At 70.6% G+C, this 49,085-nt stretch carries 42 protein-coding genes (1 of these 42 cut by a window edge); 24 read left to right on the forward strand and 18 right to left on the reverse strand.

The window, feature by feature from the left end; genetic code table 11:
- A protein-coding gene (locus CJ226_RS06385; RefSeq protein ID WP_082802994.1) for a zinc-binding alcohol dehydrogenase crosses the window boundary here: on the reverse strand, positions 1 to 104 show its 5' end (the start). Its footprint begins 502 nt before the window's first position; 104 of the gene's 606 nt are visible here — the first part of the coding sequence; its start codon is at positions 102 to 104; its stop codon lies beyond the left edge, outside the window.
- A gap of 152 nt (positions 105 to 256) precedes the next feature.
- On the opposite strand from CJ226_RS06385, the gene CJ226_RS06390 reads away from it, so the two are divergent.
- The 3 genes from CJ226_RS06390 to CJ226_RS06400 are packed head-to-tail and all read left to right on the forward strand — an operon-like array spanning position 257 to position 2,111.
- The gene (locus CJ226_RS06390) at positions 257 to 1,129 is read left to right on the forward strand and encodes a hypothetical protein (RefSeq protein WP_102208674.1); all 873 of its coding nucleotides are present in this window, start codon (positions 257 to 259) and stop codon (positions 1,127 to 1,129) included.
- Complete coding sequence (locus CJ226_RS06395; protein ID WP_062637394.1) at positions 1,126 to 1,548, forward strand: phage holin family protein; 423 nt, start codon at positions 1,126 to 1,128, stop codon at positions 1,546 to 1,548. Before CJ226_RS06390 ends, CJ226_RS06395 begins: the two co-directional genes overlap by 4 nt.
- The gene (locus tag CJ226_RS06400) at positions 1,545 to 2,111 is read left to right on the forward strand and encodes a DUF3618 domain-containing protein (RefSeq protein WP_062637392.1); all 567 of its coding nucleotides are present in this window, start codon (positions 1,545 to 1,547) and stop codon (positions 2,109 to 2,111) included. The genes CJ226_RS06395 and CJ226_RS06400 overlap by 4 nt, the downstream gene beginning before the upstream one ends.
- 56 nt (positions 2,112 to 2,167) lie before the next feature.
- Here CJ226_RS06400 and CJ226_RS06405 read toward each other — a convergent pair whose 3' ends face one another.
- From CJ226_RS06405 to CJ226_RS06420, 4 genes are all read right to left on the reverse strand, one after another.
- Complete coding sequence (locus CJ226_RS06405) at positions 2,168 to 2,968, reverse strand: enoyl-CoA hydratase/isomerase family protein (RefSeq protein WP_180964547.1); 801 nt, start codon at positions 2,966 to 2,968, stop codon at positions 2,168 to 2,170.
- Between the two features lie 5 nt (positions 2,969 to 2,973).
- A complete protein-coding gene (locus CJ226_RS06410) occupies positions 2,974 to 4,266 on the reverse strand; it encodes a ferredoxin reductase family protein (RefSeq protein ID WP_062637389.1) in 1,293 nt (430 codons plus the stop codon).
- On the reverse strand, positions 4,263 to 5,789 hold the full coding sequence (locus tag CJ226_RS06415; RefSeq protein ID WP_180964548.1) for an amino acid adenylation domain-containing protein: 1,527 nt from the start codon (positions 5,787 to 5,789) through the stop codon (positions 4,263 to 4,265). The genes CJ226_RS06410 and CJ226_RS06415 overlap by 4 nt, the downstream gene beginning before the upstream one ends.
- A gap of 147 nt (positions 5,790 to 5,936) precedes the next feature.
- Positions 5,937 to 7,409 (reverse strand): DUF5979 domain-containing protein, encoded by a 1,473-nt coding sequence (locus CJ226_RS06420; RefSeq protein WP_102208677.1) that lies wholly within the window; start codon positions 7,407 to 7,409, stop codon positions 5,937 to 5,939.
- 231 nt (positions 7,410 to 7,640) lie between these two features.
- Between CJ226_RS06420 and purM the strand changes: the two genes are divergently transcribed.
- From purM to CJ226_RS06435, 3 genes are read left to right on the forward strand one after another with little or no spacing between them, the layout of a single operon-like run.
- Positions 7,641 to 8,753: a phosphoribosylformylglycinamidine cyclo-ligase gene (gene purM / locus CJ226_RS06425; protein WP_102208678.1), complete on the forward strand. Its 1,113-nt coding sequence runs from the start codon at positions 7,641 to 7,643 to the stop codon at positions 8,751 to 8,753.
- A 6-nt stretch (positions 8,754 to 8,759) separates the two neighbouring features.
- The gene (gene purF, locus CJ226_RS06430; protein WP_102208679.1) at positions 8,760 to 10,232 is read left to right on the forward strand and encodes an amidophosphoribosyltransferase; all 1,473 of its coding nucleotides are present in this window, start codon (positions 8,760 to 8,762) and stop codon (positions 10,230 to 10,232) included.
- Positions 10,232 to 11,554 (forward strand): CynX/NimT family MFS transporter, encoded by a 1,323-nt coding sequence (locus tag CJ226_RS06435; RefSeq protein WP_062637380.1) that lies wholly within the window; start codon positions 10,232 to 10,234, stop codon positions 11,552 to 11,554. Before purF ends, CJ226_RS06435 begins: the two co-directional genes overlap by 1 nt.
- 9 nt (positions 11,555 to 11,563) lie before the next feature.
- Here CJ226_RS06435 and CJ226_RS06440 read toward each other — a convergent pair whose 3' ends face one another.
- Positions 11,564 to 12,598, reverse strand: a complete 1,035-nt coding sequence (locus tag CJ226_RS06440) for a LacI family DNA-binding transcriptional regulator (RefSeq protein ID WP_102208680.1) — start codon at positions 12,596 to 12,598, stop codon at positions 11,564 to 11,566.
- A gap of 93 nt (positions 12,599 to 12,691) precedes the next feature.
- On the opposite strand from CJ226_RS06440, the gene CJ226_RS06445 reads away from it, so the two are divergent.
- Positions 12,692 to 14,509: a beta-galactosidase family protein gene (locus tag CJ226_RS06445; RefSeq protein ID WP_102208681.1), complete on the forward strand. Its 1,818-nt coding sequence runs from the start codon at positions 12,692 to 12,694 to the stop codon at positions 14,507 to 14,509.
- A gap of 185 nt (positions 14,510 to 14,694) precedes the next feature.
- A complete protein-coding gene (locus CJ226_RS06450; protein WP_102208768.1) occupies positions 14,695 to 19,878 on the forward strand; it encodes an endo-alpha-N-acetylgalactosaminidase family protein in 5,184 nt (1,727 codons plus the stop codon).
- A gap of 288 nt (positions 19,879 to 20,166) precedes the next feature.
- Here CJ226_RS06450 and CJ226_RS06455 read toward each other — a convergent pair whose 3' ends face one another.
- From CJ226_RS06455 to CJ226_RS06470, 4 genes are all read right to left on the reverse strand, one after another.
- On the reverse strand, positions 20,167 to 21,087 hold the full coding sequence (locus tag CJ226_RS06455) for a carbohydrate ABC transporter permease (RefSeq protein WP_102208682.1): 921 nt from the start codon (positions 21,085 to 21,087) through the stop codon (positions 20,167 to 20,169).
- Complete coding sequence (locus tag CJ226_RS06460) at positions 21,084 to 22,058, reverse strand: carbohydrate ABC transporter permease (RefSeq protein ID WP_102208683.1); 975 nt, start codon at positions 22,056 to 22,058, stop codon at positions 21,084 to 21,086. The genes CJ226_RS06455 and CJ226_RS06460 overlap by 4 nt, the downstream gene beginning before the upstream one ends.
- An 89-nt stretch (positions 22,059 to 22,147) precedes the next feature.
- Entirely contained in the window at positions 22,148 to 23,461 is a 1,314-nt protein-coding gene (locus CJ226_RS06465; RefSeq protein ID WP_062637374.1) for an ABC transporter substrate-binding protein, read from the reverse strand.
- Positions 23,462 to 23,751: 290 nt separating this feature from the next.
- Entirely contained in the window at positions 23,752 to 23,943 is a 192-nt protein-coding gene (locus CJ226_RS06470) for a DUF3073 domain-containing protein (RefSeq protein ID WP_025104705.1), read from the reverse strand.
- Positions 23,944 to 24,092: 149 nt separating this feature from the next.
- Here CJ226_RS06470 and CJ226_RS06475 point away from each other — a divergent pair, with 149 nt between their 5' ends.
- Positions 24,093 to 24,635 carry a universal stress protein gene (locus tag CJ226_RS06475; RefSeq protein ID WP_025104704.1) on the forward strand — a complete coding sequence of 181 codons (543 nt, stop codon included), beginning with the start codon at positions 24,093 to 24,095 and terminating at the stop codon, positions 24,633 to 24,635.
- Positions 24,636 to 24,698: 63 nt separating this feature from the next.
- Here the strand turns inward: CJ226_RS06475 and CJ226_RS06480 are convergent, their stop codons facing one another.
- On the reverse strand, positions 24,699 to 25,325 hold the full coding sequence (locus tag CJ226_RS06480) for a PadR family transcriptional regulator (RefSeq protein WP_102208684.1): 627 nt from the start codon (positions 25,323 to 25,325) through the stop codon (positions 24,699 to 24,701).
- Positions 25,322 to 26,161 (reverse strand): DUF4097 family beta strand repeat-containing protein, encoded by an 840-nt coding sequence (locus CJ226_RS06485; protein WP_025104702.1) that lies wholly within the window; start codon positions 26,159 to 26,161, stop codon positions 25,322 to 25,324. Before CJ226_RS06485 ends, CJ226_RS06480 begins: the two co-directional genes overlap by 4 nt.
- A 211-nt stretch (positions 26,162 to 26,372) precedes the next feature.
- On the opposite strand from CJ226_RS06485, the gene CJ226_RS06490 reads away from it, so the two are divergent.
- The 3 genes from CJ226_RS06490 to CJ226_RS06500 all read left to right on the forward strand — a co-directional run bounded on the left by CJ226_RS06490 (position 26,373) and on the right by CJ226_RS06500 (position 28,565).
- Complete coding sequence (locus CJ226_RS06490) at positions 26,373 to 27,257, forward strand: MerR family transcriptional regulator (RefSeq protein ID WP_102208685.1); 885 nt, start codon at positions 26,373 to 26,375, stop codon at positions 27,255 to 27,257.
- A gap of 113 nt (positions 27,258 to 27,370) precedes the next feature.
- The gene (locus CJ226_RS06495; protein WP_102208686.1) at positions 27,371 to 27,754 is read left to right on the forward strand and encodes a hypothetical protein; all 384 of its coding nucleotides are present in this window, start codon (positions 27,371 to 27,373) and stop codon (positions 27,752 to 27,754) included.
- A gap of 4 nt (positions 27,755 to 27,758) precedes the next feature.
- Positions 27,759 to 28,565 carry a nitroreductase family protein gene (locus CJ226_RS06500; RefSeq protein ID WP_062637365.1) on the forward strand — a complete coding sequence of 269 codons (807 nt, stop codon included), beginning with the start codon at positions 27,759 to 27,761 and terminating at the stop codon, positions 28,563 to 28,565.
- Position 28,566: 1 nt separating this feature from the next.
- Here CJ226_RS06500 and CJ226_RS06505 read toward each other — a convergent pair whose 3' ends face one another.
- On the reverse strand, positions 28,567 to 30,096 hold the full coding sequence (locus CJ226_RS06505; protein ID WP_062637363.1) for an FAD-dependent oxidoreductase: 1,530 nt from the start codon (positions 30,094 to 30,096) through the stop codon (positions 28,567 to 28,569).
- Positions 30,097 to 30,183: 87 nt separating this feature from the next.
- On the opposite strand from CJ226_RS06505, the gene CJ226_RS06510 reads away from it, so the two are divergent.
- The 9 genes from CJ226_RS06510 to CJ226_RS06550 all read left to right on the forward strand — a co-directional run bounded on the left by CJ226_RS06510 (position 30,184) and on the right by CJ226_RS06550 (position 40,340).
- Positions 30,184 to 30,558 (forward strand): CrcB family protein, encoded by a 375-nt coding sequence (locus CJ226_RS06510; protein WP_257996543.1) that lies wholly within the window; start codon positions 30,184 to 30,186, stop codon positions 30,556 to 30,558.
- Positions 30,555 to 30,914: a CrcB family protein gene (locus CJ226_RS06515; RefSeq protein ID WP_102208688.1), complete on the forward strand. Its 360-nt coding sequence runs from the start codon at positions 30,555 to 30,557 to the stop codon at positions 30,912 to 30,914. The genes CJ226_RS06510 and CJ226_RS06515 overlap by 4 nt, the downstream gene beginning before the upstream one ends.
- 112 nt (positions 30,915 to 31,026) lie before the next feature.
- A complete protein-coding gene (locus CJ226_RS06520; protein ID WP_102208689.1) occupies positions 31,027 to 32,283 on the forward strand; it encodes a sugar ABC transporter substrate-binding protein in 1,257 nt (418 codons plus the stop codon).
- A gap of 10 nt (positions 32,284 to 32,293) precedes the next feature.
- Entirely contained in the window at positions 32,294 to 33,256 is a 963-nt protein-coding gene (locus tag CJ226_RS06525; RefSeq protein WP_102208690.1) for a carbohydrate ABC transporter permease, read from the forward strand.
- A complete protein-coding gene (locus CJ226_RS06530) occupies positions 33,249 to 34,139 on the forward strand; it encodes a carbohydrate ABC transporter permease (RefSeq protein WP_025104693.1) in 891 nt (296 codons plus the stop codon). Before CJ226_RS06525 ends, CJ226_RS06530 begins: the two co-directional genes overlap by 8 nt.
- Before the next feature lie 3 nt (positions 34,140 to 34,142).
- Positions 34,143 to 35,198: a LacI family DNA-binding transcriptional regulator gene (locus CJ226_RS06535; protein WP_102208691.1), complete on the forward strand. Its 1,056-nt coding sequence runs from the start codon at positions 34,143 to 34,145 to the stop codon at positions 35,196 to 35,198.
- 39 nt (positions 35,199 to 35,237) lie between these two features.
- Positions 35,238 to 36,434 (forward strand): Gfo/Idh/MocA family protein, encoded by a 1,197-nt coding sequence (locus tag CJ226_RS06540; RefSeq protein ID WP_219719866.1) that lies wholly within the window; start codon positions 35,238 to 35,240, stop codon positions 36,432 to 36,434.
- A 161-nt stretch (positions 36,435 to 36,595) separates the two neighbouring features.
- The gene (locus CJ226_RS06545; protein ID WP_102208693.1) at positions 36,596 to 37,183 is read left to right on the forward strand and encodes a TetR/AcrR family transcriptional regulator; all 588 of its coding nucleotides are present in this window, start codon (positions 36,596 to 36,598) and stop codon (positions 37,181 to 37,183) included.
- A gap of 16 nt (positions 37,184 to 37,199) precedes the next feature.
- A complete protein-coding gene (locus CJ226_RS06550) occupies positions 37,200 to 40,340 on the forward strand; it encodes an efflux RND transporter permease subunit (RefSeq protein ID WP_102208694.1) in 3,141 nt (1,046 codons plus the stop codon).
- A gap of 98 nt (positions 40,341 to 40,438) precedes the next feature.
- Here the strand turns inward: CJ226_RS06550 and CJ226_RS06555 are convergent, their stop codons facing one another.
- Entirely contained in the window at positions 40,439 to 41,335 is an 897-nt protein-coding gene (locus CJ226_RS06555) for an aldose 1-epimerase family protein (protein WP_102208695.1), read from the reverse strand.
- Between the two features lie 273 nt (positions 41,336 to 41,608).
- On the opposite strand from CJ226_RS06555, the gene CJ226_RS06560 reads away from it, so the two are divergent.
- Positions 41,609 to 43,531, forward strand: a complete 1,923-nt coding sequence (locus CJ226_RS06560; protein WP_102208696.1) for a DEAD/DEAH box helicase — start codon at positions 41,609 to 41,611, stop codon at positions 43,529 to 43,531.
- Positions 43,532 to 43,620: 89 nt separating this feature from the next.
- On the opposite strand, the gene CJ226_RS06565 is transcribed toward CJ226_RS06560, so the two are convergent.
- Both CJ226_RS06565 and CJ226_RS06570 read right to left on the reverse strand, forming a co-directional pair.
- Positions 43,621 to 44,160: a YaeQ family protein gene (locus tag CJ226_RS06565; RefSeq protein WP_025104686.1), complete on the reverse strand. Its 540-nt coding sequence runs from the start codon at positions 44,158 to 44,160 to the stop codon at positions 43,621 to 43,623.
- Between the two features lie 43 nt (positions 44,161 to 44,203).
- Positions 44,204 to 45,298 carry an Rv2578c family radical SAM protein gene (locus tag CJ226_RS06570; protein ID WP_102208697.1) on the reverse strand — a complete coding sequence of 365 codons (1,095 nt, stop codon included), beginning with the start codon at positions 45,296 to 45,298 and terminating at the stop codon, positions 44,204 to 44,206.
- Between the two features lie 74 nt (positions 45,299 to 45,372).
- Between CJ226_RS06570 and CJ226_RS06575 the strand changes: the two genes are divergently transcribed.
- Both CJ226_RS06575 and CJ226_RS06580 read left to right on the forward strand, forming a co-directional pair.
- Entirely contained in the window at positions 45,373 to 46,302 is a 930-nt protein-coding gene (locus CJ226_RS06575; RefSeq protein ID WP_102208698.1) for a M15 family metallopeptidase, read from the forward strand.
- 164 nt (positions 46,303 to 46,466) lie between these two features.
- Positions 46,467 to 47,630 carry an acyl-CoA dehydrogenase family protein gene (locus tag CJ226_RS06580; RefSeq protein WP_062637336.1) on the forward strand — a complete coding sequence of 388 codons (1,164 nt, stop codon included), beginning with the start codon at positions 46,467 to 46,469 and terminating at the stop codon, positions 47,628 to 47,630.
- 95 nt (positions 47,631 to 47,725) lie between these two features.
- Here the strand turns inward: CJ226_RS06580 and CJ226_RS06585 are convergent, their stop codons facing one another.
- Together CJ226_RS06585 and CJ226_RS06590 are read right to left on the reverse strand one after the other, a co-directional pair.
- Positions 47,726 to 48,400: a GNAT family N-acetyltransferase gene (locus CJ226_RS06585; protein WP_102208699.1), complete on the reverse strand. Its 675-nt coding sequence runs from the start codon at positions 48,398 to 48,400 to the stop codon at positions 47,726 to 47,728.
- A 53-nt stretch (positions 48,401 to 48,453) separates the two neighbouring features.
- The coding region (locus CJ226_RS06590) for a siderophore-interacting protein (RefSeq protein ID WP_102208700.1) at positions 48,454 to 49,085 on the reverse strand (632 nt) is incomplete at its 5' end.

The following is a 49,085-nucleotide window of genomic DNA, read 5'->3' on the forward strand; positions in this document are numbered from 1 at the left end:
AGATCGAGGGGCGCCCTGATGCCCAGCAGCTGGCGCAGGGCGAGCGCGACGAGCACGGGGACGCTCGCGTCTTCGCGGATGAGCCACTGCGGCTTGTCGGCCATGGCCCCCATCGTAGGCGGGTGCGGCAGCCGTGCGGAGTCCCGGCACGGTAATGCCCTCCGCGAGCCGCGTCAACCCTCGCTGTGATCGCCGCGCCCGAGAGTAAACCTGCTCACACGCCGGCGGCCGTCGGCGGGAGTCGAGAGGAAGAACGATGTCGCAGAGCAATGCAGAAGGTGCCGCGGGCAGCGGTACGACCGAGTCTCCGGGCACCGTCCGGACCGCCGCGCATGAGGCCGCGGGTGTCGCCGACACGGCGAAGGGCCAGGCCGCGGACGTCGTCGAGACGGCGAAGGCCGAAGCCGGGGCGGTCGCCCACGAAGCCAAAGACCAGGTGCGCGACCTGTACCACCAGACCAAGACGGAGCTGTCGGAGCAGGCGGCGGTGCAGCAGCGCCGCGTCGCGGACGGACTCCGGTCCGTGGGCGGGGAGCTGGGCACGATGGCGGAGCGCTCCGACGGCGGTGTCGCCGCCGACCTCGTGCGCCAGGCGTCGACGCGCATCCAGGGCATCGCGGGCTGGATCGGCGACCGCGACCCCGGTTCGCTGCTCACCGAGGTGAAGTCCTACGCACGGGCGAAGCCCGGCACGTTCATCGCGGTGGCCGCCCTCGCCGGTCTCGTCGCCGGCCGGCTGACCAGGGCGCTCTCCGAGGGCGCCGCGGAGTCCGCCTCGTCTGGCGCGGCATCGGACTCCGGCTCCCCGTCGGTGGCGGGAGCGGCGGCACCCGCGGTCCCGCCGCGTCCCGTCGCCCCGGCGACCACGCCCGGCGCCGTCCCCGGCAGCGCGGGCGCCGCGGGAGTGGTCGGAGGCGCGGGCACCGCAGAGAACACCACTCTCGGTGAGCCGCCGCTGCCCACCGACGGCACCGTGCCCGGAGCGCCGGACGGCATGAGCGGGATCGATGCCGGCACCGCCCCGTGGGGCGTCACGCCGCGCGGCGAGACGGTCGACGACGGGGACACCCCGCTCTACGACCGCACCGACGCCGCCACCCGCGGATCCGATGAAGAGGGGCGACCATGACCGACGGCACCCCCACGCCCTCGGAGCAGAAGGCCGAGACCACGTCACTCGGCGATCTGCTCAGCGAGGTCACCACCGATCTGTCGACCCTCATGCGGCAGGAGCTGGAGCTCGCCAAGGCCGAGCTCAAGCAGTCCGCCACGCGCGCGGGCCGGGGGGCGGGGATGCTCGGCGGAGCGGGATACGGCGCACTCATGGCCGTGTTCTTCCTGTCGGTCGCCCTCTGGTGGGCCCTCGGGGCCTATGTCACCGGCCTCGGCTGGTCGGCCGTGATCGTCGCCGTCATCTGGGCGGTGATCGCCCTCGTCCTGTTCGTGATGGGACGCAAGCAGTTGAAGAGCATCGAAGGGGCTCCGCGCACCGTGGACAGCCTCAAGCGCATCCCTGATGCGGTGAAGAGGAATGAGGAGAACAAATGAGCGATTCACCCGAAGCGATCCGCGCCGACATCGAGCGGACCCGAGCGGAGTTCGGCAGGGATGTCGACGCCCTCGCCGACAAGGTCACCCCCTCGAAGGTCGTGCACCGGCAGACGCAGAAGATGAAGGGCGCCGTGCGCTCGGCGGTCGACCGCGTCATGGGCGCCGCCGACGACGCCGGGGACCGACTGGGGGATGCCTCCTCCTCGGTCGCCGACGCCGGACGGCACACCGTGGCCAAGGCGCAGGGCAACCCGCTGGCGGTGGGGCTCATGGCCTTCGCTGCGGGGCTCGTCGTGGCCGCCGTCATCCCCGCGTCCTCAAAGGAGAAGGAACTGGCCGAGGACATCAAGGAGAAGGCCCAGCCTCTCGTCGATGAGGCGACCGACGTCGCCAAGACCATCGGCCAGGATCTCAAGGAGCCGGCACAGGAGGCCTTCGCCGCCGTCAAGGATGAGGCCGCCGGTGCCGCCGCCCACGTCCGTGACGACGCGACCCACGCGGTCGACGAGGTCAAGAGCAGCGCGCAGGACGCCCGCGACAACGTCGCCGGCCAGAGCTGACATCCTTCGCCGTGCCGTAGCCAGGGCCCGACTCGCAGCGGCGAGTCGGGCCCTGCTCACGTTTCACGGGCTGTCGGTGGGAACGACGGCGGGCGCTTCTCGAGGAACGCCGCGATCCCGTCCCTGCTGTCGGCGAGCGCGAACGCTTCGCCGTACAGCCGGGTCTCCTCGGTGAAAGCTACGGCGCGGGTCTCCGCGACGGCTGCGCGCAAGGCGGAGCGTGCCAGTGCCGTCGCGGCCCGCGAGCGTGGCCTGCCCGCTGTGAGAGTGGAGCAGGCCTCGTGCTGCAGTGCCGCCGGCGTGACCAGACGTGTCGCGAGCCCGTGGGCCAGCGCCTCACTGCCGTCGAGTGTCCGACCGGTCATCACCATCTCGCTCGCGAGGGCCGGGCCCACCCGTTCGAGGAGTCGGCGCACACCGCCGAACCCCGGAATGAGGCCGAGCGTCGGCTCCGGCAGGGCGAAGCGCGAGTCGGCGGTGGCGAAGATCGTGTCGCAGGCGAGCGCCAGCTCCAGGCCCCCGCCCATCGCCGCGCCGTGTACGCAGGCGATCGTCGGGAAGGGGGCGCTCTCGATGAGCGTCATCAGCCCCTTCGCCCGCTCCGCGACGGCCCGCCCTGCGGCGCCGGGGTCGAGCGATTCCCGCCCCGCGCGAAGCTCGCGGAGGTCGGCACCGGCGGAGAAAGCCGTCCCGGAACCGCTGAGCACGACGCCCGCGAGAGAGAGGCCGGCCAGATGGTCGACAGCATGCGCGAGCTCCGTGATCATGAGTTCGGACAGTGCGTTCCTCTGCTCTGGCCTGCACAGCCGGACCTGAGCCACGGCATTCGCGATGGTGATGTCGATGGTCTCGTACATGGTCCTCATGAGTCCCAGATCGCTCCGAAGGCGGGGACACCCTCTCGTTCGAGTCCCTCGACGAGGGACCAGGTGGTGGTGGCGTTGGAGATGCAGATGACGGCTTCGGCACCGCTCGTCCGTACGGCCTGACGTACCAGCGCGAGCAGATCCGGTTTGCCGTCGGCTCGCGTGTCCCAGATCAGCGCGCCAGGCACCGCGTCGCGGATCTCCGTCACGAGGGACGGACCGTATGTCTCGACGGGTGATCGCGCCGACCACACGAGGTGTGCGGGCGCGGTGCGGGCGAGCAGATGAGGCAGGCACGGTCCGATGCCGCTGCCGGTGGCGACCCAGACCACCTTGGTGAAGAGACGGTCGATGTTGCCCACTCCCGCGGTCGGGATTCCCTTGACCCACAGGTGTCGGGGCTTGTCATCGATGAGCCGACTGGTCCAGTCGCCCGCGCGGGAGATCGCCAGTCGGAAGCCGGACTGCCCCGGCGCGGGGATGTTGGCGAACGCATGCCATTCCCGGAGCGGGCTGCGGCTGATCGCGGTCGACGATCCGGCGAACGGCGTGACCCCGTAGTCGAAGCGGGCGATCGCGACATGCCCGGAGGGCGTCTCGATCTCGACCGGCACGCGACGCAGCCGCAGCCAGGGGAGGGCGATGCTCACGGTCGTCGCCGCGAGCAGCCAGATCGGAGCGGAGCCGAGATACTGCTCCGGTGTCGGGTGGGTCTGCGCGAGCATCCCGATGGTCTGCACCCACACGAGCAGGAGGAGAATCCACCCGCCGAAGCGGTGAGTGAGCTCGAACGCGTCGTGGTGGCGCGCGCGGGCGGACGGGAGAGACGTGACGAGCATCGCCAGAAGGATGACGGAGGCGACAGAACTGGTCGTCAGGAACAGCGCGGATGCGCTCGCGGCGAAGGTGCCGACGGTGAACACGACGTACCAGGCGGTCGCGCCGATCGCTGCTCCGACGTGCACCCCGCCGAAGCTGTAGATCTTCCCGAGCGCCCACCGGGTGCGCAGGGGGAGCGAGTGGGGTGCCCCGGTCGCCATGCGGAAGAGCAGGTTGATGACGTACTGCTGCCGGACGAGCGCCGCGACGAACACGTTGATCCCGGCCGCAGTGAAGGCCTGCTCTGGTGTCGGCTGCGGGAGGAGCGCGAACGCGAGCGCGTTGCCCGCGACGACCAGAGCGGCGAGCCGGTTGTACGGCTTCAGATACCGGGAGCGGCGCAGGCGTGCCCACCGCGAGGCGGGAGCACGGCGGCGGTCGAGTCGCGTCGCGGTGGTCGATGCGGTCATGCGGCCACCCTCGTCGGGTTCGCGGCGGCCGCATCGAGAAGGCGCAGCACGGCCTCACGATCGACCTTCCCCCGCGGAGTCAGAGGAAGCCGATCCACCGCCACGACCTCCGTCGGCACACAGTAGTAGGGAAGCAGCTCCGCGACGGCCGTCCGGGCCGCGTCGGGATCGACGGTGGCCGGGACGATCACCGCGGCGAGGTTGCGGGCGTCGCGGCGCACCGTCACCGCGGCGCTGCAACCGGGAGCGGATTCCAGAGCACGGGAGACGGAGTCGAGTTCGACGCGGAATCCCCGCACCTTCACCTGATCGTCTGTGCGGCTGAGATGCTCGAGTTCACCCTGCGGGGTCCAGCGCCCCACATCCCGGGTGCGGAACATCCGGCTGCCGTCCGCAGCGAACGGATCGGGGAGGTATCGCTCCTCGGTGAGGTGCGGGTTGCCGATGTATCCGGCGGTGACTCCGGCGCCGCCGACCCACATCTCGCCGCTCTCGCCCTCCCGCACCGGCCGAAGGTCCGGGTCGAGGACGTACACGCTGGTCCCCGGCACCGGAGCGCCGATCGTGAGCGGGCGGCCAGGGTGGTGCTCCACGAGGGTGTTGATGATCGTGATCTCGGTGGGACCGCACGAGTTGAGGAATCGATGCCCTCGAGCCCACTCGTCGGCCAGGGCCTGCGGACAGCGTTCTCCGGCGACGACGACGGTGTGTGCCGTGCTCCGATGGGAGGAGAGCGTGGCGAGAATGCTGGGCGTGGCGACCAGCACGTCGACGCGCTCCGCGGTGGCGGCGATGTCCGTCCCGCGGATCACCAGCGTGCCGCCGTGCACGAGTGCGCCGAACATCTCCCACATGGCCATGTCGAAGGCGATGTTGAGCACCTGCCCCACGCGTGTGCCTGCGGTGATGCCGAGATCTCCGGGAGCCTGGGTGAGGAGGTTGACGAGGTTGCCGTGACTCACCTGCACGCCGTTGGGGACTCCGGTGGTGCCGGAGGTGAAGATGACGGCGCAGGTGTCGGACGGGGTGGACGCCACGGGGAAGGCAGGCGACGTGGCCTCCCGCGGCTCGTCGACACGGATCACCTCCAGGCCTTCCGGCATGGTGCCGACGAAGCGCTCGGTGGTGAGCACGACCCGCATCCTCGCCTGCTCCGCGATCCGGCCCAGTTGCGCGCGCGGCGAGATGCGCGCGTCCTGCGGTGCGTAGGCGGCGCCGGTCTTGAGCACCGCGAGGACGCCGATGACCATGGCGATCGAGCGTTCGAGGAAGACACCGACCACGTCGCCTCGGCCGATCCCGCGCTGCCGGAGGTGCTGTGCCAGCCGGGAGGAGGCATCGTCGAGCTCGCCGTAGGTGAGTGAGGCCGTGAGATGCTCCACCGCGCATCGATCAGGGGCTTCCGCGGCACGGGCCTGGATCAGCGCCGTGATCGAGGTCGACGGCGCGACGCTCGGCGCGCCGAAGGAGGGCGAAGGCAGACGCGGTTCGTCGGGTCGCTCGGTGGGAATCGGTTCGATCATCGCTGGTCCTCTCTGTCCGGGACCTCGCATCGGGACCGGAGACGCGATGCGAGGCGGGACCGCCCACGCTAAGCAGCCGCGAAGGCGGGCGGAGGACTTCTTTCGGGACCGTAAGGAGTGGTGGTGCCTCCGCGCGCCCGCGAGCAGCTATCCACGCCGTGTCCCCGCACGACGACGGAGCACGACCCCGGTCGCCAGCGCGAGCACCGCCCCCGCGGTGAGCCCGAAGAGGCCGCTGATGTCCCCACCGGTCGAGGCCAGCCCTGCGGGTGGAGCGGGCGGCGGCGTCGGCTCCGACGGGGATGGCGGCTCCGCGGTGGTCGGCGGGGTGCTCGGGGAGGGTGGGGAGAGCGTGGTCGGGTTGGTCAGCTCGACGGCCACGACCGACCCTGCGCCGATCGTGAGCCGTGCGCCTTCCTCGGTCGTGGTCACGCCGGCACCGCGGAACTGCGGGCGTCCCCACACGACACCGGGCACGGCCTCCGCGGTGTGCTCCGACAGCGTCACAACCGCGCCCGCCGGGATCTGCGTGACCTGGCGGGCGGTGCCGTCCGCGGGCAGCATGAGCGTGCCGACCACCGCACCGTCCGCGGTGGGGTAGGAGTAGTCGACGGCGAACGTCGCATCGGCCGGGACGAGGGGTGCCCCCTCGCCGACGATCCGTTTCGCGACCGAGAACCCGCCGCGCCCGTCCCCTTCGCCGTCGCCGCCCGCCACGCTCGCGCTCACGGTCGCCGTAGTGGTGGTGACGCTCGATCCGGAGACGGTGTTGGCGAACACCTGGCCGTTGTGCGCATCCGCCGGCAGCGCGGTCTGATACGACAGTCGATACAGGCGGTCGGCCTGCGCCGGCGCCGTGAGCTCCACGGTGAACGACGAGCCGGCGTCGCCCGGCGTGAGGACGAAGTCCGACCCCGCCGCGAGCGGGTGGAAGTCCGCCGGGTCGAACAGGCCTCCCGCCCACGCGTCGGTCGCGACCGAACCGATCGCCACGGTGTCGGGCAGCAGGTTCAGTCCCGGGGTCGCGGTGTCCGTGAGGGTCGGGCGTTCTCCACCGAGCAGTCGTCCGGGGACCCAGATGTACCACTCGATCGTCCCGTCGGTTGTCTGCACGCCCGACTTGGTCGCGTCCGTCGGCACCGGCTCGGGGCGCTGCGGGCCGACGCCACCACCGGGGATCTCCACGGTGATCGGACCACCGTCCCCCGTGGTGAAGGTCACGGTGTCCTCCTCGGTGGTCTCCTCCGCCTTCATCTGGAAGAACAGGGTGCCGTGGACGTTGTCATGCGTGAGGACGTAGTCGCTCAGCGTGCAGGCGATGGCGGTCGCCGCGACGGTGCAGGTGCCGACGGTCGCGCCGGCGGGGTCCCGCAGGGGGAACGTCGCAGCCACCCCGACGAAGCGGGGCGTCGCGGGAAAGGCGAGCGAGAAGGTGTCCCCCGGTTGCGCGCTGTCCGGAACGGCCCAGGTGGCCTCGAGTCGGAGGGTGTCGTACAGGTGGATGTCACCTGTCGGTTCCACCACCGTCACCGCCGTGATGGCATCCAGCTCCGCCGCCTGCGCCGTCGGCGGCACCGCGAGCCCGACCAAGGCGAGGAGGGCGACGGCGCTGCTCGCCACGCCTCGCCTTCTCCCGCGTCGTCGCTCCGTTCTCTTCTTCTGTATGCGCACAGTCCACCTCTCCTGTTCTTTCCGGACACCCGGTCGTCGAGCCCGCCCGATTCGCCGATAGACTCTCACATGCGCGGACCATTACGCTACAGATGAGGACGTTTCGGTATCGCTCGATACGCCCCGCGCTCGAAGCGGGCCGCGAGCCGACGGGGCGCCCGCGGGCGGTAGGCTGTTCGAGTGGCTGCCTCCCCCACCAACCCCTATTCCGAAGCCGGCGTCGACACCGCGGCGGGTGACCTCGCCGTCGAACTGATGAAGTCGTCCGTGCGCGCGACGCACGGCCCCGAGGTGCTCGGCGGTGTCGGCGGTTTCGCCGGTCTGTTCGACGCCAGCGCCCTGCGCGACTTCCGGCGTCCGCTGCTCGCGACCAGCACCGACGGCGTCGGCACCAAGGTCGCCATCGCGCAGGCCATCGACAAGCACGACACGATCGGCCAGGACCTCGTCGGCATGGTCGTCGACGACATCGTCGTGGTGGGCGCGAAGCCGCTGTTCATGACCGACTACATCGCCTGCGGCAAGGTCGTCCCCCAGCGGATCGCGGACATCGTGCGCGGCATCGCCGAGGCGTGCGCCGCGACGGGCACCGCGCTCGTCGGCGGCGAGACGGCGGAGCACCCCGGTCTCCTGGGCCCGCGCGACTACGACGTGGCCGGCGCGGCGACGGGCGTGGTCGAGGCCGACGCCATCCTGGGCGCGGAGCGCGTGCAGGACGGCGATGCGGTCATCGCGGTCGCCTCCAGCGGCCTGCACTCCAACGGCTACTCGCTCGTGCGCCACATCATCACCCGAGCCGGGATCTCCTACGGCGACAACGCCGCAGACTTCGGCTCGACGTGGGGCGAGGCTCTGCTCGAGCCCACGCGCCTCTACACGCTGCCGCTGCTGCGCCTGATCGAAGTCTCCGGCGGGGTCCACGCACTGAGTCACGTCACCGGCGGCGGCATCGCGGCGAACCTTGCGCGCGTGCTCCCCCAGGGAAGCTGGGTCGAGGTCGACCGCAGCACCTGGTCGCCGAGCCCGGTGTTCCGCGTGCTGAGCGACATCGCCGGTTCCACGCTGGAATCCGCCGAGGGCACCTGGAACCTCGGCATCGGATTCCTCGCCGTGGTGGCGGCGGACAGGACGGACGCCGCGATCGCGGCGCTGAACGCCGAGGGCATGCCCTCCTGGCAGGTCGGCACCGTGAGCTTCGGCCCGCGTCCGGCCGGCGAATTCGAACAGGGCGCCAAGGGCGTCGATGGTGGAGCAGTGCGCCTCGTCGGCGCCTACGCGGACGGAGCGAAGTAAGAGCCCATGTGCGGCATCGTCGGAATGGTGGGCTCTGCCCCGGTCAATCAGGACATCTACGACGCCCTCCTGCTGCTGCAGCATCGCGGGCAGGACGCGACGGGCATCGCCACCGCAGAGGCGAACGGCGTCATGCACAACGCCAAGGCCCAGGGGATGGTGCGCGAGGCGTTCCGCACCCGCGACATGCGCGGACTGCTGGGCAACGTCGGTCTCGGCCACGTCCGCTACGCCACCAAGGGCACCGCGTCCAGTGAAGAGGAGATGCAGCCGTTCTACGTGAACGCGCCCTACGGCATCATCCTCATCCACAACGGCAACCTCACGAACACGCGCGAGCTCGCCGCCGACATGGCGCAGCGCGACCGTCGGCACCTGAACTCGTCCAGCGACACCGAGCTGCTGCTCAACGTGCTCGCCGGCGAGCTGCAGGCCACGACCTCCACGGTCGACCTCGACCCGGACCGGATCTTCGAGGCCGTCGCCCGCACGCATGACCGCATCGAGGGCGCGTACGCGGTGATCGCCGTCATCGCCAACTACGGCCTGCTCGCGTTCCGCGATCCGTTCGGCATCCGTCCGCTGATCCTGGGCCGCCGCCCTTCCACGGTCCCCGGAGCCGAGGGCAGGGACGAGTGGGTCGTGGCGAGCGAGTCCCTCGTGCTGGAGAACGGCGACTACGAGGTCGTGCGCGAGGTCGAGCCCGGCGAAGCCGTCTTCATCACGAACGACGGCGAACTGTTCACGAAGCAGTGCGCCGCCGAGACGCACCTCGCGCCCTGCGCGTTCGAGTACGTCTACCTCGCCCGTCCCGACTCCGTCATGAACGGCGTCTCGGTGTACGAGTCCCGCCTGCGGATGGGCGACAAGCTCGCCGACACGATCGCGAAGCACGTGCCGATGGACAAGATCGACGTGGTCATGCCGATCCCCGACTCGTCCCGTCCCGCGGCCATGGAGGTCGCCCGCAAGCTCGGCATCGAGTACCGCGAGGGCTTCTATAAGAACCGCTACGTCGGCCGCACCTTCATCATGCCGGGGCAGGCGGTGCGCAAGAAGAGCGTCCGTCAGAAGCTCAACGCCATGTCGACGGAGTTCCAGGGCAAGAACGTGCTGCTGATCGACGACTCCATCGTGCGCGGCACCACCTCGAAGGAGATCATCCAGATGGCCCGGGATGCCGGTGCCGCCTCGGTGACCTTCGCCTCCGCCGCCCCGCCGGTCCGGCACCCGCACGTGTACGGCATCAACATGCCCTCGCGGCACGAGCTCATCGCCCACGGCCGCACGATCCCCGAGATCGCGGAGGAGCTGGGCTGCGACCACCTCGTGTACCAGGAGGTCGACGACCTGAAGGCCGCGATCACCGAGGGTTCCGTACTGGAAGACCTCGACATGAGCTGCTTCGACGGCCGCTACGTCACCGGCACCGTCACCGACGAGTACCTCGCCTGGGTGGAGGGGTCGCAGACCTCTTGATGTCCGGGTCCCTGAGCGCGCCGCAGGGCCGGCCCCTCTGGCAGGGGCGCGCCCTCGCGTTGATCGGGATCGTGCTGGTCGCGTTCTCGCTGCGGTCGGCGGTCGCCTCGCTCTCTCCTGTCCTCGACCACGTCGCCGAGGACTTCGCGGTGGCCCCCGTGATCGTGGGGCTGATCGGCGCCGCTCCGCCTGTCTGCTTCGCGCTGTTCGGACTGCTGACCCCGCTGTTCGAGCGCCGGTTCGGGCTGGAGCGGATGGCGGTCGTAGCCATCGTGCTGATGGCGGCGGGCATGCTGCTGCGCGGCCTCGCCCCCGACTCCTGGAGCCTGCTGGCCGCGACCGCGGTCGTGTTCGCCGGCGTGGGGTCGGGAAACGTCCTGCTGCCGCCGCTGGTCAAGAAGTACTTCGCCGACCGGCTCGGCGTCATGATGACCGCGTACTCCACGACGCTCGCGGTCTCGACCTTCCTCCCGCCGCTGGTCGCCGTCCCCGTCGCCGACTCGCTCGGCTGGCGGATCTCGCTGGGCATGTGGGGCGTGGTGGCCGCCCTCGCGCTCGTGCCCTGGGTCACGCTGCTGGTGCGCTCCCGCGGCGACGACCGCCCGGTGCCGACGGAGCTCCTGGTCCCCGACCCCACCGACGGCGTGGACGATGTGCGCGACGCGGTCGCCGCCTCGACCGGGCCGATCACGACCCAGTCGGCGAGTCCCCGTGTCTTCGGCCGGCTCTGGCGGCTGCCGCTGGCGTGGGCGCTCGCCCTCGTGTTCGGCACGTCGTCGACCATGGCCTATGTCGCCTTCGCCTGGCTGCCGACCATCCTCGTCGACCTCGGTGGCGTGACCCCGGCGACCGCCGGCTTCCTGCTCTCGCTGTTCGCTCTCGTCGGGCTGCCCTGCTCCATGCTCGTGCCGGTGCTCGTCGTGCGGTTCCAGGCCACCCGCCCGCTGTTCTTCGTGGCCGTGGTGGCCGGTCTCGTCGGGCTCGCCGGCCTGCTGCTCTTCCCGACCGTCGCGCTGCCGCTGTGGGTGGCAATCTTCGGGCTCACCGCGATCATGTTCCCGCTGAGCCTCGTGCTCCTGAGCATCCGGGCCCGTACGCCGGAGAGCGCGGTCGCCCTCAGCGGCTTCGTGCAGAGCATCGGCTACGCGATCGCGGCGGTGTTCCCGCTCCTCGTCGGTCTTCTCCACGACACCAGCGGCGGGTGGCAGGTGCCGCTTCTCGTGGTGGCGGGGGTGCTGGTCGTCTCGGTGCCCGCGGGCATCATCGCCGGTCGCCGCCGCACGATCGAGGACGAGTGGGAGGGGCGTCACGGCCGCTGGTGACGATCGCCGTCAGAGCGTGACGCGAGGCGGCGCTGTCGAGGAGCGCACGATGAGCTGCGGGTCGGTGGAGGGCATCTCCCCGACCGGGTCGTGGCCCTCGATCTGGGTGATGAGCCGCAGCGCGGCGGCGCGGCCCATGGCCTCGAACGGCTGACGGACGGTGGTCAGGGCGGGCGAGGCGTAGGCGGCGAGGGCGATGTCGTCGACGCTCACGACGGAGATGTCCTCCGGCACGCTGCGCCCCGCCTCGTGCAGGGCGCGGATGAGGCCGAACGCCATCTCGTCGCTGCTGACGAAGACCGCGGTCGCCTCGGGGATCGCGGCGATCGTGCGGCCCGCCCGGTACCCGGACTCCGGGGTCCAGTCCGCCGGGATCACCGGCGGCGGGACGATGCCGCGCTCGCGGAGCGTCTGCTCCCAGGCCTCGCTGCGCTGCTGCGTCTCCGTCCAGTAGTCGTCGCCGGAGACGTGCCACACGGTCTCGTGGCCGAGGTCGAGGAGGTGCTCCACGGCGAGGCGGGCGATCGCGCGCTGGTCGACCGCGAGCGGGGCGTCCTGCTCGAGGGAGGTGCGCTCACTCCGGGTGGCGGGCGTCCGTTCGGTACGCGTCCGCAGCGCCGGCGTGTCCAGGGCGATCGGAACACCGAGGATGATGCCCTCCGCGCCCTGCCGCTCCAGGCGATCGAAGGCCTCGAGGAACGCGTCGTCCGAGGCGTGGTCGGCCACCGCCGCCGTGGTCACGGTGTAGCCGTTCGCCGCCGCGGCCTGCTGGATGCCGACGCCGAGCGCGGCGGAGGAGTAGCGATCGGTCGAGACCACGATCACGCCGAGCACACGGGTGCGGCCCGAGGCGAGCGACGCGGCGGCGGCGTGCACCCGGTAGCCGAGCTCCTCGACCGCGGCGAGAACCCGTCGTGCGGTCTCCGGGCGGACGTTGTCCTGTCCGGACATCACGCGCGAGACGGTCTGGGTGGAGACGCCGGCGAGGCGGGCGACGTCGACCTGGCTGGGCGCGCGGTCGTCTTTCGGACGGCGAGGGGACATGCCCCAATGGTAGCGATCCATCGGCGGAAAACCAGGGAGCGCGGACATCGGCGATGCGATAATGTGAACGCAAACAATTCAGCTGGGAGTGCAATGTCCGACCTTCTCGCCGCGGCTTCCGACGGCTTCTCCACCGCCGTCGCCGCGCCGACAGACGCCGCTGCCCCCGGCGCCCCCGCCCTGTCCTGGCGCGACGGGGAGATCCTCCGCGACGGTGCGCCGCACCGCATCCTGTCGGGCTCGATCCACTATTTCCGCGTGCACCCGGACCAATGGGAGGACCGCCTGCGCCGACTCGCCGCGATGGGCGCGAACACGGTCGACACCTATGTCGCCTGGAACTTCCACGAGCGGGTCGAAGGGGACATCCGCTTCGACGGCTGGCAGGACGTCGAGCGCTTCGTGCGGCTGGCCGGCGAGGTCGGCCTCGACGTGTTCCTCCGGCCGAGTCCCTACATCTGCGCGGAGTGGTCCAACGGCGGTCTGCCCTTCTGGCTCACCGGGCGGGTCGCGGCGCTGCGGACGAGCGACCCCGCGTTCCTCGCCGCCGTCGACGCCTGGTATGACGCGCTCCTCCCGCGGCTCGTGCCCCTGCAGGCGGCGTACGGCGGGCCGATCGTGGCGATCCAGATCGAGAACGAGTACGGATCGTTCGGCAGCGACGCCGCCTACCTCGCCCACCTGCGTGACGGGCTCCGGCGACGGGGCATGGTGGAGATGCTGACGACGGCCGACGGGATCACCCCGGACATGATCGCGCACGGGAGCGTGCCGGGCGCGATGACGACGTTCACGTTCGGCACCGGGGTGCCGGTGGCGGCCGCGCTGCGTCGGCACGGGGAGGCGCTCATGTGCAGCGAGCTCTGGGGCGGCTGGTTCGACCACTGGGGCGAGCGGCACCATGTGCGGTCGGCGGACAGCATGGGCGGGACGATCCGCGAGCTCCTCGACGAGGGCGGCTCGGTCAGCCTCTACATGGCGCACGGGGGCACCAACTTCGGCCTGTGGAACGGCGCGAATCACGACCTCGTGCTGCAGCCCACGGTGACCAGCTATGACTCCGACGCCCCGATCGGCGAGGACGGCACGCTCGGGGAGAAGTTCCATGCGCTTCGCGCGCTCTTCGCTCCCTTCCACGCGGACGAGCTGCCGCCGGTCCCCGACCAGCCGCGGCGGCAGTCCGCCGCCTCCGCGCCTCTGGAGCCGCGGGCGGGTCTGCTCGACGTGGTCCGGGCGACCCCTGCCACGGGCGCGCACTCGCCACGCCCGCTGACCTTCGAGCAGCTCGGGGCGGAGGACGGCCTCGTGGCTTACGAGGCCGACGTGTCGTTCCCCGACGAGGCGACACTCACCATCGACGGCCTGCACGATCGCGCGGTCGTCTTCCTCGACGACCGCCGCCTCGGTGTGCTCGAACGGGACGGCGAGACGTCTCTCGCTCTCCCCGTGGACGGCGGCTCCGGTCGGCTGACGCTCGTCGTCGAGAGCCTCGGACGCATCAACTACGGGCCGTACACCGGCGAGGGCAAGGGCATCATGCGCGGGGTGATGATCGGCCGCCGCCTTGTGAACGGCTGGACGCATCGCCTCCTGCCGCAGACGGCACCGGCGGCGGACGCCGCCGGGTCGGGCGGAAAGGACGGCCTCGCCGTCGCCGGGTTCGATGTCGCTGAACCGCTGGACGCGTGGCTCGCCTTCCCCGGCGGCGGCAAGGGCATGGTGTGGCTGAACGGATTCCTGCTCGGACGTTACTGGAGCGTGGGTCCGCAGGAGACGCTCTACGCCCCCGCGCCGCTGTGGCGTGCCGGGCGCAACGAGATCGTGGTGCTCGACACCGACGGCCTCGGGGCGACGGTGGAGATCCGGGAGGCGCCGTCCTTCGGGGAGACCGAGGAGTTCATCGGCTCCTGAGCCGCACACGGGCCGCGGGTGATGACCTTCGGCCAATGTTTGCGCATACTTCGCGTTCAACTCTTGTCTTAAGCCACACACTCGCTCTACGGTGATAGCGCAAACATCGGTTCCGATCGATGATCCACCTGCGGCGCATCGGGGCGTCCTTTCCTCCGGCCGTCGCACCGTTCGAGAGGCAAGACGTGTCGACACCTTCCCGACCGCCGCGCACCGCCGTCGCCATCAGCTCCCTGCTGGCGACGGCTCTCGCGCTCGGCGGAGCGCTCCTCCCCGCGACCGCTGCACAGGCCGCCGATCTCCTCCCCGTCCCGCAGACGGAGTACCGGTTGCACGCGGTGTCCAGCGAATCGGATCCGTATCCGGCGCCGCCCTCGCTCGACGGCACGGCTCTCGGCGCCTTCGACGGCGACTATGCGACGCAGTGGACGTCGCGGTACTCGTCCAACGCGCCCTTCCCGCACTGGATGGCCCTCGACCTGCAGCGGCCCCTCTCTGTGAAGGCGCTGGACTACTCGGTCAAGCGCGGGCAGAGCGTCGCGGCCAAGACCGTCGAGGTGTACGTCACGGATGACGCCGACGCCGCGCGCACCTCGCCGGCCGATGGGGGATGGGGCGCCGCCGCCGCGGCCGCGACACTGCACGCACCCACCGCGAATGACGAGAAGCAGCGCATCACGCTGGAGACCGCGAAGGACGGCCGATACGTCGCGCTGCTCGTCCTCGACGCGCAGGGCACCACGGGCGGCGGCGCCGGTGAGATCCAGGTGCTCTCCGACGAGGAGCTCCCGCCGATCGTCACGGAGCCGGAGACGCCGGAGCAGCCGGAGGCCGGGGACACCGTCGAGATCGCCGCGGGCGGCACCACCGCCACCGTCTCCTCCGCGTTCCCGCAGATCCTCGGCTACCGCGTGGGCGATGACCGCCTCGGCGGGCAGAAGAGCTCCGCGCGCACCTGGGCGGTCAACGGCACCGCCTATGCGTCGACCACCACCTCCACGGCGACGGCGAGCGGCGTCGACTACGTCTCGACCCTGACCGGCATCGACGTCACGGTGCGCAGCAGCATCCGCGTCGCGGCGAACGGCACTGTCGAGTTCACCGTCACCGGAGTCGACGGCTCCGCCGCGGTGAACACCCTCGCGCTCCCCGACAACGCGTTCCTCTCCGCGACGGCCGCGGACGGCGCCGTCCTCGATCGCACCGTCATCAGCCCGAACAGCACCACGAACGCCGACGAGCACATCGCGGTGGGAGCGACGACGGCCACCGGGACGAAGGGCGCGGCCTTCGCGTTCCTCGGCGACGGGACCCTCGCCGGCAGCGTGATCACGAACGCGACGACGCAGGCCTCCGGCGGCACCGCCTCGTGGAACACCCGGCTCACGACGCGGGTGACCGCGGCCGACGGCCGGACCGCGGAGATCGGCTCGAACACCTGGCTCATCCATCCGACCACCGCCGTCGACAGCCGGGTGACGACCTACGCCCTGCCGAAGGTCACGGTGCTCCTCACCGCCGACCGCAACGGCGACGAGACCGTGGACTGGCAGGACGCCGCGATCCGCTACCGCGAGGTCGACGCCCCGCGCCTCGGTGCCGACCGGGTCGCCGACCGCGTGGTCAGCCGCATCCCGTTCAACTTCGCCTCGAGCGCCACGAACTACTTCGACCTCGTGCTCGACAACACCAAGCGCATCGCGAACCAGACAGACGGCCTCGGGCAGTGGGTGCTCAACAAGGGCTTCGGCAGCGAGGGACACGACTCCGCGAACACCGACTACGGCGGGAACTACAACGAGCGTGCGGGCGGCCTCGCCGACCTCAACCGCCTCGTCGACGAGGGGGCGAAGCTCAACGCCGACATGAGCGTGCACGTCAACGCCACGGAGATCTACCCGCAGGCGGACGCGTTCGACGCGGCGATCCTCGATGGCACACCGCCCTACAAGCCGGGCTGGAACTGGCTGGACCAGTCGTACTACATCAATCAGCAGACCGACCTCGGGACCGGACGCGTGCTCGACCGCTTCCAGCAGCTGCGGGACGAGGTGCCGGGGCTCAGCGGCGTCTACATCGACGTGTACTACTCCAACGGCTGGGTGGCCGAGGAGCTCGCGGACGAGCTGAACGCCATGGGCCTCGAGGTCGCGACCGAGTGGGGCGACAAGTTCGTCGACAGCACGGTCTGGTCGCACTGGCCGAACGACCTCGCCTACGGCGGCAAGGACAACAAGGGCATTAACTCCACCATGGTGCGGTTCATCCAGAACGCGCAGGCGGACGTCTGGAACGACGACGTCCTGCTCGGCCAGCAGCGTCTCGTCGATGCCGAGGGCTGGGTGGGCAACCGCAACTGGGACGGCTTCATCGGCAACATCTGGTCGCAGAGCCTGCCGACGAAGTTCCTGCAGCACTTCGACCTGCAGACGTACGAGGCGGGGGTCGAGGCGACCTTCACCGACGACGTGGCGGCCCGGATAGACGGCGGCACGCGGGTCGTCACGATGGACGGCGCGACCGTCCTGCGGGGCGACTCCTACCTGCTGCCGTGGCAGTCGCTGGAGTCGAGCGCCGAGTCGGGTTCGCCCGTCGACGCGGACAAGATGTACTTCTTCACGGCCTCCGGCGGCGAGAAGACCTTCGGTCTCACGGACGCCTTCCGCGGGAACACGACCTTCGACGTGTTCGCGCTCGGCGACCAGGGCCGCGAGAAGGTGCGCACCGTCACCGCGGTCGACGGGAAGCTGACGCTGTCCGGTGAGAAGGGGACGGCCTACGTCGTCGTGCCTCAGGGCGGAGCGCAGCGGGCGGCGATCGAGTACCGCGATGCGGGCCTGACCGATCCCGGGTTCAACTCCGGCGCGCTCGACGGGTGGAACCCCCGGGGCGACGTGACCATCGAGCGCACGGACCTCGGTGCGGCGAAGAACGCCTCGCGTGGCGACAACATCGCGGTGTTCGGCTCGTCCCCCTCCGCGATCTCGCAGACCGTCACTGGCCTCACCCCCGGGAAGCGCTACGCGTTCTCCGCGCAGGTGCAGATCGATCCGACGGCCACGCGCGACGTGAGCGTCGCGGTCGATACCGGGGGCGGCGTCGTGAGCCGCACCTGGAACCTGTCCCCGACGTACAACTACATGCGTGCCGACTCGAAGGCCGGACAGTACTACCAGCGCGGATCGGTGTCGTTCGTCGCCCCGACCTCCGGCGAGGTGACGGTCTCGGTCTCGGCGGTCGCCGGCGACGCGGCGGTGCGGATCGACAATGCCAGGGTGATGGCGGACACGACGTCGCCGGCCGCGGCGGGCACGGTGTACTCGAACGACTTCGAGGGCAATCAGCCCGGCTGGGGCCCGTTCGTGAAAGGCGACGCCAACGGCATCGACGACCCGCGCACGAGCATCTCGCGGCGGCACGACCCGTACACGACGAGCGACTGGCGCAACACGGCCAAGCCGTTCGACAGCGGAGCCCTCGCGGGGCTGGCGGTGGACACCACCCTCACCGGTGAGCACTCGCTGATGTCCCACTCCGAGAACTCCGGCGTCGTCTATCGGACCGACCCCACGCTGGTGCCGCTGCAGGCGGGGCACACCTACCGCATCGGGTTCGACTACCAGGCCGGCGCGAGCGGGGCCTACCGCTGGCTGACCGGCACCGACGCCGTGCTCGACGGGGAGATCTCCTCGACGACCCTGCGTCACACCCCCGTCGTGCAGGCGCTGGAGACCACGGCGTTCCAGGAGGACGTGATCGTGGGGTGCGGCGACTACACGTGGGTCGGTCTGGAGCGCGTCGGCGGCCCGGACGTCGACTTCGTCCTCGACGACTTCACGGTCACCGACCTCGGTCCGACCGAGGGCGGCACGCCGTGCGCCACCGTCTCCGGCGAGGCCGTGACCCTGAGCCCCGGGGCGCAGACCCCGTTCACCACGACCTTCACCAACAGCGAGGACATCCTGGCGGAGAACGTCGGCGTGCAGCTCGACCTCCCGGAGGGCTACACCGTCGAGGTCGCAGACGGGTCGTCGAACCTGTTCGCGAAGGTCGCCCCCGGCGAGAGCGTGACGACGGACTGGCTACTCACGGCACCGGCGTCGGCCGCGGGCTCTCCGGTGAGCATCGGCATCGCGGCCACCTACGTCGTCGACTGCGACGTGCGGACCGTGCAGACCGCGCAGGAGGCGGCTGTGGCCTCCCGCGCCCGCATCCCGAACGCGCAGATCACCGCGACCGCGAGCTCCGAGGAGACCGCGGGCGAAGACGGCACGGCGGCGAACATGCTCGACGGCAACGCCGGGACGTTCTGGCACAGCCGCTGGAGCAGCGACGCCCCCGGGTATCCGCACGTGCTCACGTTCGACCTCGGTTCCGCGGAGACGGTCGACGGCATCTCCTACCTGCGCCGGGGTGCGAACCAGAACGGCCCCATCAAGGGCTTCCAGGTCGCGGTCTCGACCGACGGGCAGACCTTCACCGACGTGGCGGTGGGAGAGTGGAAGAACGTCGCGGAGTGGCAGGATGTCGACTTCGCCGCGACGACCGCGCGATACGTGCGGGTGACGGCGACCTCGTCCATCTCGGGCACGCCGTTCGCGGCCGTGGCGGAGATGGCGGTGTACGGCACCACCGCCCCGCAGGCCGGGCACGCCCCGGAGACGCGACCCGAGGACGACCTCGGGGCCTGCGCCCCGGAGACCGACCCGGTGCTCACGCTCGGCACGGATTCCGTGCGGGCAGGGGAGACGGTCGAGGCCGTGCTCTCGGGCTTCGCACCCGGCGCTGCCGTCTCGTTCTGGCTGGACGGCGTGCGGCTCGGGGACGCGACGGTCGATGCGCACGGCGCGCTGACCACCCGCGTGCTCGTTCCCGCGGATGCGACGGTCGGGAAGCACCGCTTCCTCGTCAAGGACGCCTCCGGCGCGGAGGTGGCCGGCGCCGCCCTCAAGGTCAAGAAGGCGAAGCCGGCGAAGAAAGCGGTCCTCACCCCGTCGGTCGGCACCGCGGCGGCAGGAGACTCCCTCCGTGTGCAGCTCCGCGGCTTCGACTCCGAGGCGGTCGTGCAGCTCTGGCTCCACTCGGAGCCGGTCCGCGTGGGCGAGGTGACGATCGCCGCCGACGGCAGCGCGGTCGCGACCGTCCTCATCCCGGCGGCCACGCCCGCGGGTGCCCATGCGCTCGTCGCGACGAACGCCGCGGGCGCCGAGCTCGCTCGTGCGGATCTCGCGGTCACCGCGGCCGCGACCGCCGCGGGTGGGGCGCTGGCCACGACCGGCGCCGAGGGGATGACCTGGCTGACGGTGGCTGTCGGGGCTCTCGCGCTGAGCGCCCTCGGTGCGGGGCTCTGGCGGCGGCGACGTAGCTGAGTCCCTCTGCACACGAGAGGCCCGGGGTTCGCCCCGGGCCTCTTCTGCACGCGGCGGGGAGTTTGCCGGTTCTCCACGGGTCGCGGTTCCGGGGCCGGAGAGCGTGCCTCCGGTCCCCGATACTCGAGGGGTAGTCACGAAAGGAGTCGTAAATGCGAACGTACTCAACCGCGATCTCGACCCCGGCGTGTATTCCGTGCTCACCGCGCGAGCGCAGGGGCGCATCGTGGCCGCCGTGAACGAGGGGCGCGCCGGGCGGTGATCGTCGTCTGTGTGCGGTCGGGGTGCCTAGCCCTTGACGGCGCCGGCGGCGAGACCGGAGCGCCAGTACTTCTGCAGCGTGAAGAACAGGGCGATGAGGGGGATCACGCCAAGCAGGGCCCCGAGCATGACGGCGCCCTTGTCGGGGGAGAAGTAGCTCATCATGCCGTAGAGGCCGAGGGTGACCGGCTTGAGGTCGGGGCTGGAGATCATCATGAGCGGGAGGAGGAAGTTGTTCCACGTGGCCACGAAGATGAACAGGAAGATCGTCACCATCGCGGGGCCGAGCAGCCGCAGCACGATCGTGAAGAAGATCCGGCCCTCACCGGCGCCGTCGATGCGGGCGGCCTCCAGCAGCTCCGTCGGCACCGACGACTGCGCGTAGACCATGCCGAGGAAGACGCCGAACGGCGAGACCGCCGAGGGGATGATGATCGCCCACACCGTGTTCGTGAGGCCGAGCGCCTGGAACTCGATGTACAGCGGCACCGTGAGGAGGGCGACGGGCAGCAGGAGCCCCGCCATGATGATGCCGACCGCGAGCTTCTTCCCGGGGAACGCGAACTTGGCGATCGCGTAGCCGGCCATCACGGCGAACAGCGTGCCGATGACCCCGGCGCTGAGCGAGTAGAACAGGGAGTTGCCGACCCAGCGCCAGAACAGCCCCTGCGTCCAGCCCATGAGGCTGTCGTAGTTGGCGGCGAGGTTCGGCTCGGCGAACCAGAAGCCGAACGTCGACGTGAGGTCGGTGTTGTTCTTCGTCGAGGCGACCACGAGCCAGAACACCGGCACGAGGAAGTACAGCGTGGCGACGACGAGGGCGATGATGCCGAACGTGCGCGCGGCGGGGCCGGGGGCGATCGACGGGGGAGGGGCGTCCGCCGCCTGCGGCGTCCGGGAGCGCCGCTTCGTCGGCGGAGCCACGGTGACGAGTCGTGTGGTGGTCATGCGTCGCCCTTCCGCCGCTGGAGCAGTGCGTACACGATCGCGAGCACGCCCGCGACGCCGGCCATGAGCAGCGAGTACGCCGACGCCGGACCGCTGCCCGACGGCGACAGCTCGCCCATCATCGTGTTGTAGGTGAGCATCATCGGCGTGAAGTCCTTGCCCATCCAAGAGTTCGCGGCTTCCAGGATGACGGGCTCGTTGAACAGCTGGATCGTGCCGATGATCGACAGCAGCACGGCCAGCAGCGCGGCACCGCGCACGAGCGGCACCTTGATGCGGGTCGCGATCTGGAATCCGGTCGCGCCGTCCAGGCGGGCGGCCTCGTAGAGGTCGCGGGGGATGGCCTGCAGGGCGCTCAGGAAGATGAGCATGTTGTAGCCCGTGTAGGTCCACGTCGTCATGTTCGCCATCGAGAAGAGGATCGTCTGCGGCGACATGAGGTCGGTCCCCTCCGGCAGATAGGGCAGGAAGGGCGATACCTCGGGCGTGTAGAGGTAGAGCCACATCATCGCCGCGATGATGCCGGGGACCGCGTAGGGGAGGAAGAAGGCGAGGCGGAACAGGGCGGGGCGGCGCACGATGAACGAGTCCAGCAGCAGGGCCAGGGCGAGGGCCGCGATGATCATCACCGGGATCTGGAACGCCGCGTAGAGCACGACCCGTCCCATGCCGGCCCAGAAGGCGCCGTCCGTCGCCGCCGCGGCGAAGTTGTCGAGGCCGACGAAGGTGTCGACGAGCTCGCCGCCGCCGTACAGGCCGCCGCCGGCGGGCACCTGCGCGAAGAACGACGACCGGACCGACACGATGATCGGGATGAGGAAGACGACGGCGAACAGCAGCGCGAACGGCGCCATGAACAGCCACCCGGTCAGCCCCTCCCTTCGGATCCGCGATCGCCTGGTCGACGGGGCGACGGGGCGGCGCGCGGGAGGGAGCGGCGCCGCTGCCCTCGTCTCGGTCACTGTGGCCATGATGTGCCTCTCGCTCTCACGACGACGGCGGAGTGCACGATCGCCCGTGCACTCCGCCGTCGTTCATCCGATGATGCCGTCCGGTCCGGTCATTCCGCGACCGGGAGGCCGAGGTCCTTGAGCGACGCGACCGCCGTATCCTGCGCCGTCGTGAAGATGTCGGCGACCGAGGCCGTGCCGGCGGCGGCCGCGGCGGCCGTCTCGTTCATGTTCGCCAGGGTCGAGAAGCCGGGAGCGTAGGGGAAGTCGGGGTTGAGGTTCTCGGTGGCGGTGCCGAGCTCGGCGAGCACATCCTGGCCACCGAACTGCCGCAGCATCTTCTCGGGGGTCTCCACCTCGCCCTTCGCGGCGACGACGAGACCCTGCGACGCGAGGTCGTCGACCTGCGTGTTGAACCAGTCGTTGAACTCCATGGCAGCCTCGGGGTTCTCGCAGCCCTTCATGACCGAGACGCCGGAGCCGCCGTCGGGGCCGCTCATCGCCCCGGCGCCGAAGTCCGGGAGCTGGGCGACGCGCCACTGCCCCTCGGCCGGGGTGCCGTCCAGCGAGTCGAGGAGGAAGCCGGCCTCCCAGGCCGCGCCGACGTGGCCGATGAGACTGCCGTCGTTCAGCGCCGCCGTGAAGCCCTCGCCCCAGCGCTCGGTCGCGAGTGTCTGCTTGCCGTCGAGCAGGCCCTGCCAGAAGGCGGCGACGCGCTCGGAGCCGGCGCCCTCGGCGTCCACCTTCCACTCCTCGCCCTCGGTGGAGAACCAGGTGTCGCCGGCGGCCGCGGCCTGTCCGGAGAGCCAGTTCTGCGCCTCGTCCGGAGTGAACGCGGTGACGAACTTGCCGGCGGCGGCGGCCGTGGCGGAGGCGGCGGTCAGGTCGTCGAGCGTGGCCGGGGCGTCGAGGCCGAGCGCCTCGAACTCCGCGGTGTTGTAGAAGTAGACGAGAGGCCCGGTGTCCTGCGGGAGGCCCACGATGGCGTCACCGACCCGCATGCCGCTGAACGCTCCGGCCGAGTAGTGGTCCTCGTACTTCTCGGCCTCCGCCGCGACGTCCTCCAGCAGACCCTTCACATAGAGCTGCGGCACCTCGGAGTATCCGGTCTGCGCGAGGCACGGGCCGTTCCCGGCCTTGATGTCGGTCTCGAGCTTGAGGATCATGTCGCTGGCCTTGCCGTCGAACTTCGTGGCCTTGACCTGGATGTCGGGGTTCTCCTCGTTCCAGCGGTCGACGATCTCCGCGACCGTGGTCATGCCCTCGCCGTCGGGCAGGCGGTGCATGTACTCGATGGTGACGGGCTCACCGCCGGCGTCGCCGCCCCCGGATGCGGCCGGCGCGCAGGCCGCGAGTCCGAACGCCGACACCGCGCCGAGGGCGACGACCGCGGCGACGCGGGGGGTGCGTGAGGTGGGTGCCATGCTGTTCTCCTCTTTGAGGTCATGTTCCTGCGGATCGCCCGAAGCGGGGACGCGGCGAGGGTGCGCCGTCGATCACATGCACATCAAATCAGAAAATGTTTGCGCTCACAAGACGCGGAATCGCGGGACGGGGACGGATTCGGATGGCTTAGAGGGAGCGCTGACATCGATCGGCGGCGTCGGGACGCGGTCGCTCGCGGCGGGACACGGCGGCCCTCCCGCTGAGGGGATCGCCGCCCGGGTACGACGAAACACCCGCACGAGCCGTGCGGGTGTTTCGAACCGAGGGGCTACGCCTTCTCTAGTTCGTCTTCGTCTTCGTCTGCGTACTCGTCGGCCCACTTGTCGACGTAGGCGTCTTCGTCGGAGTCGCTCGAGTGCGCGAGCTCGCGCTCCAGCGCCGAGTAGTTCACCGACGGACTGTACGCCTTGAGTTCGCGGGCGATCTTTGTGTGCTTCGCCTTCTGACGGCCACGGCCCATGCCTGAGACCCCCTCACGAGTTAAGCTGCGGGCAGACAGGCGCCCGAGTCATTCACGACACCGGCTCGAGGCCGGTAAGAGTAGCATTCAGGATAGCACGCGGGGAACAGACCCTGGCCGCGGCCAGGCCGGCGAAGGGAGCGATCTCCATGACCGACAGCACCTCCACTCCGTCCGATGAGGCCACGCAGAACGCCGCTCTGCAGAAGGCCGTGATCGTCGGGATGCAGCTCGACCAGGACCCGCACGTTCTCGATGAGGCCGTCCGCTTCGCCCGGCTGCTGAACGCCCCGCTCGTGGTCGCCCACGTCGACATCACGCGCTTCGTCACCTACGAGGATCCGGACGGCTACGTGCACTCCGCTCCCATCGACATCAACTTCGATGCGGGGGCTGCCGAGTTCGAGGCGGTCGAGGCGGCTGCGGCCACGATGCTCGACGGCAAGGGCGTCACCTGGACGGCACGTCAGCTCGTCGGCGACCCTGCGCTGGCGATCAAGCAGCTCGCGAACAAGCTCGACGCGCAGCTCATCGTCGTCGGTACCCGCAAGCGCGGTATCGGTGAGTCCATCCGGGAGTTCTTCACCGGCTCGGTCGCCGCGCGCCTCGCCCATCGCCAGCACCGCTCCGTGCTCGTCGTCCCCCTGGGGGAGTCCGTGCCGGACGAGCAGAAGGAGATCTGGCCGGAGTGATCCGCACACGACGAGGCCCCGCCGACGGATGTCGACGGGGCCTCGTGCGGTCATGCCAGGGGCTCAGGAGTCCGGCTGACTCAGCGCCACGGTCACGCTGCGGGCGGCCTGATCCAGCGCGTTCTCGAGCTCGGTGACCACCGACGACGGGAGGACGCCGCCTTTGGCGACATGGGTGCGCAGGTCGGTGCGGATGCGGGCGCGGAAGGCGTTCACGACGGCGTCGGCGCGGTGCAGCTCCTCGCGGCTGGTCAGCCGTGCATCGTCGCCCGCGGTGCGCGGCCTGTTCTTCGCCGCCGCCCGGTCGTCCTTGGTGGCCGTCGCCAGGTCGGCGCGAAGACTCTTCATCGCCTCCTGCACGCTCTGGCGCACCTCGTTCGCGATGAGGCGGACGGTGTCGGTGATGCCCGCCTCGATGTCGGCGAGGTCGCTCTGGCGCGAGGCCAGCTCGGCGCGTCCGGCCTCGGTGATCGCGTAGATCGTCGTGCGTCCGTCCACGGTCTTGGTGACCAGCCCCTCCTCCTCGAGCTTGGCCAGGCGCGGGTAGATCGTGCCGGCGCTCGGGGTGTACGTGCCGCCGGTCCGGTCCGTGAGGGACTGGATGATGCCGTAGCCGTGCTGCGGGGACTCCGCGAGCAGCGACAGCAGGTACAGGCGCAGATCGCCGTGGGAGAAGACCGCGGGGCTCATGCTTCCCACTCCGGATCGTTCTCGATGGTCTGCGGAGCGCGGCGGAGGACCGTCACCCCTCCGGAGACGGAGTTGGCGCGGAGGTCGACGAAGCGACCCGCGAGCTCCCCGGTGGTGCCGTTGTAGGTGCTCGGGCCGGACGAGCTGCGCTCGACGCCGTCGATGAGCAGGCGGCCGCTGAGCGAGCGGATGACGTAGTTCGCCGCGAGGGACTCGTCGAGCCGCACCGTGGTGCCGCCGGAGACCGAGTTCACGGTGATCGTGTTGACGTCGCCCGCCGCGTCCACCAGCGTCGCGCCGGAGACGATGTCGACCGTGGCCTTGCGGATGGCACCCGTGACGGCCACGTCGCCGGAGACGCTGTTGGCGCTGAGCGAGCCGGTGAGGTTGCGGATCTGCACGTCGCCGGAGACCGAGTTCACGCTGAGGTCGCCGATGAGGGTGTCGACGATGATGTCGCCGGACACGGTGTTGAGTCGGGTGTCGTTGCGGATGCCCGACACGAGGGCGCCGGCGCTCACGACGCCGAGGGTCAGGGCGATGCTGCGCGGGACGGCCACGCTCACCTCGGCGCGCGGACCGCCGGAGCCGAAGTTCCGGAACACCTCGAGGAAGTTGTCCCAGCCGAGCTGCGGGTGGTCGATCTCGACCTCGCCGTCGCGGGACTCGATCCGGAGGTCCTTGGTGGTGACGCCGTGCACCTCGATCCGGATGCCGGGTTCGTCGTGGGCGATGACGTCGACCTGTCCGCCGACGAGGCCCACCTTGAGCCGGGTCGCGGAGGCGATGTCGATGACGCGTTCCTCGCCGGGGGCGATGAGCCACTTCTCGGTCATGTCTGCTTCTCCTGTGTCGAGGGATTCACGATATATCGTGTTGCCGTCACGATAACACGATATATCTCGATCCCGTCACCCCCTTTTCCTTCGAATCGCCTGATTGGTCCCATTCGGCCGGAAATAGGGCCAATCAAGCGATTCGAAGGGGGTTGACCTTGACGTAACGGCAACTTCTATCGTGGAGGGGAACGACTGGAAAGGAGGCGGGATGAGTGAGAAGGACTGGTCGATCCAGGAGATCGCGCGACTGGCGGGGACGACGAGCCGGACGCTGCGGCATTACGACGACATCGGGTTGCTGCCTCCGTCGCGCATCGCGGCCAACGGGTACCGGCACTACGACGCGGCGGCGCTCGTGCGGTTGCAGCGGATCCTCCTGCTGCGGGAGCTCGGGCTCGGACTGCCGCAGATCGCGGAGGTGCTGGGCCCTTCGACAGGCTCAGGGACCCAGGTCCGCGGCTCAGGGACCCAGGGCGGGGGCTCAGGGACCTCGGGCGGGGGCTCAGGGACCCAGGTCCGCGGCTCGGCGGCGGAGGCGGCGGCGCTCGAGACGCATCTCGCGCTGCTGCGCGAGGAACAGGCCAGGCTGGCGCGGCAGATCGCGTCGGTCGAATCCACCATCACGGCATTGAGAGGAGGTGAGAACCTCATGGCAGAGGACATGTTCGACGGCTTCGACCACACGCAGTACAAGCAGGAGGTCGAGGACCGCTGGGGGAAGAAGGCCTACGCCGACAGCGACCGCTGGTGGCGGGGGATGAGCGACGCCGAGCGTGCCGAGTGGCAGCAGCGTGTGTCCGACCTCGGACACGACTGGATCGCCGCGGCGGAGAGCGGTATCGATCCCGCGTCCGCCGAGGCGCAGGAGCTCGCGCGCCGGCACGTGGCCTGGCTCACGGGCATCCCGGGCACTCCCGCCGCCGCGCTCCGGCAGGGACCCGACGCGGGTGCCAAGGCCTACGTCATCGGTCTCGGCGAGATGTACGTCGCAGACCCGCGCTTCGGCGCGAACTACGCGACGTCCGCGGGCGGCACCCAGGGCGCGGAGTTCGTCCGCGACGCGCTCCGCATCTACGCGGAAGCCTCCCTCTGATCCGTCGAGCCACCCCCTTGCGTGCGACCCACCCCGCTGCGGTCGTACTCAAGGGGGTGGCTCGCACGCAAGGGGGTGGATCGGGGGAGGAGGGGAGGGCGTAGGGTCGTGCCATGACGGGGCGACGGAAGCGGGGACGCGACGACCGCCCCGCGTCCGGAGCCTTCGCGGCGGCGGCGACGGCCTATGCGGCGAATTGCGCCCTCGGACTCGCGGTGGCGGCGCGGCTCATCGACACGCGCCGCTTCCGCTGGGTGCACCACGCCCTCTACATCCTGACCTGCGCGACGACCGGACTCGCCGTCGTCGCGGGTCTCGCCACCCGCACGCCGCGCACCCGTCGCGCCGCCCTCGCTCTCCTCCCCGCCGCCGTCCCCCTGGCCGCGATCCCCTACGCCGGGACGCACACCCGGCGGCACCCGCTCGTCGCCCTCACGGCGGCGCCCTTCGTCCTCGCGGGCCTCGTGGTCTCGCGCCTCCCCTCCGACCGGAAGTGACTGCATGGAACTGCTCGACGCCATCCGCCGCCGCAAGACCACGAACGGGGCGTTCCTGCCCGACCCGGTCTCCGAGGAGCACCAGCGCATCCTCCTGGAAGCGGCCGGGCGCGCACCCTCGCAGCTCAACAGCCAGCCCTGGCGCTTCGTGGTGATCGAGAACAGGGACACGATCGACGAGATCGCGCGCATCTCCGGCGAGAGCATGACGGAGGCCATGTCCAACGGCACGTTCTTCGAGCGGTATAAGCCGTACTTCCGCTTCAGCCAGGAGGAGATGGAGGAGAAGCGCAGCGGCATGCTGTTCGACAAGCTCCCCGCGCCGCTGCGGCCCTTCACATCCCAGGTGTTCACCAAGCGCGGCCAGACGCTCATGAACACGTTCGGCGTGCCGAAGACGCTGGGCTCGGAGAACCGCAAGCTCGTCGCCGGATCGCCGCTGCTCCTGGGCGTCATGCTCGACCGCAGCGAGTACCGGCCAGGGCAGCTGTCGTCGTTCTACTCCGTGTTCAGCATGGGGGCGGCCATGGAGAACGTCTGGCTGACCACGGTCGAGCTGGGCATGGGCATCCAGTTCATCTCGTTCCCAATGGAGGTGCCGGGGCGCTGGGACGAGATCGTGCGGCTGCTGCGGGTGCCCGACGATCTCGAGCTCATGGCCGTGTACCGGCTCGGCTACCTGCCGCCCGAGCAGCGCCGCCCGGCGATCGACTGGTCCAGCAGCCAGCGCAAGCTCGTGTCGCAGTACGTGTTCCGCGAGGACTGCGACACCCCGCAGCAGGGCTGGGACGCGCCGCCGCCGCGGACCTGAGTCAGGAGCCCCCGACCGTCCGCGGCACCTCAGGGAGATCGTTCAGAGCCGGACCCTCGATGCGCGTGCCGTCCGCGGCGAACCGCGACGCGTGCAGCGGGCAGTCCCACGTGCACTCGGCGTCGTTCCAGTCGAGGACGCCGCCCAGGTGCGTGCAGACGGCGCTGACGGCCCTGGTCACGCCGTCGACCGTGGAGATGGCGACCGGGCGACCGCCGCGATTCGCCACGACGCCCTCGCCCTCCGCGGGCTGCGGCACGGGGACCGGGGTGGTCTCGGCCTCGACCCAGCCCTTCGTGGCCGCGGCGGCGACCTTCGCACCCTCGACGGCCCCCCGCGCGAGATCGGCGGGGACGGTGAGCCGGGTGCCGAGGCGCAGCATCCAGGACGGGCGCTCGCGGCGCTTCGTCCCGATGATCTCCTCGGTGAGCCGCAGGGCCGCAGCGGGCGCGTTCGACAGCCCCCACTTCGCGTACCCGGTGGCGATGCGGATGCGCCCGAGGCCGCGCGGCAGGGCGCCGACGAACGGGATGAGGTTGTGCGACTGGTAGTCCTGCGCGGACCAGCGGTGGGTCTCCTCCGCATCCGGGAAGTGCAGGCGGGTCCAGTCCACGAGGTCGTCGATCGCCGCGGTCTCGCCGTCCGAGCGGCCGACCGGATGCCCGTTGCCGCCGACGACGAGCTGCGCGGTGTCGGCCGGACCGTCGGCGGCGGACACCGGCCGGATGGACCGCGTCGGGCCGTCGGCGGAGATGAACGTCCCCTCCGGCACGCCGCCGGAGACCCGGAACGAGACGCAGTACGACCGCATCCCGGCGACCTTGGAGAAGTACAGCCCCCGGTCGAGGATCGGTGTCCCCGTCGCGAGGACGATGTGCTCGGCGAACATCGGGCCCGCCGTCGTCTCCACCCGTGGCTCCGGCAGGGCGTGGGCGCCGGTCACGCGGATACCGGTGTGCAACGTGCCGCCGCCGGCGAGGAACTCCTTCGCGAGCGCGTCGGCGACGGCGACCGGGTCGATCGTCACCTGCGAATCGAGGGCGACCGCGCCCGCGACGGGGAACGGCATCGACAGCTCGCCCGCGGTGAGCAGCCGGGTCGGCAGTCCCGCCTCCCGTGCGGCGGAGTGCTGGGCTCGGACCGCCTCGAGCCCGTCCGGGCCCTGGGCGTAGGTGTGGTCGGTCCGCTCGGTGTAGCTCAGGCCCGCGCTGTCGGCGAAGCCGGTGAGCCACTCCATGCCGGCCCGGTTGGCGTCGACGTACGCCTGGACGAGCGCCGCCGGATGGTGCTTGCGGATGGTGGCGAGCTGCTGCCCCTGGAGGAGCGAGAGCTTGCCCGTGTTGCCGCCCGACGCCAGTGCCGCCACGTCCCCCGCATCGACCACCACGACGTCGAGTCCGGCGCGGGTCAGGAGCACCGCGGTCGAGAGGCCGGTGAGCCCGGCCCCCACGACCAGCACGTCGTGCCGCGCGCCGGGGTCGAAGGGAGTGCCGTGGGGTGCGTCCTGGTCGACCTTCCAGAGGGGCTTCATGCTGACAGTCAACGCCTGTCCCCGCCCCCACCCCAACGCCTTGACATCCGACGGTCGCGCTGTCATGCGGCGACTACAGTGGCGAGCGTGAGTCTCCGTCGTGTCCTGCTCGTCGCGCTCGGCGGCACGCTCGGGACGGCGGCGCGTCTGGGCCTCGGACTCCTCGTGGACGATCCCGGCGGCTTCCCCCTCGCGGTGCTCCTGGCCAACGTGCTGGGCGCCCTGCTCATCGGGGTCGTGGCGGCGCGGCTCCCGGCCTCGGCGGAGCTGCGGCTGCTGCTGGGCACCGGCGTCCTCGGCGGCTTCACGACCTACAGCGCCTTCATGACCGGGACGCTGGCCCTGTGGGGGTCGGCTCCGCTCCTCGCCGCCGCGTATGCCGGGGGCAGTCTCGTCCTCGGTCTCCTCGCGGCGGCGGCAGGGCTCCGGCTGGGGCGCCCGCGCCGGGGAGGGGTGTCGTGAGTCCGCTGCTGTTCCTCGCCGCCGCGCTCGCCGGGGGCGTCGGCGCCGTCCTGCGGTACCTCGTCGACCTCGGCGTCGCGCGGCTCGTCGGCCGACGGTTCCCGTGGGGGATCCTCGTCGTCAACCTCACCGGCTCGTTCGCGCTGGGGCTCGTGACGACGGCGCTGCCGGACGCGGCGTTCGTGCTCGGCGCCGGTCTTCTCGGGGGCTACACGACGTTCAGCACCGCGATGCTCGATGCGGTCGCGCTGTGGCGGGACGGCGAGCGTGGCGCCGCGGTGTTCGACGCGGTCGGCATGCTCGTGCTCGGTCTCCTCGCCGCGGGACTGGGGCTCGCCCTGGGGGCTGCGCTCTAGATCGACGCTTGCGGAGAGCCGTCGGCGCGCGCTACTCTCGCTGCTAATCGTTTAACGCTAAACGGTTAACATCGCGCACCGCCTTCTCGTGCACCCGTCAAAGGAGACCTCGATGCCCCGCACCTCTCGCCGCGCCCTGGGCGCCCTCGCCGCCTCCGCGGCCGCCGTCCTGGCGCTCTCCGCCTGCTCCTCCTCCGCGACCGGGGAGTCGTCGGGCGGCGACATCACCCTCAGCTACGCGATCTGGGACGAGAACCAGAAGCCCGCTATGGAGGACATCGCCGCCGCGTACACCGAGGAGCACCCGAACGTCACGATCGAGATCCAGGTCACGCCGTACAAGGAGTACTTCACCAAGCTCCAGACCGCGGTGACGGGCGGCTCGGCCGCCGACGTGTTCTGGATGAACGGCCCGAACTTCCCGCTCTACGCCTCCAACGGCCAGCTCGCGCCTCTGGACGACGTGGATGCCGCCGACTATCCCCAGGGGCTCGTCGACCTCTACACCTACGACGACGCGCTCTACGGCGCCCCCAAGGACTTCGACACCGTCGCGCTCTGGTACAACAAGGCGCTGTTCGACGCCGCGGGGGTGGAGTACCCGAGCGCGGGCTGGACCTGGGACGACTTCCGCTCCGCGGCCGCGAAGCTGACCGATCCCGCGAAGGGCCAGTTCGGCGTCGCTGCGAGCCAGTACGGCCAGGAGAACTTCTACAACTCCATCGCGCAGGCCGGCGGCGAGGTCATCTCCGCGGACGGCACCGAGAGCGGATACGGCTCCCCCGAGGCTCTCGAGGGCATCGAGCTGTGGACCGGCCTCATCGCCGACGGCTCCTCGCCCACGGCGCAGCAGATGACGGACACGAACCCGGAGGACTTCTTCCTGTCGGGCAAGGTCGCCATGTTCCAGAACGGCTCCTGGGCGGCCATCGCCTACGCGGACAACGCGGACATCGGGGGCAGCGTCGACGTGGCGCCGCTGCCGGCGGGTCCGGAGGGCAACCAGAGCGTGATCCACGGCGTCGGGAACGTCGCGAACGCCAAGAGCGCGCACGTGGAGGAGGCCAAGGACTTCGCTGCCTTCGCCAGCGGCGAGCAGGCCGCGAAGATCCAGGCCGAGACCGGCACCGTGATCCCCGCGTACAACGGCACGCAGCAGGCGTGGGTCGACGCCCTCCCGCAGTACGACCTGCAGGTCTACATCGACGCGCTGGAGACGGCCGTCCCGTACCCCGTGTCGAAGAACACCTCCGCGTGGACGAGCATCGAGAGCGAGGTGCTGTCCCAGGTGTGGTCCGGAGCGGTCTCCCCGAAGGACGGACTGCAGGATCTCGCCGCGCAGATGCAGACCGCGCTGGACGCCGAGTAGGAGTGACCGCATGACCGTCCTCGCGCCTCGCGCGGTCGCCCCCGCCGCCGGACGGACACCGGAGGCCCCGCCCTCCGGGGTCCGCCGGCGGCGCCGCACGCCCGGTGCCTCGCCGTGGTGGGCCCTGGTGTTCCTGGGGCCCACCGCCCTGGGCCTCGCCGTGTTCTACCTGTGGCCGACCGTGCGCACGCTCATCATCTCCTTCACGAAGTCGGGGCCGTTCGGCGGCGCGGAGTGGATCGGGTTCGAGAACTACGTCCGGCTGTTCCAGGATCCGGAGCTCCTCGGCGCCCTCCGCAACAGCGCGGTCTACACGGTGATCGCGCTCATCGGCATCCCCCTCGCGGTCGGGATCGCCGCGCTGCTGAACACCACCGGCCTCAAGGGCCGCAGCGCTTACCGCACGCTCTACTTCATCCCCGTCGTCACGATGCCCGCGGCGATCGCGCTCGTGTGGCGCATGATCTACAACGGCGACTACGGCGTGCTGAACGCGGCCCTCGGCGCGGTCGGCATCGAGGGGCGGAGCTGGCTGACCGATCCGAACACCGCGCTGGTCGCGATCGCCGTCGTCGGCATCTGGGCGGGTCTCGGGACCAACATCGTCATCTTCCTCGCCGGACTCCAGGGCATCCCGGACACGATCATGGAGGCGGCCGACCTCGACGGGGCGGGCCCCGTACGCACGTTCTTCTCGATCACGATCCCGCTGCTGTCGCCCTCGATCTTCTTCGTCAGCGTGATCAGCGTGATCGGGGCGCTGCAGGTGTTCGACCTCATCTACATGATGCTCGGCCGCAGCAACCCCGCGATGCCGAACACCCGGACCGTCGTCTACCTGTTCTACGAAGCCGGATTCCTCGACAACGACCGCGGGTACGCCGCCGCCGTCGCCTTCCTGCTGCTGCTGATCATCCTCGTGCTGACGATCGTGCAATTCCGGCTGCAGAAGAAGTGGGTGCACTATGAGTGACGTCTCCCTCGACACCCGCGCGGTCGTCGGTGCCGCCCCCGCACGATCGCGGAGGGCCGGCACGCCCCGGAACCGCGGACTGTGGATCGTGCACGTCGTGCTCATCGTCGGCGCCGCGCTCATGGTGTTCCCGTTCGTCTGGCAGCTGCTGACCTCGTTCAAGACGCTGTCCGACTCGGTGCAGGTGCCGCCGTCGTTCCTCCCGCGCGAGTGGGTGTTCACCAACTTCGCCGAGGTTTTCGACTCGATGCCGTTTGGGCAGATGTTCCTGAACTCGGTGCTCCTCACCGTCGGGCGCACGGTCGGGCAGGTCGCCCTGTGCACCATGGCGGGCTACGCGTTCGCGCGCATCGCCTTCCCCGGCCGGAACGCCCTGTTCGTCGTGTTCCTCTCGGTGCTCATGGTGCCCTCGCAGCTCTACCTGCTGCCGCAGTACGAGATCATCCAGGCGCTCGGCTGGCTGAACACGCTGCAGGCGCTCATCGTGCCCGGCATCTTCAGCGCCTTCGGGACCTTCCTGATGCGGCAGTTCTTCCTCTCGATGCCGGCCGAGCTGGAGGAGGCGGCGCGCATCGACGGGGCGAATCCGTGGCAGACCTTCTGGCGGATCATGGTTCCGCTCGCGAAGCCTGGCATCATCGCACTTGTGGTGTTCACTGTGCTGTGGTCCTGGAACGATCTGCTGTGGCCGCTGATCGTGACGACCGATCCGGCGAAGATGCCCCTGTCGGTCGGACTCTCGCAGCTCGTCGGCATCCACGGCACCGACTACCCCGTGCTCATGGCCGGTGCCCTGCTGGCGACCCTGCCCATGCTGGTGACGTTCATGATCCTGCAGCGGCAGTTCATCCAGGGCATCGCGTTCAGCGGGACGAAGGGCTGAGACATGGCACAGCGTGAGCACGCCCCGAGCCGCCGACCGACCCTCCGGATGGTGGCCGAACGTGCCGGGGTGTCGACCGCGACCGTCTCGTACGTCTTCTCCGGGCGAGCAGGGGCCAGCGGGGCGGGCGTGGCCGAGGCCACCGCGGCGCGGGTGCTCGCGGCGGCGGACGAGCTCAACTATCGGCCGAACACGGCGGCCAGGGCGATCCGCACGGGTCGCAGCGGCATGGTGCAGCTCTCCCTGCACATGCTGAGCGATCCGTGGTCGCTGGCGGTGGCCGACGCCGTGAACGCCGAGGCGAACCGGCACGGGCTCACGACGCTGATCCTCGCCGACGGCGACTGGCACGCGGCGCTCGACCGCGTCGAGAGCGACGTGGCGTATCTCGACGGCGTCGGCCTGGACGAGGAGGACGCGCGACGGCTGGGCGACCTCGTCAAGCGCGGCCAGCGGCTCGTGGTGTTCTCGGAGCACCTGGAGCCGGACGGCTTCGACGTCATCCGCTCGGACGCGATCCCGGGGTGCGAACTCGCGATGGATCACCTGCTGGAGCGGCACACGGCCATCGGCTGCATCGCCGCGGAGGGTGCCGTCCGCCTCGCGGGAACCCAGGTCACGCGCTACACGCCGTACGTCGAGAAGCTCGCGGCGGCCGGCATCTCCCCGGATCCGGCGTGGACCGTGACCTATGCGGAGACCCAGGCCAGCGCCTTCACCGCTGCCATCGAGTTGCTGTCGCGGGAGAACCGCCCGGACGCCGTGTACGCGACGACCGACTTCGCGGCAATCGCAGCCATCAACGCCGCGCACATGCTCGGGCTCCGCGTGCCGCACGACGTCGCGGTGATCGGCGTCGGGAACACCCCGGACGCGCAGCTCATCGCCCCCACCCTCACCACCGTCGGACCTACGGACTTCTACGAGCGTCAGGCGCGCATCATCGTGGAGCGGGCGCTCGAGAGCGACCCCTCACCCGGCGCGCTGCACGAGTTTCCCTGGGCGCTCATCCCCGGCGGTTCGACCGACCTCGACGCCCCGGCGCCCCGCGGCCGCTGAGCCGTCCCCATTCTCCCCCTCTGTCACGAAGGACTTCTGTTGGACCTCCACATCGGCATCATCGGCTTCGGCGCGCGCTCGACCCTCCAGGAAGAGGTGCACCGGCCGGGGCACGGCTCCCGCATCACCGCCGTCTGCGACCTCGCCCCGCGCGCCCGTGAGGACGCCAGGGCGCTCGTCCCCGACGCGCTCATCACCGACTCCCTCGACGAGCTGCTCGCGTCCGGGGTCGACGCGGTCATGGTGCTGACCCCGGACGACACGCACGCCGCGCTGACCATCCGGGCTCTCGAGGCCGGGGTGCCCGTCTTCTGCGAGAAGCCCCTCGCGATCGATCTCGCCGACGCCGACCGCATGCTGGAGACCGCGCGACGCACCGGCACCCGGCTCTACATCGGTCACAACATGCGGCACATGCCCGTGATCACCCTCATGCGCGGGCTCATCCAGGACGGGCGCATCGGGCAGGTGAAGGCCGTATGGGTGCGCCACTTCGTGGGGCACGGCGGCGACTTCTACTTCAAGGACTGGCACGCCGACCGGAGCCGTACCACCGGACTCCTCCTGCAGAAGGGAGCGCACGACCTCGACATCATCCACTGGCTGGCCGGCGCGTACACCGAGCAGGTGGCGGCGATGGGCGGCCTGAGCGTCTATGGCGACATCACCGACCGGCGGGACCGCACGGGGGAGCGGATGCCCGACTGGTTCAGCATGGACAACTGGCCGCCGACCGCGCTCACGGGACTGCACCCCGTCGTCGACGTCGAGGACATCTCGATGGTGAACCTGAGGCTGGAGGGCGGGATCTTCGCGTCGTACCAGCAGTGCCACTTCACCCCGGACTACTGGCGGAACTACACCGTGATCGGCACCGAGGGGCGCATCGAGAACTTCGGCGACGTGGCCGGCAGCGAGGTGAGGCTGTGGAACCGTCGGCATGCCGGGGCGGCCGACGCGGACGAGGTGTTCGTCGTGCCCGAGGTGCCGGATGCCGGACACGACGGTGCCGACGCGCTGCTCGTGGCCGAGTTCCTCCGGTTCGTGCGGCACGGTGGTCTCACGGCGACCTCTCCCGTCGCGGCGCGGGAGGCCGTGGCTGCCGGGATCCTCGCGACCGCGTCCCTCCGGGGCGACGGCTCCGCGATCTCCGTCCCCCCGCTCGACCCCGATCTCGTCGCCTACTTCGAGCGCGGCCAGACCCCCTCCTCCACCCCTTCCTCCTCCGCCGCCTGACCCCCGGCAGGGGAGTGCAATAGGGCACCCGAACCGCGTCTCCCAGGCACGTTTCTGATCCCGCAGCGAGGGGGGGAGGGGGAGAGGGGCGGGGCTCTCAGGGAGTTCACACCGGAGCGAATGTACAAACGTACATGTACGGGTGTCCAGGGGGGTGAGCGATGGCGGAGAGCGCGCGTCGGCGGCGTGATCCCGAAGCGCGCCGTCGGGAGATCGTCACGGCTGCCGCCGAGCTCATCGTCGAGGTCGGGGCCGACGCCATCACGCACCGCATGGTCGCCGCCCGCGCCGGAGTGCCGCTCGGGGCGACCACCCAGTACTTCGACACCCTCGACGACCTGCGCAGCGCCGCCTTCCGTGCCCTCGCGGACGAGATCGAGTGCCGACTCGACGGGGTGCGGCAGACCCTCGCCGAGCGCGGGGCCGGGGCCGACGTCATCGCCGCGCTCGTCCACGACAGCATCCACGACGGACACGCGGTGCAGGCGGATCGCGCCGTCGTCACGGCAGCCGTCCACGATCCGCGCCTGCGCGCGCTCGCGCGCCACCTGTCCGACCGTCTCGTCGACCTCCTGGAGCCGACCTATGGCGCCGACCGGGCCCGAGCGGCGATGATCTTCATCGACGGCGTCATGTGGAGCACGCAGATCCGCGACGTCGATCTCGAACAGTCCTTCCTCGAATCCGCACTGGCGCGGATCCTCGGAGAACCTCTCTCCCTCCCATCCGCAGCGACCGCCACCCCCTGACACCGAGGACCACGCCTTGTCGAAACTCGCCATCCTCAGCCTGAAGAACCGCGCCCTCATCGCGCTCGTGACGATCGTCGCCGCGGTGTTCGGCGGGCTCGCGCTGACCAACCTCAAGCAGGAGCTCATCCCGTCGCTCGAGCTGCCGGCGCTCGTGGTCATGACCACGTACCCCGGCGCCTCGCCCGAGGTGGTCGAGAACGACGTCTCGACGCCGATCGAGTCGGCCATCCAGGGGGTTCCCGACCTGGAGTCGACCACCGCGACGAGCACGACCAACGCATCCATCGTGCAGGCGATGTTCTCGTACGGCACGAACCTCGCGACCGCGGAGCAGAAGATCCAGCAGGCGATCAACCGCATCTCCTCGCAGCTGCCGGAGGACGTCACGCCGCAGGTGCTCTCGGTCTCGATCGACGACTTCCCGGTGATCCAGGTGGCGGTCACCGGCTTCGACGACGCGGACAACGCCCAGGCGCAGCTCGAGAGCGTCGCGATCCCCGACCTCGAGGACGTCGACGGGGTGAACGCGGCCGAGATCGTCGGCGGCGTCGGACAGCGCATCACCATCACCCCCGACCTCGCGAAGCTCGCCGCCGCCGGACAGAGCAGCGAGGCGATCAGCACGGCACTCCAGCAGAACGGCACCCTGTTCCCCGGCGGCGAGATCACGGAGGACGACGAGACCCTCACGGTGCAGACCGGAGCGAAGATCACCTCGGTCGACGAGATCGCCGCCCTGCCGCTCGTCGGCACCGCGGTCACCATCGGTGACGTCGCGACGGTGGAGCAGGTGTCCGATCCGGTGACCTCGATCTCCCGCGTCGACGGCGAGGACGCCCTGTCGATCTCCATCACGAAGCTCCCCGCCGCCAACACGGTCGAGGTGTCGCAGGGGGTCATCGCGGCCCTCGACGAGATCGGGGAGGCGCTTCCGGACGCGGAGTTCACGGTCGTGTTCGACCAGGCGCCGTTCATCGTACAGTCCATCGACACCCTCGCGACGGAGGGTCTGCTCGGCCTCGTGATGGCCGTGCTCGTGATCCTCGTGTTCCTGATGTCGGTGCGCTCGACCCTGGTCACCGCGATCTCGATCCCGACCTCGGTCCTCATCACCTTCATCGGGCTGCAGGCGTTCGGCTACTCCCTCAACGTGCTGACCCTCGGGGCGCTCACGATCGCGATCGGCCGCGTGGTCGACGACTCGATCGTGGTGATCGAGAACATCAAGCGCCACTACGTGGGCGACGCGGACAAGGGCGATGCGATCCGTCTCGCCGTGCGCGAGGTCGCCGCCGCCATCACCGCCTCGACCATCACGACGGTGGCGGTGTTCCTGCCGATCGTGTTCGTGGGCGACATGGTGGGCGAGCTGTTCCGTCCGTTCGCGATGACCGTCACGATCGCCATGGTCGCGTCGCTCTTCGTGGCCCTGACGATCGTCCCGGTGCTCGCGTACTGGTTCCTCAAGCCCGGCAAGCCGCTGCTCGACGAGAACGGGAACGCGATCGACCCGGAGGATCCGGCCGCCCCGCCGACGCGGCTGCAGCGCGGCTACCGCCCCATCCTCGGCTGGACGCTGAAGCACTCGGGCATCACCGTCGCGCTCGCGGTGGTGGTCCTCGCCGGGACCCTCGCCGCCGCCCCGCTGATGAAGGTGAACTTCCTCAGCGACTCCGGTCAGAACACCATGACCGTGACGCAGGACCTCGGGCCGACCGCGAGCCTGCAGGCGAAGTCCGACGCCGCCGCCCCCGTCGAGGAGGCCCTCCTCGACATCGACGGCATCGAGCACGTGCAGGCCTCCATCGGGTCGAGCGGCTCCGCGCTGCGCGACGCGTTCTCCGGCGGTGCGGGCATCACGTACTCCGTGCTCACCGACGGCGACGCCGACCAGGAGAAGCTGCGCGCCGAGGTGCAGGACGCGATCGACGGGCTCGGCGACGAGGTCGGCGAGGTCGCCGTCGCGGCGTCCGCTGGCTTCGGCTCCAGCGACATCGAGATCACCGTGTCGGCCGCGACCGGCGACGACCTCGCCGCCGCCACCTCCGCCGTGGTGGACGAGCTCGACGGCCGCGAGGGCATCGGGCAGGTGACCGACAACCTCGCCGAGGCCCTGCCGTACATCGCCGTGGTCGTGGACCGCGAGGCCGCCGCCCGGGTGGGACTGTCCGAGGTCGCCGTCGGGTCGATCGTGTCGAACACGATGCGTCCGCAGCAGATCGGCTCGGTCGAGATCGACGACACCGCCCTCACCGTGTACCTCGTCAACCCCGAGCCGCCGACGACCGTCGCCGCCCTCCAGCAGCTCGCGATCCCCACCGCGGTCGGCATCGTGCCGCTGCAGGACATCGCGACGGTCGAGCAGCGCAACGGTCCCACCTCGATCACCACCGAGCAGGGACGGCGCACCGCGACCGTCACCGTGCCGCCCGCATCGGACAACCTCGCGGTCGCCACCCAGTCGGTCACCGAGGCGCTCGCCGCGGCGGACCTGCCGGACGGCGCCTCGGCCGAGGTCGGCGGCGTCGCCTCGCAGCAGGCGGACTCGTTCGCGCAGCTCGGTCTGGCCATGCTCGCCGCGATCCTCATCGTGTACGTGGTGATGGTGGCGACGTTCAAGTCGCTGCGTCAGCCGCTGCTGCTACTGATCTCGGTGCCGTTCGCGGCGACCGGCGCCATCCTGCTCCAGATCATCACGGGCGTGCCGCTGGGCGTGGCCTCGCTGATCGGCGTGCTGATGCTCATCGGCATCGTGGTGACGAACGCGATCGTGCTCGTCGACCTCGTGAACCAGTACCGGGAGAAGGGGTTGTCGACCGCGGAGGCGGTGATGGCGGGAGGGGAGAAGCGTCTGCGTCCGATCCTCATGACCGCGCTCGCCACCATCCTCGCCCTCACCCCGATGGCGCTCGGGATCACCGGGCACGGCGGCTTCATCTCGCAGCCGCTGGCGATCGTGGTGATCGGCGGGCTCGTCTCCTCCACCGTGCTGACGCTCATCGTGCTGCCGACCCTGTACAACCTCGTCGAGGGGGCGCGGGAGCGCCGCCGGGCGCGGAAGGGCGAGCCGCACGACGATGGCGCCCCGGCCCCCGTGCACACGGACGGCACGCCGGTCAGCCGGCGCGAGCTGCGCGAGAACCACGGCGGGTAGCCGCGCGTCCGCAACGCGGAGAAAGGGCCCCGGTCCCGTCGAGGAGACGAGGATCGGGGCCCTTCCGCGTGGGCGTTCTCCGGAGTGGTGGACCGCGGTCAGGCGAAGGAGAGGCCCCACTCCACGGTCCAGGTCTCGCCCGGGGCCAGGCGTCTCAGGCCGCGGCCGCTGTTGAGCGCATCCGCCGGGGCGGTCATCGGCTCGATCGCGACGGCAAGCGGCGTACCGGGATAGTTCGTGGCCGTGTACACCTGCACGAAGTCGAAGCCCTCGCCCTGCCAGAGCGTGACGGTCCGGCCGTCGGGGGCGGTGAGGGTGTGCCGCACCCGGCCGTCCGGGTCACGCTCGAGGTCGGTGAACCCGGTGTCGAGCGAGACGTCGCCGACGCGGATGCCCTCGCGCAGCTCGGGATCGGCGGGACGGGTGCCGATCGGGAGCATGCGGTCGTCCGTCTCGAAGGCGGTGCGGGCGGGCACGCAGAGGACGAGGTCGTGCGGGTCGACGTCGCCGATCGTGGGGAACGGGTGTGTGCCGACCGCGACGGGCGCGGGGGAGTCGGACCAGTTGGTGAGCGTGTGCGTGACCTCGACGCCGTCCGCGGTGAGGACATACGCGACCGACGTCTCGATCAGGTACGGGTAGCCGGTCTGCGGGAAGACGGTCGCCCGCAGCGTCGCGGCCCCCTCCGTCTGCTCGATGGCGTACGCCGTGAAGCGCAGCAGGCCGTGACTGGCGTTGTCCGTCTTCGGTTCGGTGATCGCGAGCTGGCGCACGGTGCCCTCGTCTTCCCAGCGGCCGTCGCGCACCCGGTTGGGCCAGGGCGTCAGCACGACGCCCGAGCACGACGGCGTCGGGATGTCGAGCGGATACGGGGAGATGAGATCGACCTCGCCGATCCGGAGGGCACGGAGAGAGGCGCCGACCTGGGCGATCTGCGCGGTCACGTCGCCGAGACGGAGATGGACCTGGGTGCCGGTGGGAGAGACGGAGTTCACCTCGACATCGTAGTGCCGCAGGCCGCCGGAGTGCGGGGGTCTCCCAGGGTCGACGGGTAGACTGAGACGGTCGGCTTCGGACACCCGCGCAGGGCGCGGACGTTTTTCAGTGTGTGAAGTGTGAGTCCAGGGGCCGATGGTGCGCGTCGATCGACGCGAATCAACCATCACAGGAATGGCCCCGGCCGCAGATCGTCCGGACTCCGCTGGATCGGAGTGCTCGCGCGTGCGCGCAGCGCTGTTCTCGTGCGAGAACGCAAGAAGGACACCCGAATGCCCAAGAACAAGAAGCCCCGCGGCGGTCGCGCCGCCGCGAACTTCGAGCCGCGCTACGGCGCCAAGAAGACCTCGTTCCACGACCGCCACCGTCCGGCCGGCGGTCGGGACACGGCTCGCGACGAGCGTCCCGCACGCGACGACCGCGAGGGTCGCGCGACCGGCGGGTACGACCGTCGCCCCGGCAGCCGCAGCCCCGGGCACCGCGGCTACCGCCCGGAGGAGACCGAGTCCGGTGCTCCGAAGCGCCGCTGGAGCTCCCAGGAGCGCGCCGGTCGCGACGAGGCCCGCAGCATCCGCAACCGCGCGGAGTCCGGGCGTCGCGAGGCCCCGCACCGCCGCGACGACCGCGCGGGTGGCGGCCGGTTCGACGACCGCCGGAACGAGCGCCCGCGCTTCGACCGCGACGACCGTCCGCGGCGCGACGACCGCGGCGGAGACCGCACCCGCGGCGGCGACCAGGGGACCGAGCGTTCGTACGACGCCGCCCGTGCGCGTCGTGCCTTCGACCGCGACCGCACGCAGCGCTCCTTCGAGGGCGGGCGCGAGCGGCCGTCGACCGGAGGGGCCTACCGCACCGAGCGTCCGCGTCGGGACGAGCGCCCTCGTCGCGACGAGCGTCCGACCCGGAGCGACTGGAACGCGAAGCCGAAGGCGGCCTTCGAGCAGGCCGACGACGTCGTCCACGAGCGCCTCGAGGCACAGGCCGTGCAGGCCGTCGAGGTCGAGGGCGTCACGTTCGCCGACCTCGGCCTGGGCTCCAACATCACCGAGACCCTGAACAACATGGGCGCCGCGACGCCGTTCCCGATCCAGGCGGCGAGCATCCCCGCCGTCCTCGAGGGGCGCGACGTGCTCGCCCGCGGACGCACGGGCTCCGGCAAGACCATCGCCTTCGGGGCACCGCTCGTCGAGCGGGTGCTGCAGTCGCAGGCGGGCAAGCGTCGTGAGTTCGGACGGGCGCCGCGCGCGATCATCCTCGCCCCGACGCGCGAGCTCGCGCTGCAGATCGACCGGACCATCCAGCCGATCGCCCGCAGCGTCGGCCTCTTCACGACGCAGATCTACGGCGGCGTGCCGCAGGGCCGCCAGGTGGGCGCGCTGAAGAAGGGCGTCGACATCGTCATCGGCACCCCCGGCCGTATCGAGGACCTGATGAACCAGGGCAAGCTCGACCTGTCGGACTGCCGGATCGCGGTGCTCGACGAGGCCGACCACATGTGCGAGCTCGGATTCGTCGAGCCCGTGCAGCGCATCCTCCGCCGCACGGCCGAGGGCAGCCAGAAGCTCCTGTTCTCCGCGACGCTCGACCGCGAGGTCGCGGCGCTGGTGGACGAGTTCCTCGTCGACCCCGCCGTGTTCGAGGTCGCGGGCGAGGACCAGGGCTCCAGCACCATCGAGCACCGGGTGCTCGTCATCGAGCACCGCGACAAGGCGGACATCCTCACGTCACTCGTCGACCGCGAGGGCAAGACGCTCGTCTTCGCCCGCACGCGCGCCTACGCCGAGATGCTGGCCGACCAGTTCGACGACGCGGGGATCCCGGCCGTGTCGCTGCACGGCGACCTCAACCAGGCCAAGCGCACGCGCAACCTGGAGAAGCTGACCTCGGGTCGGGTGAACGTGCTCGTCGCGACCGACGTCGCCGCGCGCGGCATCCACGTCGACGACATCGACCTCGTGGTCCAGGCCGACGCGCCGGACGAGTACAAGACGTACCTGCACCGCTCCGGTCGCACGGGTCGCGCGGGGCGCTCGGGCCGGGTCGTCACACTCATCACTCGGCAGCGCCAGCGCCGGATGACCGAGCTGCTCGGTCGCGCCGAGATCGAGGCCCCGTTCGAGCAGGCCCGCCTGGACGACGACGTGATCGAGGAGATCGCCGGCCGCGTGCCGTCGGCCGCTGAGCTCACCTCCTGACGCGTTCGGGATCAGAAAGGCCCCGGAGACTTCGGTCTCCGGGGCCTTTTCGCACTCCGCACCGGGCAGGTCAGGGGAGGGTGGCCGGGTCAGGGGAGGGTGTGCTCGTGGAGGGACGTCATCAGGGACGTGCCGTTGAGGTCGAGGTAGAGGACGCCCTCGGTGACCGTGAGGGTCAGGGTGTTGCGGCGGGCGAGGTGGGGCGTGGCGGTGTCGACGAACCCGGGATCGAAGCTGTAGACCCGGATGTCCTCGGCCCGGTGGATGCGCTTGTCGGCCCACGGCGCCATGACCTTGGCGGGATCGCGGTGCGTGTAGACCACCGTCCGGTCCGCGAGGCGGGTGGCATGATGCAGCCGTGCGGCGTCGGGAGCGCCCACCTCGATCCAGACGGTGACCCGCCCCGTGAGGTCGCGCACGAGCACGGCGGGTTCCTCCGTGTCGGAGACGCTGCCGCCGAACGCGATGCCCTCCGCGAACTCGAGTCCGTACGCGAGCACCCGCGTGAGCATGTACGCGTCGGTCTCGGAGGGGTGCCGGGCGGCGCGGAGCGAGACGTCCTCGTAGACCCCGCGATCGGTGTCGGCCAGCTGCATCTCGAACGTGTGGACTGTCGAACCGATCGCCATGATCCTCGAGCCTACGCGGCGCAGCACCCCCTCCGTGACCGACTCAGAACAGCATCGGCTGGGGAGGAGGGGACGCGGCGGCGCGGCCGCTCGGGGTGAACATCACCGGCCCCGCCGCCGGCGTCTCCGTCTGCACGTGGCCTTGGCCCGGGCGGAACCCGCGCCGCGGATAGTCGTCTTCGTGCCGGCCGTCGAGTCCGTGCATCCGGATGAGGGGACGAGCGCGCTTGGCGAGCCACTGCCGATACGGCTTCGGCGCCTCGACGGACGCTCCGGGATAGAGCCCCCGGTACGAGGACACGAGGTCGGGGCGGTTCTCGCCGAGCCACTGGAAGAACCACGGCTTGACGCCCGGACGCAGGTGCAGGGCTCCGTAGATCACGCTCCGCGCTCCGGCGGCCTTGATGCGGCGCAGGGCGTCGTCGATCGCGGCGAGGGAGTCGGTGAGGTGCGGCATGATCGGCATGAGGAACGCCGTCACCGGGAACCCCGCGTCAGCGAGCGCGCGCACCGTGTCGAGGCGGGCCTGCGTAGTCGGAGCGCCGGGCTCGATCGCCTTCTGCAGCGCGTCGTCGTACATCGCGATCGACATCTGCACGTCGACCGGCACGCGCTGGGCCGCGTTCTTCAGCAGCGGGATGTCGCGGCGGATCAGCGTGCCCTTCGTGAGGATCGACATCGGAGTGCCCGACGCCGCGAGCGCCTCGATGATGCCGGGCATGAGGGCGTAGCGCCCTTCGGCCCGCTGGTACGGGTCGGTGTTCGTGCCGAGAGCGACCGTCTCGTGCTGCCAGCTGCCGCGGCGCAGCTCCCGTTCGAGCACCTCGACGACGTTGACCTTGACGACGATCTGGGTGTCGAAGTCGGCGCCGCCGTCGAGGTCGAGGTACTCGTGCGTGCCCCGTGCGAAGCAGTAGGTGCAGGCGTGGGAGCAGCCGCGGTAGGGGTTGATCGTCCAGGCGAAGGGCATGCGCGACGCCCCGGGGACGTGGTTGAGGGCGGACTTCGACAGCACCTCGTGGAACGTCATCCCGGCGAACTCCGGCGTCGTCACGGTGCGGAGGACGCTGGACCGGTTCTCGAGACCGGGCAGCGCCGCCTCGTCGCTGTCCGCGAGCTTCTGTCCCTGCCACCGCATCGTCCTAGTCGAACAAAGAATCGAATCGAAGTCAAGCGAGTATGGCATCAATGTTCGAATGGAAGAATGGGGCCATGCCCTCCTCGCCGTACGCTCAGCATGCGGCGCCGCGCTCCCCGATCTTCGGCCCCGCCCTCCCGGTCGGGCTGGCGGTGACCGCGGTGGGCGTGCTGCTGTCCCTCACCGGAGCGGCCGCGACCCCTGTCGCCTCGGAGGACATGCCGCGGCCGGTCACGGTGATGCAGGTGCCGACCGTGGAGAACGCGGCGACGCCCGCGGCGGACCCCTGTGCCGACCCCGGGGTGCAGGAGGCGATCGCGGCGGGGGATGACGCCGCCACCATCGCGGGGTTCGGCGGCGGAGCGCGCTTCCGTGAGGCGGTGGTCGCCGGGAACGCGCCCTGCGTCTCGCTCAGCGATCCCGCCCGGATCTGGGTGGTGGTGAACAAGGGGCGTCCGCTCGATCCGGCCGCCTACGAGCCCGCGGAACTGGGCCAGGTGCCGCTGCAGACGACCACCCCGTCGGGCCGCGTGCGCGCGGAGGTCGCCGACGCGGTCGGGCGCATGGCGGAGGCCGCCGTGGCCGCGGGCGTCGGCCGCATCGGCGCGAACAACGGCTACCGCTCCTACGGGCTGCAGGTCGCGACCTACGGCGCCCACGTGCGGGACCAGGGGCAGGCCGACGCGGACGCCGGCTCGGCGCGCCCGGGGCACAGCGAGCATCAGACCGGTCTCGCCCTCGACGTCGTGGCCTGCGATGCCGGGTGCGGCGGTCTCGACGGCTTCGGGGCGACGCGGCAGAGCGAGTGGGTGGCCGCGCACGCCTGGGAGTACGGGTTCATCGTGCGCTACGAGCAGGTCGGCACCCCGGTCACCGGGTACGCGCCGGAGCCCTGGCACCTGCGTTACGTCGGCACGGAGCTCGCGGCGGCGTATCACGAGGGCGGCTTCCACACCCTCGAGGAGTTCTTCGGCCTGCCCGCTGCTCCCGACTACGAGCACTGAACGGGCGGGTCCGCGGTGGCGCTCGGCGTGCTCTGAGGCTTTCCACAAAGGCGGTACCCAGTCCCACTCGGGATGGGATGCATTCTCACAATCGCCTGTCCTGCCCCGTGTTCCCGCCGTAGACTCGCCGGAGCAACGACGCACGACACGTTCGGGAGGACGGCATGGAACGCGACATCTACGAAGAGGATCACGAGGCATTCCGCGACCTCGTCAAGGATTTCGTCAAGCGCCACGTCACGCACGAGGCGATCGAGAAGTGGGACGCCGCCGGCGAGGTGGACCGCGCCACGATGCGCGCCGCGGGTGAGGCCGGCATCATCGGGCTCTCCGTGCCCGAGGAGTTCGGCGGCGCCGGGATGCTGCAGGACTACCGCTTCCGCGCGATCGTGAACGAAGAGGTCATCGCGGCCGGAGCGGGTTCGCTCGCCGGCGCCTTCGGCATCCAGGACGACCTGGCCGTCCCGTACCTCGTGCACATGGGCACGCAGGAGCAGAAGGAGAAGTGGCTGCCCCGCATGGCCACCGGCGAGGTCGTCGGCGCGCTCGCCATGACCGAACCCGGTGCCGGCTCCGACCTGCGCGGCATCAAGACCACCGCGAAGAAGGTCGACGGCGGCTACCTCGTCAACGGCGCCAAGACGTTCATCTCGTCCGGTGCGACCGCCGACCTCGTCGTGACCTTCGTCAAGACGGGCGAGGGCAACCGGCCCGACGCGTTCAGCCTCGTCCTCATCGAGAAGGGCATGGAGGGGTTCGACAACGGCAAGAAGCTCTCGAAGATGGGCTTCCATGGCCACGACACCGCCGAGCTGTCGTTCAGCGACGTGTTCGTGCCGGAGGAGAACCTCATCGGCGGCGTCGAGGGCAAGGGCTTCATCCAGCTCATGATGAACCTCCCGCTCGAGCGCCTCTCGATCGGCGTGGCCGGAGCCGCCGCCGCACAGGCCGCGCTCGACTGGACCGTCGCCTACACGAAGGACCGCGAGGCCTTCGGGGAGCGCATCATCGACTTCCAGAACAGCCGCTTCACCATCGCCGACATGTCCGCCACGGTCGACGCGCTGTGGGCCTTCATCGACCGCGCGCTCCTGGCGTACAAGGACGGCAAGCTGTCGGCCGAAGAGGCCGCGAAGGTCAAGTTCTGGGCGACCGAGCGCGAGTGGGAGGTGCTCGACGCCGGGGTCCAGCTCCACGGCGGCTACGGCTACATCACGGAGTACCCGATCGCCCGCGCCTTCCTCGACGCCCGTGTGCACCGCATCTACGGCGGCACGAACGAGATCATGCGCGAGATCGTCGGGCGTCAGATCGCCGGCAAGCGCTGAGGTCCCCGGGCACGGCTTCGGAGATTCCCGACGACACGCCGGGGCGGCCTCGTCCGCCCCGGCGTGTCGTGCTGTGGCTCCGAAGTCATGCCCGGTCAGGCGGTGAGCACAGGCCGGAGGGTGTCAAACCCATCGAGCGTGACGGCACCTCCCAGCAGGGCGAGATTCTGCTCGCGGAGAGCCTCGAAGCGGTCCCTGGTCATCGAGTAGTTGTGGTGCGGGGTCGCCGTGTTCTCACGGATCACCATCGTCGTTGCGGTGGGGCGATAGCCGACTCTCTGGGAGATCGCGTTCGATGCCGGGTTGTCGGCGAACGCACCGGACGTGACCTCCTGCGCCCCCAAGCCGTCGAAGAGCGCAAAGAGCATCAGTGCTCTCATCCGCGTGCCGATGCCGCGGCCCTGATACTCGATTCCGAGCCAGGAGCCCGTCTCCGCTCGGTGCCGCACACTCCAGTCGTCGGCGCTCGCGCCCTGGACGCCGACGAGGATGCCGTCCACCAGCACCCCGAGTTCGAGCATGAACGGTCCGGGAGCGATCTGAGAGCGGGCGTGCCACTGATACGACAGGAGTCGGCGTACGACGGTGTCGGTGTCACCGCGAGTCCAGGGGGCGGCGAAGGGCATCCGGCTCGGATCGTGCACGCCGCGTGCAGCGAGGTCGCCCAGGGTGACCAGGAGATCGTCATCCAGCCACCGCAGTTCGAGGTCTCCGGCACGCGCTCGCACTCCCGCGGCGGGCCAGCGGCGAACAAGGTCGGCGGCTGTCATCGCCACAGTATGGCACCGCTCGTCGTGCTGTGGCTCCGAAGTCGTGCCCGGTCTCAGGTGAGGGGCTCGGCCGCGGCCTCGCGGGCGGCCTTCGAGGCGGGGGAGGCGGCGCCGATCTTCCAGTAGCCGCAGAAGCTGACGGCACTCTTGTCCACGCCGCGCTCGCCGACGAGCTGCTTGCGGACGCCGGAGGCCAGGGCCTGCTCGCCGGCCGCGTACGCGTGGAACGGAGCATCGGGCAGAGCGGTGCGAGCGAGGGCGTCCAGGGCGAGCACCCCGGGCGGGACCTCGTGCGGCCGCACGATCCACACCACGTCGAGCCCCGACGGGTGCGCGAACTCCAGGGCGTCCTCCGCAGACGGGACCTCGATGATCGCCGTGCCCGCGGCGTCGGCCGGCAGGGAGGCGCTGATCGACGCGATCGCGGGGAGGGCGGTCTCGTCGCCCACGAGCACCACCCGGTCGGTGCCCCGCTCGGGGTTGAATGTCAGGCCCTCGTCGATGATGAGGACGTGCTCGCCGGGGGCGCAGGTCTCCGCCCATCGGGAGGCCGGACCGGCGGTGCCGTCGGCCGCCGAGCCGTGCAGCACGAAGTCGACATCGAGCTCGGCGCCGGTCTCGGGCGTGGCCGGGCGGTACGCGCGCACGGTGTAGTTGCGCATCACGGGGCGCTCGCCGTCGGGGA

Origin of the sequence: Microbacterium sp. UMB0228 (assembly GCF_002871415.1) — a bacterium.
Lineage (GTDB): Bacteria > Actinomycetota > Actinomycetes > Actinomycetales > Microbacteriaceae > Microbacterium.

Bases quoted from the DNA above. Each gene is read 5' to 3' on its own strand.
- CJ226_RS06455 (WP_102208682.1), bottom strand. From the start codon at position 21,087: ATGACCACCACACGACTCGTCACCGTGGCTCCGCCGACGAAGCGGCGC.
- CJ226_RS06410 (WP_062637389.1), bottom strand. From the start codon at position 4,266: ATGACCGCATCGACCACCGCGACGCGACTCGACCGCCGCCGTGCTCCC.
- CJ226_RS06445 (WP_102208681.1), top strand. From the start codon at position 12,692: ATGTCCGACCTTCTCGCCGCGGCTTCCGACGGCTTCTCCACCGCCGTC.
- CJ226_RS06565 (WP_025104686.1), bottom strand. From the start codon at position 44,160: ATGGCGATCGGTTCGACAGTCCACACGTTCGAGATGCAGCTGGCCGAC.
- CJ226_RS06585 (WP_102208699.1), bottom strand. From the start codon at position 48,400: ATGACAGCCGCCGACCTTGTTCGCCGCTGGCCCGCCGCGGGAGTGCGA.
- CJ226_RS06505 (WP_062637363.1), bottom strand. From the start codon at position 30,096: ATGAAGCCCCTCTGGAAGGTCGACCAGGACGCACCCCACGGCACTCCC.
- CJ226_RS06400 (WP_062637392.1), top strand. From the start codon at position 1,545: ATGAGCGATTCACCCGAAGCGATCCGCGCCGACATCGAGCGGACCCGA.
- purF (WP_102208679.1), top strand. From the start codon at position 8,760: ATGTGCGGCATCGTCGGAATGGTGGGCTCTGCCCCGGTCAATCAGGAC.
- CJ226_RS06535 (WP_102208691.1), top strand. From the start codon at position 34,143: ATGGCACAGCGTGAGCACGCCCCGAGCCGCCGACCGACCCTCCGGATG.
- CJ226_RS06500 (WP_062637365.1), top strand. From the start codon at position 27,759: ATGGAACTGCTCGACGCCATCCGCCGCCGCAAGACCACGAACGGGGCG.
- CJ226_RS06525 (WP_102208690.1), top strand. From the start codon at position 32,294: ATGACCGTCCTCGCGCCTCGCGCGGTCGCCCCCGCCGCCGGACGGACA.
- CJ226_RS06460 (WP_102208683.1), bottom strand. From the start codon at position 22,058: ATGGCCACAGTGACCGAGACGAGGGCAGCGGCGCCGCTCCCTCCCGCG.
- CJ226_RS06485 (WP_025104702.1), bottom strand. From the start codon at position 26,161: ATGACCGAGAAGTGGCTCATCGCCCCCGGCGAGGAACGCGTCATCGAC.
- CJ226_RS06440 (WP_102208680.1), bottom strand. From the start codon at position 12,598: ATGTCCCCTCGCCGTCCGAAAGACGACCGCGCGCCCAGCCAGGTCGAC.
- CJ226_RS06405 (WP_180964547.1), bottom strand. From the start codon at position 2,968: ATGTACGAGACCATCGACATCACCATCGCGAATGCCGTGGCTCAGGTC.
- CJ226_RS06435 (WP_062637380.1), top strand. From the start codon at position 10,232: ATGTCCGGGTCCCTGAGCGCGCCGCAGGGCCGGCCCCTCTGGCAGGGG.
- CJ226_RS06495 (WP_102208686.1), top strand. From the start codon at position 27,371: ATGACGGGGCGACGGAAGCGGGGACGCGACGACCGCCCCGCGTCCGGA.
- CJ226_RS06520 (WP_102208689.1), top strand. From the start codon at position 31,027: ATGCCCCGCACCTCTCGCCGCGCCCTGGGCGCCCTCGCCGCCTCCGCG.
- CJ226_RS06475 (WP_025104704.1), top strand. From the start codon at position 24,093: ATGACCGACAGCACCTCCACTCCGTCCGATGAGGCCACGCAGAACGCC.
- CJ226_RS06415 (WP_180964548.1), bottom strand. From the start codon at position 5,789: ATGATCGAACCGATTCCCACCGAGCGACCCGACGAACCGCGTCTGCCT.
- CJ226_RS06470 (WP_025104705.1), bottom strand. From the start codon at position 23,943: ATGGGCCGTGGCCGTCAGAAGGCGAAGCACACAAAGATCGCCCGCGAA.
- CJ226_RS06480 (WP_102208684.1), bottom strand. From the start codon at position 25,325: ATGAGCCCCGCGGTCTTCTCCCACGGCGATCTGCGCCTGTACCTGCTG.
- CJ226_RS06530 (WP_025104693.1), top strand. From the start codon at position 33,249: ATGAGTGACGTCTCCCTCGACACCCGCGCGGTCGTCGGTGCCGCCCCC.
- CJ226_RS06560 (WP_102208696.1), top strand. From the start codon at position 41,609: ATGCCCAAGAACAAGAAGCCCCGCGGCGGTCGCGCCGCCGCGAACTTC.
- CJ226_RS06575 (WP_102208698.1), top strand. From the start codon at position 45,373: ATGCCCTCCTCGCCGTACGCTCAGCATGCGGCGCCGCGCTCCCCGATC.
- CJ226_RS06570 (WP_102208697.1), bottom strand. From the start codon at position 45,298: ATGCGGTGGCAGGGACAGAAGCTCGCGGACAGCGACGAGGCGGCGCTG.
- CJ226_RS06465 (WP_062637374.1), bottom strand. From the start codon at position 23,461: ATGGCACCCACCTCACGCACCCCCCGCGTCGCCGCGGTCGTCGCCCTC.
- CJ226_RS06580 (WP_062637336.1), top strand. From the start codon at position 46,467: ATGGAACGCGACATCTACGAAGAGGATCACGAGGCATTCCGCGACCTC.
- CJ226_RS06490 (WP_102208685.1), top strand. From the start codon at position 26,373: ATGAGTGAGAAGGACTGGTCGATCCAGGAGATCGCGCGACTGGCGGGG.
- CJ226_RS06395 (WP_062637394.1), top strand. From the start codon at position 1,126: ATGACCGACGGCACCCCCACGCCCTCGGAGCAGAAGGCCGAGACCACG.
- CJ226_RS06390 (WP_102208674.1), top strand. From the start codon at position 257: ATGTCGCAGAGCAATGCAGAAGGTGCCGCGGGCAGCGGTACGACCGAG.
- CJ226_RS06545 (WP_102208693.1), top strand. From the start codon at position 36,596: ATGGCGGAGAGCGCGCGTCGGCGGCGTGATCCCGAAGCGCGCCGTCGG.